Annotated in this window: 52 protein-coding genes (2 of these 52 running past the window's edge); 25 read left to right on the top strand and 27 right to left on the bottom strand. The window is 60.6% G+C overall.

Annotation, left to right across the window (positions count from 1 at the left end; genetic code table 11):
- The 14 genes from NANH_RS0104985 to NANH_RS0104920 all read left to right on the top strand — a co-directional run.
- On the top strand, positions 1–818 hold the 3' portion of the coding sequence (locus tag NANH_RS0104985; RefSeq protein ID WP_027261039.1) for an SDR family NAD(P)-dependent oxidoreductase. The gene continues 109 nt to the left of window position 1, outside the view; the window shows 818 of its 927 coding nt (coding positions 110–927); its start codon lies off the left edge, out of view; it ends in the stop codon at positions 816–818.
- Positions 819–837: 19 nt separating this feature from the next.
- Positions 838–1,845: an NAD(P)H-dependent flavin oxidoreductase gene (locus NANH_RS0104980; protein ID WP_027261038.1), complete on the top strand. Its 1,008-nt coding sequence runs from the start codon at positions 838–840 to the stop codon at positions 1,843–1,845.
- A gap of 2 nt (positions 1,846–1,847) precedes the next feature.
- Entirely contained in the window at positions 1,848–2,498 is a 651-nt protein-coding gene (locus NANH_RS0104975; protein ID WP_027261037.1) for a histidine phosphatase family protein, read from the top strand.
- A 9-nt stretch (positions 2,499–2,507) separates the two neighbouring features.
- Positions 2,508–3,536 (top strand): phosphotransferase family protein, encoded by a 1,029-nt coding sequence (locus NANH_RS0104970; protein WP_027261036.1) that lies wholly within the window; start codon positions 2,508–2,510, stop codon positions 3,534–3,536.
- A gap of 4 nt (positions 3,537–3,540) precedes the next feature.
- Positions 3,541–4,344: an IclR family transcriptional regulator gene (locus tag NANH_RS0104965; RefSeq protein WP_027261035.1), complete on the top strand. Its 804-nt coding sequence runs from the start codon at positions 3,541–3,543 to the stop codon at positions 4,342–4,344.
- 490 nt (positions 4,345–4,834) lie between these two features.
- Positions 4,835–6,079: a branched-chain amino acid ABC transporter substrate-binding protein gene (locus tag NANH_RS0104960; RefSeq protein ID WP_027261034.1), complete on the top strand. Its 1,245-nt coding sequence runs from the start codon at positions 4,835–4,837 to the stop codon at positions 6,077–6,079.
- 69 nt (positions 6,080–6,148) lie between these two features.
- Positions 6,149–7,105, top strand: coding sequence for a branched-chain amino acid ABC transporter permease (locus NANH_RS0104955; RefSeq protein ID WP_027261033.1), 957 nt, complete (start codon positions 6,149–6,151; stop codon positions 7,103–7,105).
- Complete coding sequence (locus tag NANH_RS25500; RefSeq protein WP_036049445.1) at positions 7,102–8,391, top strand: branched-chain amino acid ABC transporter permease; 1,290 nt, start codon at positions 7,102–7,104, stop codon at positions 8,389–8,391. The genes NANH_RS0104955 and NANH_RS25500 overlap by 4 nt, the downstream gene beginning before the upstream one ends.
- The gene (locus tag NANH_RS0104945; protein ID WP_027261032.1) at positions 8,388–9,152 is read left to right on the top strand and encodes an ABC transporter ATP-binding protein; all 765 of its coding nucleotides are present in this window, start codon (positions 8,388–8,390) and stop codon (positions 9,150–9,152) included. The genes NANH_RS25500 and NANH_RS0104945 overlap by 4 nt, the downstream gene beginning before the upstream one ends.
- Before the next feature lies 1 nt (position 9,153).
- Positions 9,154–9,855 carry an ABC transporter ATP-binding protein gene (locus tag NANH_RS0104940; protein WP_027261031.1) on the top strand — a complete coding sequence of 234 codons (702 nt, stop codon included), beginning with the start codon at positions 9,154–9,156 and terminating at the stop codon, positions 9,853–9,855.
- 191 nt (positions 9,856–10,046) lie between these two features.
- The gene (locus NANH_RS0104935; protein WP_027261030.1) at positions 10,047–10,799 is read left to right on the top strand and encodes an enoyl-CoA hydratase/isomerase family protein; all 753 of its coding nucleotides are present in this window, start codon (positions 10,047–10,049) and stop codon (positions 10,797–10,799) included.
- Between the two features lie 22 nt (positions 10,800–10,821).
- Entirely contained in the window at positions 10,822–12,063 is a 1,242-nt protein-coding gene (locus NANH_RS0104930; RefSeq protein WP_036049443.1) for a serine hydrolase domain-containing protein, read from the top strand.
- Positions 12,060–14,036: an acetoacetate--CoA ligase gene (locus tag NANH_RS0104925; protein WP_027261028.1), complete on the top strand. Its 1,977-nt coding sequence runs from the start codon at positions 12,060–12,062 to the stop codon at positions 14,034–14,036. The genes NANH_RS0104930 and NANH_RS0104925 overlap by 4 nt, the downstream gene beginning before the upstream one ends.
- Before the next feature lie 5 nt (positions 14,037–14,041).
- Positions 14,042–14,905, top strand: coding sequence for an acyl-CoA thioesterase (locus NANH_RS0104920; protein WP_027261027.1), 864 nt, complete (start codon positions 14,042–14,044; stop codon positions 14,903–14,905).
- A gap of 186 nt (positions 14,906–15,091) precedes the next feature.
- Here the strand turns inward: NANH_RS0104920 and NANH_RS0104915 are convergent, their stop codons facing one another.
- From NANH_RS0104915 to NANH_RS0104895, 5 genes are all read right to left on the bottom strand, one after another.
- Positions 15,092–15,862 (bottom strand): SDR family oxidoreductase, encoded by a 771-nt coding sequence (locus NANH_RS0104915; RefSeq protein WP_027261026.1) that lies wholly within the window; start codon positions 15,860–15,862, stop codon positions 15,092–15,094.
- 10 nt (positions 15,863–15,872) lie between these two features.
- Positions 15,873–16,649 (bottom strand): SDR family NAD(P)-dependent oxidoreductase, encoded by a 777-nt coding sequence (locus NANH_RS0104910; RefSeq protein ID WP_027261025.1) that lies wholly within the window; start codon positions 16,647–16,649, stop codon positions 15,873–15,875.
- A gap of 2 nt (positions 16,650–16,651) precedes the next feature.
- A complete protein-coding gene (locus NANH_RS0104905; RefSeq protein ID WP_051372244.1) occupies positions 16,652–17,932 on the bottom strand; it encodes an acyl-CoA dehydrogenase family protein in 1,281 nt (426 codons plus the stop codon).
- Between the two features lie 167 nt (positions 17,933–18,099).
- Positions 18,100–19,815 carry a class I adenylate-forming enzyme family protein gene (locus NANH_RS0104900; RefSeq protein WP_027261023.1) on the bottom strand — a complete coding sequence of 572 codons (1,716 nt, stop codon included), beginning with the start codon at positions 19,813–19,815 and terminating at the stop codon, positions 18,100–18,102.
- A gap of 391 nt (positions 19,816–20,206) precedes the next feature.
- Entirely contained in the window at positions 20,207–21,433 is a 1,227-nt protein-coding gene (locus NANH_RS0104895) for an acyl-CoA dehydrogenase (RefSeq protein WP_027261022.1), read from the bottom strand.
- A 98-nt stretch (positions 21,434–21,531) separates the two neighbouring features.
- Between NANH_RS0104895 and NANH_RS0104890 the strand changes: the two genes are divergently transcribed.
- Entirely contained in the window at positions 21,532–22,443 is a 912-nt protein-coding gene (locus NANH_RS0104890; RefSeq protein ID WP_027261021.1) for a LysR family transcriptional regulator, read from the top strand.
- A 121-nt stretch (positions 22,444–22,564) separates the two neighbouring features.
- On the opposite strand, the gene NANH_RS25495 is transcribed toward NANH_RS0104890, so the two are convergent.
- The 12 genes from NANH_RS25495 to NANH_RS0104830 form a co-directional block, all read right to left on the bottom strand.
- Positions 22,565–23,095, bottom strand: a complete 531-nt coding sequence (locus NANH_RS25495; protein WP_245601400.1) for a hypothetical protein — start codon at positions 23,093–23,095, stop codon at positions 22,565–22,567.
- A 171-nt stretch (positions 23,096–23,266) separates the two neighbouring features.
- Positions 23,267–23,956, bottom strand: a complete 690-nt coding sequence (phoB, locus tag NANH_RS0104880) for a phosphate regulon transcriptional regulator PhoB (protein ID WP_027261020.1) — start codon at positions 23,954–23,956, stop codon at positions 23,267–23,269.
- Positions 23,957–23,965: 9 nt separating this feature from the next.
- Entirely contained in the window at positions 23,966–24,667 is a 702-nt protein-coding gene (gene phoU, locus NANH_RS0104875; RefSeq protein WP_027261019.1) for a phosphate signaling complex protein PhoU, read from the bottom strand.
- A 10-nt stretch (positions 24,668–24,677) separates the two neighbouring features.
- Positions 24,678–25,475 (bottom strand): phosphate ABC transporter ATP-binding protein PstB, encoded by a 798-nt coding sequence (pstB, locus tag NANH_RS0104870; protein ID WP_027261018.1) that lies wholly within the window; start codon positions 25,473–25,475, stop codon positions 24,678–24,680.
- 12 nt (positions 25,476–25,487) lie between these two features.
- Positions 25,488–26,852: a phosphate ABC transporter permease PstA gene (gene pstA / locus NANH_RS0104865; protein WP_027261017.1), complete on the bottom strand. Its 1,365-nt coding sequence runs from the start codon at positions 26,850–26,852 to the stop codon at positions 25,488–25,490.
- Complete coding sequence (gene pstC / locus NANH_RS0104860) at positions 26,849–28,327, bottom strand: phosphate ABC transporter permease subunit PstC (RefSeq protein WP_027261016.1); 1,479 nt, start codon at positions 28,325–28,327, stop codon at positions 26,849–26,851. The genes pstA and pstC overlap by 4 nt, the downstream gene beginning before the upstream one ends.
- Before the next feature lie 80 nt (positions 28,328–28,407).
- The gene (locus tag NANH_RS0104855; RefSeq protein ID WP_027261015.1) at positions 28,408–29,448 is read right to left on the bottom strand and encodes a substrate-binding domain-containing protein; all 1,041 of its coding nucleotides are present in this window, start codon (positions 29,446–29,448) and stop codon (positions 28,408–28,410) included.
- A 152-nt stretch (positions 29,449–29,600) separates the two neighbouring features.
- Positions 29,601–30,647, bottom strand: coding sequence for a sensor histidine kinase (locus NANH_RS0104850; protein WP_027261014.1), 1,047 nt, complete (start codon positions 30,645–30,647; stop codon positions 29,601–29,603).
- A 4-nt stretch (positions 30,648–30,651) separates the two neighbouring features.
- On the bottom strand, positions 30,652–31,836 hold the full coding sequence (locus NANH_RS0104845; RefSeq protein WP_027261013.1) for a trans-sulfuration enzyme family protein: 1,185 nt from the start codon (positions 31,834–31,836) through the stop codon (positions 30,652–30,654).
- Complete coding sequence (locus NANH_RS0104840) at positions 31,836–32,360, bottom strand: gamma carbonic anhydrase family protein (RefSeq protein WP_027261012.1); 525 nt, start codon at positions 32,358–32,360, stop codon at positions 31,836–31,838. Before NANH_RS0104840 ends, NANH_RS0104845 begins: the two co-directional genes overlap by 1 nt.
- Positions 32,357–32,998, bottom strand: coding sequence for a guanylate kinase (gene gmk, locus NANH_RS0104835; protein WP_027261011.1), 642 nt, complete (start codon positions 32,996–32,998; stop codon positions 32,357–32,359). The genes NANH_RS0104840 and gmk overlap by 4 nt, the downstream gene beginning before the upstream one ends.
- Before the next feature lie 20 nt (positions 32,999–33,018).
- Complete coding sequence (locus NANH_RS0104830) at positions 33,019–33,909, bottom strand: YicC/YloC family endoribonuclease (protein WP_027261010.1); 891 nt, start codon at positions 33,907–33,909, stop codon at positions 33,019–33,021.
- 259 nt (positions 33,910–34,168) lie between these two features.
- Here NANH_RS0104830 and NANH_RS25490 point away from each other — a divergent pair, with 259 nt between their 5' ends.
- A complete protein-coding gene (locus tag NANH_RS25490; RefSeq protein ID WP_036049438.1) occupies positions 34,169–34,831 on the top strand; it encodes a PAS domain-containing protein in 663 nt (220 codons plus the stop codon).
- Between the two features lie 55 nt (positions 34,832–34,886).
- On the opposite strand, the gene NANH_RS0104820 is transcribed toward NANH_RS25490, so the two are convergent.
- Complete coding sequence (locus tag NANH_RS0104820; protein ID WP_027261009.1) at positions 34,887–36,257, bottom strand: class II 3-deoxy-7-phosphoheptulonate synthase; 1,371 nt, start codon at positions 36,255–36,257, stop codon at positions 34,887–34,889.
- 168 nt (positions 36,258–36,425) lie between these two features.
- On the opposite strand from NANH_RS0104820, the gene NANH_RS0104815 reads away from it, so the two are divergent.
- The 7 genes from NANH_RS0104815 (at position 36,426) to NANH_RS0104785 (ending at position 43,437) form a co-directional block, all read left to right on the top strand.
- On the top strand, positions 36,426–37,421 hold the full coding sequence (locus NANH_RS0104815; protein WP_027261008.1) for a GlxA family transcriptional regulator: 996 nt from the start codon (positions 36,426–36,428) through the stop codon (positions 37,419–37,421).
- 188 nt (positions 37,422–37,609) lie between these two features.
- Positions 37,610–38,797, top strand: a complete 1,188-nt coding sequence (locus NANH_RS0104810) for an ABC transporter substrate-binding protein (protein ID WP_027261007.1) — start codon at positions 37,610–37,612, stop codon at positions 38,795–38,797.
- Between the two features lie 176 nt (positions 38,798–38,973).
- Positions 38,974–39,756, top strand: a complete 783-nt coding sequence (locus NANH_RS0104805; RefSeq protein ID WP_027261006.1) for an ABC transporter ATP-binding protein — start codon at positions 38,974–38,976, stop codon at positions 39,754–39,756.
- 82 nt (positions 39,757–39,838) lie between these two features.
- Positions 39,839–40,666 carry an ABC transporter ATP-binding protein gene (locus tag NANH_RS0104800; RefSeq protein WP_074920564.1) on the top strand — a complete coding sequence of 276 codons (828 nt, stop codon included), beginning with the start codon at positions 39,839–39,841 and terminating at the stop codon, positions 40,664–40,666.
- Between the two features lie 37 nt (positions 40,667–40,703).
- Entirely contained in the window at positions 40,704–41,129 is a 426-nt protein-coding gene (locus NANH_RS0104795; protein ID WP_027261004.1) for a GNAT family N-acetyltransferase, read from the top strand.
- Complete coding sequence (locus tag NANH_RS0104790) at positions 41,129–42,139, top strand: branched-chain amino acid ABC transporter permease (RefSeq protein ID WP_027261003.1); 1,011 nt, start codon at positions 41,129–41,131, stop codon at positions 42,137–42,139. Before NANH_RS0104795 ends, NANH_RS0104790 begins: the two co-directional genes overlap by 1 nt.
- A complete protein-coding gene (locus NANH_RS0104785) occupies positions 42,136–43,437 on the top strand; it encodes a branched-chain amino acid ABC transporter permease (protein WP_027261002.1) in 1,302 nt (433 codons plus the stop codon). Before NANH_RS0104790 ends, NANH_RS0104785 begins: the two co-directional genes overlap by 4 nt.
- Positions 43,438–43,469: 32 nt before the next feature.
- Here the strand turns inward: NANH_RS0104785 and NANH_RS25485 are convergent, their stop codons facing one another.
- Positions 43,470–44,543, bottom strand: coding sequence for an endonuclease/exonuclease/phosphatase family protein (locus NANH_RS25485; RefSeq protein WP_051372242.1), 1,074 nt, complete (start codon positions 44,541–44,543; stop codon positions 43,470–43,472).
- A gap of 30 nt (positions 44,544–44,573) precedes the next feature.
- Positions 44,574–46,115, bottom strand: coding sequence for a helicase HerA-like domain-containing protein (locus NANH_RS0104775; protein WP_027261001.1), 1,542 nt, complete (start codon positions 46,113–46,115; stop codon positions 44,574–44,576).
- A 476-nt stretch (positions 46,116–46,591) separates the two neighbouring features.
- On the opposite strand from NANH_RS0104775, the gene NANH_RS0104770 reads away from it, so the two are divergent.
- Positions 46,592–47,257, top strand: coding sequence for an invasion associated locus B family protein (locus NANH_RS0104770; RefSeq protein WP_027261000.1), 666 nt, complete (start codon positions 46,592–46,594; stop codon positions 47,255–47,257).
- Between the two features lie 56 nt (positions 47,258–47,313).
- On the opposite strand, the gene NANH_RS0104765 is transcribed toward NANH_RS0104770, so the two are convergent.
- Genes NANH_RS0104765 through NANH_RS0104750 form a run of 4 tightly spaced genes read right to left on the bottom strand, consistent with a single transcriptional unit; the run spans position 47,314 to position 51,580 of the window.
- Positions 47,314–48,522: a beta-ketoacyl-[acyl-carrier-protein] synthase family protein gene (locus NANH_RS0104765; RefSeq protein ID WP_027260999.1), complete on the bottom strand. Its 1,209-nt coding sequence runs from the start codon at positions 48,520–48,522 to the stop codon at positions 47,314–47,316.
- Positions 48,523–48,547: 25 nt separating this feature from the next.
- Complete coding sequence (locus NANH_RS0104760; RefSeq protein ID WP_027260998.1) at positions 48,548–48,805, bottom strand: acyl carrier protein; 258 nt, start codon at positions 48,803–48,805, stop codon at positions 48,548–48,550.
- Between the two features lie 33 nt (positions 48,806–48,838).
- Positions 48,839–49,930 (bottom strand): UDP-3-O-(3-hydroxymyristoyl)glucosamine N-acyltransferase, encoded by a 1,092-nt coding sequence (gene lpxD, locus NANH_RS0104755; RefSeq protein ID WP_027260997.1) that lies wholly within the window; start codon positions 49,928–49,930, stop codon positions 48,839–48,841.
- A gap of 33 nt (positions 49,931–49,963) precedes the next feature.
- The gene (locus NANH_RS0104750) at positions 49,964–51,580 is read right to left on the bottom strand and encodes a L,D-transpeptidase family protein (protein ID WP_081710425.1); all 1,617 of its coding nucleotides are present in this window, start codon (positions 51,578–51,580) and stop codon (positions 49,964–49,966) included.
- Between the two features lie 323 nt (positions 51,581–51,903).
- On the opposite strand from NANH_RS0104750, the gene NANH_RS0104745 reads away from it, so the two are divergent.
- Positions 51,904–52,473 (top strand): YcbK family protein, encoded by a 570-nt coding sequence (locus NANH_RS0104745; protein ID WP_027260995.1) that lies wholly within the window; start codon positions 51,904–51,906, stop codon positions 52,471–52,473.
- Between the two features lie 498 nt (positions 52,474–52,971).
- Here the strand turns inward: NANH_RS0104745 and NANH_RS0104740 are convergent, their stop codons facing one another.
- From NANH_RS0104740 to NANH_RS0104730, 3 genes are all read right to left on the bottom strand, one after another.
- A complete protein-coding gene (locus tag NANH_RS0104740) occupies positions 52,972–55,632 on the bottom strand; it encodes a TRAP transporter large permease (RefSeq protein ID WP_027260994.1) in 2,661 nt (886 codons plus the stop codon).
- Between the two features lie 10 nt (positions 55,633–55,642).
- Positions 55,643–56,641: a TRAP transporter small permease subunit gene (locus NANH_RS0104735; protein WP_027260993.1), complete on the bottom strand. Its 999-nt coding sequence runs from the start codon at positions 56,639–56,641 to the stop codon at positions 55,643–55,645.
- Positions 56,642–56,768: 127 nt separating this feature from the next.
- Positions 56,769–57,671, bottom strand: partial view of a TRAP transporter substrate-binding protein gene (locus NANH_RS0104730; protein ID WP_027260992.1) — the 3' portion only. Its footprint extends 183 nt past the window's final position; the window shows 903 of its 1,086 coding nt (coding positions 184–1,086); the start codon falls outside the window, past its right edge — the gene reads right to left on this strand; its stop codon occupies positions 56,769–56,771.

The raw sequence follows: 57,671 nt of genomic DNA, 5'->3' as shown, positions 1-57,671 counted from the left end.
ACGATCTGGGGGCCGCGACCGACGGCTCGGGGGCTTCGGAGTCAGCCGCGCAATCGGTGGTGGATGAAATCCGCGCCGCTGGCGGGCAGGCGATGGCCCATGGCGCCGATGTGTCCGACCCCGACGGTGTGGCGGACATGGTGACACAAACCCTGTCGCAATGGGGGCGTATCGACATTGTGGTCAACAACGCCGGCATCCTGCGCGACAAGACCTTTTCCAATATGACGCTGGACGATTTCCGCCGCGTGGTCGACGTGCATCTGATGGGCAGCGCCACGGTCACCCATGCCTGTTGGCCGGTGATGCGAGAACAGGGCTATGGCCGGGTCGTGCTGACCTCGTCCGGAAGCGGGCTGTATGGCAATTTCGGTCAATCCAACTATGGCGCGGCCAAGGCGGCGATGATGGGTCTGATGAACGTGCTGCACATGGAAGGCGCGCGGGACAACATCCGCGTCAACGTGCTGGCCCCCACCGCCGCCACCCGCATGACCGAGGCGCTGATCCCCGCCGATGCGCTGGAATTGATGGCCCCCGAAACCATCACCCCCGGCCTGCTGTATCTGGTCAGCGAAGACGCCCCAAGCCGGGTGATGCTGGGCGCGGGGGCCGGCTGCTTTGCCCAGACGCGCGTGTATGAATCCCAAGGCATCACCCTGCAAGGCGACGACCTTACCCCCGAACAGGTGGCGGCCCGCTTTGCCGACATCACCAGTGCAGAAGATCAACAAGAGTTGACAAGCGCTTTTGACCAAACGAAAAAATATGTCTCCAATGCCGCAATGGCCCGCGGGCTTTCGCTGGACTGGGGCTGACGTGACGCGAGGATCTGACATGACCGCACCCTGGTTGCGAGACGACAATCACCTGCCTGAGGCCCTGCGCGGACTGCGGCTGCCGCTGGTGGGGTCTCCGCTGTTCATCATATCCGGCCCCGAACTGGTCATCGCTCAGTGCAAAGCCGGGATCGTCGGGTCTTTTCCGGCGCTGAACGCCCGCGAGGCCGAGGGCGAGCCGCCGCTGCTGGAAGCCTGGCTGACCCAAATCACCGAAGCACTGGACCGTCACAATCAGGCCAACCCGGACCGCCCCGCAGCCCCTTTTGCGGTGAACCAGATCGTGCATCGCAGCAACGCGCGGCTGGACCGCGATCTGGAAATCTGTGCCCGCCACAAGGTGCCGATCTGGATCACCAGCCTGGGCGCGCGTGTCGAGGTCAACGAGGCGGCGCATTCCTGTGGCGGTATCGTGCTGCATGACATCATCAACAACACCTTTGCCCGCAAGGCCATCGACAAGGGCGCCGACGGCCTGATCGCAGTGGCGGCGGGCGCGGGTGGCCATGCCGGGCAGCAATCGCCCTTTGCCCTGATCCGCGAGATCCGCGACTGGTTCGATGGTCCGCTGCTGTTGTCTGGTGCCATCGCCACCGGTCAGGCGCTGTTGGCGGCGCGCGCTCTGGGGGCCGATTTCGGCTATATGGGTTCGCCCTTCATCGCCTGCGCCGAGGCCAACGCCCAGCCCGGTTACAAGGACATGATCGTGTCCAGCGGGGCCGAAGACATCGTGACCTCGTCGCTGTTCACCGGCGTGTCGGGCAACTATTTGAAACCGTCCATTGCCGCCGCCGGTCTGGATGCCGACAATCTGCCCTCGGCCGACGCGTCGACGATGAATTTCTCCTCGGGGTCGTCAAAACCCAAGGCCTGGAAGGAAATCTGGGGCGCCGGGCAGGGGATCGGCGCGGTGCGCGATCTGACCGATGTGCCGACGCTGGTGGCGCGGATCGAACGGGAATACCTGACCGCCGGGCGCGGCCTCTCTGGCGAATTCGCGGGTTAGCCATGGCAGAGCTGCTTGTCATTCGCCACGCGCAGGCCAGTTTCGGCGCGGACAACTATGACCGGCTGTCCGAGCTGGGGCACCGGCAATCCGAACTGGCGGGCGCGGCCCTGCGCGAAAGCGGCTGGCTGCCGGATCGTCTGGTCACCGGCACCTTGACGCGGCAGCATGAAACCCTGGCCAGCATGGGGTTTTCACAGCCACCGGAAACCCATGCCGGCCTCAACGAGTATGACTTTCACAACCTGCTGAGCGTACGTTTTGAAGGCCAGGTGCCGGACTCCGTGCGCCACGATCGCAAAACCCATTTCCGCACCCTGCGCGACACCATCCTGCAATGGCAGGCGGGCGGGCTGCACGGCGCAGCGGAAAGCTGGCGGCAATTCACCGACAGGGTCGGTGCCGCGCGCCATTTCGCCACTCAGACCGACGCGCGGCGGGTTCTGGCGATCAGCTCGGGCGGGCCCATCGGGCAACTGGTCGCCTCCTGCCTGGGTGCGCCGGATGCAGAGATGATGGCACTGAACCTGCAGGTCAAGAACACCAGCTGGACCCGGTTTTTCTTTTCAAAACAGGGATTCACCCTGCATGAATTCAACGCAACCCCGCATTTCTCATCTGCGGAACGTGCAAAAATGCTGACCTATAGCTGAGGAGCGGAGATGACGAACACCGCACAAACGCTGGATCTGGATGCGGTCGGATCCTATCTGGCCCAGAACCTGCCGGGATTTGCCGGCCCGCTGAGCGCCCGCAAATTCGAGGGTGGACAATCCAACCCGACCTTCCTGTTGATGACCCCGCAAAAAAACTATGTCCTGCGCCGCAAACCGCCGGGGCAATTGCTGAAATCCGCCCATGCGGTGGACCGCGAATTCCGGGTTCAGAGCGCGCTTGCGGGATCGGATGTGCCGGTCGCAAAAATGCATCTGTTGTGCGAAGACGACAGCGTGATCGGGTCGATGTTCTATGTCATGGATCACATCGACGGGCGCAATTTCAGCGATCCGACCATGCCGGACCTCAGCAATGCGGACCGCAACGCTGTGATCGACGACATGAACCGGGTGCTGGCGGCGCTGCACATGGTGGATGTCGATGCGGTCGGGCTGGGCGACTATGGTCCGCCGGGCAATTATTACCAACGTCAGGTCGGGCGCTGGTCCAAACAATACAAGGCGTCGGAAACCGATCCGATCCCGGCGATGGACGCGTTGATGCAGGCGCTGGTCGATCAGATGCCGCCCGATGACGGGCAACGCACGCTGGTGCATGGCGACTATCGCATTGACAACATCATCTTTGAAAAGGACGGCACCAACTGCCTGGCGGTTCTGGACTGGGAATTGTCCACCATCGGCCATCCCTTTGCCGATCTTGCCTCGGTCATCATGCAGTGGCAGATGCCGGCGGGGCGCGAGGGCCGGGGGCTGGCGGGTCTCGACCGCGGCGCCCTGGGCCTGCCCACGGATGCCGAATTCATCGCCCGCTATTGCGAACGGCGCGGCCTGCCGGGGATCGACAATTTCGGCTTTTACCTGTCATTCTGCTTTTTCCGGATGGCGGCGATTATCCAGGGCGTCCTGAAACGTGCGCTGGATGGCAATGCCAGCAATCCGGAACGGGCGATGAAGGTCGGACAATATGTGCCGGTTTTTGCTCAGAACGGGCTAAGGGCACTGAAAGGCTAGTACCATGCAGGACGAAGAGTTCAAGACCAGTGCGGAAGAGACCAAGGATCGGAATTTCATCACCGCTCTGGCGCGCGGGCTGGATGTTCTGCGCTGTTTTCGCCCCAACGAAACCGACCTGACCAATACCGACATATCCGAACGCACGAACCTGCCAAAACCCACGGTTTCGCGGCTGACCCATACGCTGTGCAAGCTGGAATATCTGGTCGCCGATCCACGCACCGGGACCTATCGGCTGGGGGCCGGGGTGCTGCAACTGGGCTATGGCGTCCTGTCCGGCATGGAGATCGGCGAGCGTGCCTCCGAAGTCATGCGCGCACTGCGCGACGGGCCGAATTCCTATATCACCGTTGCCCTGGCCGAACGGCACCGGATCCAGGCGGTCTATATCGCAGTGCAGCGGTCGCGCGAGGAACTCGCCCTGACCATGAGCGTCGGTTCGCGCCTGCCGCTGTTCTTTTCCGCCATCGGTCGCGCGATCCTGGTGGGGATGCCCGAATCAGACCGCGCCGCCGCGTTCGAGCAGGCCCGTCAGGAAGACCCCAATCAGCACACGGCCCGCCAAAACAGCTATGAAAAGGCGCGCGCCGAGTATGAGACACTGGGCTACTGCACCGGCTATGGCGATTGGCGGCCCGACGTTAACGGAATCGCGGTGCCGGTGTGTTCGCTCAACGGTGCGCGGATCTATGGTCTGAACGTCGGCGGCCCATCGTTTCACGTCAAGAAAAGGCAACTCGAAGGCTACTATGCCAAACATCTGATTGAGGCCGCCGCCGCTCTCAGTCAGCGCCCCCCGGCCTGATTCAGGATCGCTGGGAATCACTGGAAAACGGTAAAACTTTATTCTGCACAGCGGAAGACATCCCAGGCACAGAACCGACCGGCTGATATTTTCTCCGCCCGATCCAGACGCTGTACCTGACGTCAGGTCAGATCTGAAAATCCCCCGTCTGTGCCCCGATGGCTGTACGTGCGGGATTTGATTTTGGGATCAGAACCGCACCGGAACGATGCGATTTAGATAATGGTATTTTCTTTTTAATACATACTGTTGAAAAGCATAATGAAACTGAAACCTCCGCAGACCGCGCGGGACCGATCCGTTTTGGCGCTGCGCAATCTATTGCCAGATGCGCCAGAGAATCCACCTCTGCTTTTGTGACGTTACGGCGACCGGTTCTGCCGCTACCGCGACGCTTGACTTTGGCGGTCGTTGTGCAAGGCTTCGCATCAAGCTCGCCGCAGAAGAATGCGCTCAGGCATGTCGAGCTGTGTGTTAGGGAGGAAATCACATGAGAAACACCACCACGCTCGGCTTGACAGCCGCGCTTGCGCTGTCGGTCAGTGCAACCGCTGTATGGGCCGAAAACATCAAGATCGCGTTTATCGACCCACTGTCCGGCCCCTTTGCCAGCACCGGCACCAATGGGCTGCACCAGTATGAATTTGCCGCTCAGACCATGGTCAACGACAAGGGCGGCGTGCTCGAGGGCGACATGTTCGAAATCGTGCCGTTTGACAACAAGGTCAGCCCCAAGGAATCGCTGATCCAGTTGCAGGTCGCCATCGATCAGGGCATTCGCTTCGTTGCCCAGGGCAACTCGTCCGGTGTGGCACATGCAATCACCGAAGCGGTCGAAAAACATAACAAGCGTAACCCCGACAGCCGGGTTCTGTTCCTGAACTATGCCGCCGTCGATCCGGCGCTGACCAATGACAAATGCAACTTCTGGCATTTCCGGTTCGATGCAAATGCCGATATCAAGATGGACGCCCTGACCGATGTCATGGCCGAGAACGAGGATATCGCCAAGGTCTACATCATCGGCCAGGATTATTCCTTTGGCAAAGCGGTGGCTGCGGCTGCGGTTGCCAATCTGGGGGAAAAGCGCCCCGACATCGAGATCGTCGGCAACGAGTTGCATCCGATCGGCAAGGTCAAGGATTTCACCCCCTATGCGCGCAAGGTTATCGCCTCCGAGGCGGATGCGGTGATTACCGGCAACTGGGGCTCCGACATGCTGGGTCTGGGCAAAGCGATCATCGAGAACGGCTTTAGCGGTCCAATCTATACCTACTATGCCGCAGGCAGCGGCATGACCGGAGCCTTTGGCGAAACCGGCAAGGGCGCGATCCGTCTGGTCAGCGAAGGTCAGGTCAACCCGCCGCCAACGGATGAGGCCAAAGCGTATTACGAGGCATTCCTGGCGAAATACCCGGATGGCAATATCGACCAGGCCCGGATCAGCAACGTGATCGGGATGCTGGCCCAGGCTATCAACGAGGCGGGCACCGCCACCGACGTGGTTGCCGTCGCCAATGCGCTGGAAGGCATGGAATACGACAGCATGTGGGGCACCAAGATCTACATGCGTCCGAACGATCACCAGGCAATCCAGAATCTGCATATCAATGCGCATACCGACGAAGGTGTGACTTTTGACTATGACAATTCAGGCTTTGGCGTGGTGTCGGAATCCATGATCGAGATGGCAGGTATGGACAGCCCCAGCACCTGCGACATGAAACGTCCGTAATCCAAACCCCGGCCCGCCCCTGACCGGACGGGCCGCCTTTACGTCTCATGAAATCTGCCGGAGGGACCAATGGACCTCATACTCGTCAACCTGATCGACGGGCTTGTCACGGGATTACTGTTGTTCATGCTTTCGGCTGGACTGACGCTGATCTTCTCGATGATGGGCGTTCTGAACTTTGCCCATGCCAGTTTCTATATGCTGGGCGCCTATTTTGCCTATCAGATCAGCCTGTATCTGGGTTTCTGGATGGGGCTTCTGATCGCGCCCGTGATCGTCGGCATCGCGGGTGCCGGGGTCGAGCGTTACGGGTTGCGCCGGGTCCACCAATACGGCCACGTTCCCGAACTGATCTTCACCTTCGGGCTTGCCCTGCTGATCGAGGAAATCGTCCAGTTCATCTGGGGCAAGAACCAGATGCCCTATTCGCCCCCCGAAATCCTGCAATTCACCCTGTTTTCGATCGCCGGAAACGCCATACCCGCCTACAAGATCTTCATGATCTGCATGTCGATGGGCATTTTCATCTCGCTGCTGTTCGTACTCACCCGCACCCGTGTCGGCATGGTGATACAGGCGGCGCTGAGCTATCCCAAAACGGTCGAGGCGCTGGGGCACAATGTGCCGCTGGTCTTCATGGGCGTGTTCGGCGTCGGCACCGCCCTTGCCGGGGTCGCCGGTGTGATTGCCGGGCCGGTGCTGGGCACGTTCCCCGGCATGGCCTTCCTGCTCGGGTCGATCGTGTTCGTGACCATTGTGATCGGCGGGCTGGGCTCGCTCTGGGGGGCGCTGGTGGCGTCCTTGCTGATCGGCTGGATCACCACATTTGCCGCCTCCTACAACGTGGCAATGGCCGATATCCTGATGGCGGTGGGCTTTGAGCAGCCGATCGATTTGTCCGAAAGCGCCTGGCGTGACCTGTGGTCGCTGACCCTGCCGCAGATCGGTCCGATCCTGCCTTATCTGCTGATGGTGCTGATCCTGGTGTTCCGCCCTTACGGCCTGTTCGGAAAGCGTGACGTATGACCCAAGCCCTGCATAAATCGACGCATGCGCCGCAGGGGGGGATCACCCTGGCCAGTGCGATGCCGTGGATCATCTCGACCGTGGTGCTGTTGGTCATTCCCTTCGTGTTCACCTCCAACAGCGCCATCACCATCATGAACCAGATGGCCATCACCATCATCTTCGCGCTGGCCTATAACATGCTGCTGGGGCAGGGCGGGATGCTGTCCTTTGGCCATGCAGTCTATATGGGTGTCGGCGGCTTCATGTGCGTGCATGTCATGAACTATGTCGAGGATTACAGCCTGCCGCTGCCGCTGCCGCTGCTGCCGGTCTTTGGCGGCTTGTTCGGGCTGGGGCTGGCCACAATCGTCGGCTCGTTCTCGACCCGCAAGGCAGGGACCGTCTTCGCGATGATTTCGCTGGGCGTAGGCGAGCTGATCGCCGCCTGTTCGGTCATCATCGTGGTGTTCTTTGGCGGCGAAGAAGGCGTCAGCGGCGACCGCACCTATGGGCTGCCGTTCTTTGGCGTCGAATTCCTGCACCAGATCGAGGTCTATTACCTGATCGTCTTCTGGCTGATTCTGTCCGCCCTGCTGATGTACCTGTTCTCGCGCACCCCGGTGGGTCGGATGGCAAACGCCGTGCGCGACAATCCTGAACGGGCGGAATTCCTGGGCTACTCGGCCCGCTGGGTGCGGTTCTTCTCGTTCTGCGCCTCGGGGTTCTTTTGCGGCGTTGCGGGAGGACTTTTTGCCATCAACTATGAAATCCTGACCGAGGAAAACCTGAACCTGGTACAATCCGGCTCGATCCTGCTGATCACCTTTCTGGGCGGTGTCGGGTTCTTTTTCGGCCCCATCATCGGCGCCATCGTCTTTACCCTGCTGTCGACCGTTCTCAGCCTGCAGACCGAGCTGTGGCAGCTTTATGTGGGCGCGTTGTTTCTGGCCACGGTGATGTATTTTCCCGGCGGTCTGGCCGGTGTGATCATGATGCACTGGCCCGCGTTCCGGCTGGGCAATGCGCGGATGCTGGTGCTGCCCTATATCAAGACATTCATTCCCTGCCTGATCGGAATTCTGGGAACCGCCGCGTTGATCGAGATGATCTTTCATCTTCGCCACGGGGCTGTCGGCGACGAGGAGATGACCCTGTTCTGGACCACATTCAACGTGCATGCGGTGCTGCCGTGGCTGATTGCCATCGCAATCACGGGTGCGGCCTTCTGGCTGACCCGGCGCAATATACCCGAGGTCGTCGACGCTTGGCACAGGGCCAATTCCCTGCCCGGAGCCGCGACATGAGTGCCGCCGCCGCATTGCAGCTTGAAGGTCTGCGCAAGAGCTTTGGCAAAACTGAAATCATCCGCGGTGTCGATCTGTCGATCGCAAAGGGCGAACGTCACGCCGTGATCGGCCCCAACGGGGCGGGCAAATCGACCCTGTTCAACCTGATCACCGGACGCTTTCCGCCAACCGGCGGCAAGGTTCGCCTGCACGGTCAGGATCTTGCGGGGCTGGCCCCGTTTCAGATCAACCGCATGGGTCTCAGCCGGTCGTTCCAGATCACCAACATCTTTCCCAAGATGAGCGTGTTCGAAAACGTCCGCTGTTCGCTGCTCTGGGCCAAGGGCTACAGGTATTCCTTCTGGAACATGGTCAGCAAATCGCGTGACCTGACCCAGGCCGCCGACGCCATTCTGGAACAGATCAACCTGACCGAGCGCCGCGAACTGCCTGCCGGGGTGCTGTCCTATGCCGAACAGCGCGCCCTTGAAATCGGCATCACCATGGCCGGGGGGGCCGATGTGATCATGCTCGACGAACCCACCGCCGGGATGAGCCATTCGGAAACCGACTATATCGTCGATCTGATCCGGCAGGTAACCGAAAACAAGACCCTGATCATGGTCGAGCACGACATGGGCGTGGTCTTTGGACTCGCCGACCGGATCTCGGTTCTGGTCTACGGCGAAATCGTCGCCACCGGCCGCCCCGAAGAGGTGCGCGCCAATCCCAAGGTACAAGAGGCCTATCTGGGCGCCGCATTGGAGGCCGAGCACTGACATGCTTGAGGTACAGGACCTGCACGCCTTTTATGGCAAGTCGCACATCCTTCAGGGGGTGAATCTGAACATTCAGGAAGGCGAGATCGTCGCCCTTCTGGGCCGCAACGGGGTCGGGCGCTCGACCACCTGCAAGTCGATCATGGGCGAAGTGGCTCCCCAGGGCTCGGTGCGCTTCAAGGGTCAGGAAATCGCCGGCAAGAAGGCGTTCGAGATCGCCAATCTGGGCATCGGCTATGTGCCCGAGAACCGTGATATCTTTCCCGGCCTCACCACCCGGCAGAACCTGATCCTGGGAATGAAGCCGGGGCAGAAAGACGGGCAGGGACGCTGGTCGATGCAGGACATGTTCGACATGTTCGAGAACCTGCAGCGCCGCGCCGATGTCGAGGCCTCGGTGCTTTCGGGGGGCGAGCAGCAGATGCTGACCATGTGCCGTACCCTGATTGGCGATCCCGACCTGGTGATGATCGACGAACCCACCGAAGGGCTGTCGCCGCAGATGGTCCAGCGGGTGGGCGAGCTGTTGCAGGAAATCGCCAAACGCGGCATCGCCACCTTGCTGGTCGAACAAAAACTGTCGATTGCGATGGACATTGCCCATCGTGTCTATGTCATGGGGCACGGTCATGTGGTGTTCGAAGGCACACCCGACGAATTGCGCGCGCGCGAGGATGTCCGCAAGGAATGGCTCGAAGTCTGACGCCGCCCCGCAGGACCCGGAATGCAGGCGGCCCTCATCCGTGGATGGCGGGACAGGCGTATGTACAGGGTATGTACGGTTGCCATACGCCAAATTTCGGGCGGTTCGGGCCGTTTGACAGGTTGTGAACACGTTCAGAAAACCCGATACTTGCGCACATCCACCGCAACAGATGCAAAACAAAGGCAGACATGACGCAGGACAGGCTGGTACGAACCGACCACGAAAACGGCGTGGTTCAGATTGGGCTGAACCGGGCGCCCGTCAACGCCCTGAGCGCCGATTTCCTGATGGAATTTTCCGATCTGATCGATGTTCTGGTGGCGGACGACACCGTTCGATCTATTGTTTTGACCAGTGGTTTCAAAGTGTTCAGCGCCGGTCTTGACCTCAAGGAAGCGCAACATTTCCACCTGACGCAGCAGCACGCCATGGTTCGGGGGCTGAACGTCGGTTTTCTGTCGCTTTATGCCTGCCCCAAGCCCACCTTGGTGGCCATCGACGGTGCCGCGATTGCCGGCGGTCTGTTCTTTGTGCTGGGCAGCGACGTACGCATCTCCAGCCCGCGCGCCAGCTTCGGTCTCGCCGAAGTGCGCGTGGGGGCGGATTTCCCCGTGGGTCCACTGGAAATCGCCCGCGCCGCTCTGTCTCCCGACACGCTGAGGCGGCTGATGCTGACCGGACGGCCCATTGACACGGATAGCGCAAAAGCGGCTGGAATCATTGACGAAATTACGCCTTCAGAGCAGCTTTTTACACGGGTCATGCAGATTGGCGGGGAAATGGCACAGATCCCACCGCAGACCTTTGCCAGCGTAAAACGGCAGATCCGGGGAGATACGATTTCCCGGATCGAGGCCGCTATGGCCGGAGGGGCAAACGCACCAGAGGGCGGATGGTTCAACGATGAAACTATCGCGGCCATGAAGCGAATGATCGGCTGAAAGACAACAGGAGGCGCTGAGTATGAAAACCGCAAAGCCGCAGGATCAGGGGTTTGACCCGGATCGTCTGAACCGGATCGCCAGCTGGATGGAGCGCTATATCGAGGAACGCAAATTTGCGGGCTCGTCGGTGTTGATCGCCCGAGGTGGCCGCGAAGTGTATTTTCATGCCGCCGGTCTGCGCAGCGTCGAAAATTTCACGCCGTTTCAACGCGATACAGTGGCACGCATCTATTCGATGACCAAACCGATCACCAGCGTCGCGGCGATGATGCTGGCGGAACTGGGCCTGTTTCATCTGGATGCACCGGTCAGTACGTTCCTGCCGGCGTTCAGAAACATGACCGCGCTGGTGCCGGGGGCCGAACGGATCGATCAGGTCGAACCCTGCGCGGCACCGACACTGCACCAATTGATGACCCATACCAGCGGGCTAAGCTATCCGTTCAATCCCGGGGTTCTGGGGCGCGAGATGGATAATCGAAAGATTATTTTCGGCCCGAAACAAGGACTTCTGGCAGATATGGCGGATCAGGTCGGCGACTTGCCATTGGCCTTCCACCCCGGAACCCGCTGGGAATACTCGGTAGGAATCGACATTCTCGGACGTGTCATCGAGGTGGTATCGGGCCAAAGCCTGGACGAGTTCCTTGCCGAGCACATCCTGAAACCGCTGGGCATGACGCACACGGCATTCACAGTTCCGGATGAGCTAAGTGACCGGTTCGCATCGTTATATACGCCCCTGGCCGGCAATGCGATGGATCTGAACGCCGCGCAACCGGGCGGTGATACCTTGAGATTGACCGATTGCGCCGGTTCCTCCCCGTTCGAGGCCACAACCCTGTATTCCGGTGGTGGTGGACTGGTGGGCACGATCGACGACTATATGCGGTTTACCGAAATGTTGCGCAACGGCGGACGCCACAGAAACGGCCGGCTGCTGAGTCCAAAAACGCTGGACTACATGATGCGCAACCATCTGCCGGGCGATATCGCCTCGATGGGTCCGCAAAGTTTTGCCGAACAGCCGATGGAAGGTGTCGGATTCGGTCTGGGCGGCTCGGTCGTACTCGATCCGGCGCGCGCGCGTTGTCCCGGCAGTGCCGGCGATTTCAGTTGGGGCGGCATGGCGTCGACCTTTTTCTGGATGGATCCTGCCCTAGACCTTTCGGTGGTCTTTTTCACACAGCTTTCCCCCTCCAGTTCCTACCCGGCGCGGGCCGAACTCAAGGCGCTGGTACATGGAGCGATGATATCATGAACGATCCCCGACCGGTCCTTTGGACCCCGACCGAACAACAGGCACAAGCAACTCGCATGGCCGCCTTTATCCGCTGGCTCAAGACCGAACGTGGCCTGGAGTTCAGCGATTACAACGCGCTGTGGGACTGGAGCGTCACGGATCTGGACGGGTTTTGGTCTGCAATCTGGGCGTTTTTTGACCTGCGCTCCAGCGCGCCCGCAACCGCAGTTATCGATGGACGGATCATGCCCGGCGCACACTGGTTTCCCGGCGCGCAGGTCAATTTCGCCAGCCAGATACTGCGGCAAGCAGCGTACACTCCGCACCAGACGGCGCTGATCATGCAATCTGAAACCTTCGGCGAATCCCAATTGACCTGGCAAGAGCTGTCTTCCCAAGTGGCCAGCGTTGCCTCGCGACTGCGCACGATGGGAGTGGTGCAGGGCGACCGGGTCGTGGCGATCCTGCCCAATACAGAAGCCGCGTTGATCGCCTGTCTGGCCACGGCCAGCATCGGGGCGATCTGGTCGCTTTGCTCACCGGATATGGGCCATGTAGCAATCCTGGATCGGTTTCGACAAATCGAACCCAAAGTGTTGATTGCGCAGGATGGCTATGTCCACGCGGGACGCATGATCGACCGGCGCGACGTGCTGGCCGAAATCACGGGCGGATTACCGACGTTGGAACATCAGATCCTGATCCCGGCGTTGAACGATGTCCCGGACGGGTGGATCTTGTGGCGGGATCTGTTGCAGGACCAGGCAGAGGCGGAGTTTGCGCAGGTTCCATTCGATCACCCACTTTGGGTGGTCTACTCGTCGGGCACCACGGGTAACCCAAAGCCTATCCTGCATGGTCACGGCGGTATTATGCTCGAAAGTGCCAAACAATCGCTGCATCAGGATCTCGACAGCAAGGATCGGTTTTGTTGGCTGACCTCGTCGGGATGGATCATGTGGAACGCCCAACTGGGTGCGCTGGGGCAGGGTGCAACCCTGGCTTTGTTCGATGGCGCGCCAAACTATCCAGACATGCAGACCGTCTGGCGGTTTGTGTCCGACCACGCCATCAGCTATTTTGGCGCCGGGGCTGCTTTTATAACCAGCTGCATGAAGGCGGGTCTTCGACCGGGTGAAACGCTGGATCTGTCAGCGTTGCGCGCAATCGGCGCCACCGGTTCGCCGTTGACGGCGGACGGCTATGAGTGGGTCTACAGTGCCGTGAAATCCGATGTCTGGCTGGCTCCTATTTCAGGCGGGACCGATTTGTGCGGCGCATTTGTAGGCGGCAATCCGATGTTGCCGGTCCGGGCGGGCGAGATGCAATGCCGGTTTCTGGGCAATGCCGTACGTGCCTTTGACGAAGCGGGTAACGAGTTGATCGGCGAAGTCGGAGAACTGGTGTGTACCGAACCGCTGCCGTCAATGCCACTGTGCTTTTGGGGCGATCCCGACGGCAGCCGACTGCATGGCAGCTATTTTGATACCTATCCGGGCATCTGGCGGCACGGCGATTGGATCGAGATCACCCCCGAAGGTGGCGCGGTGATCTATGGACGGTCGGACGCCACGATCAACCGCAAGGGGTTGCGCATGGGCAGCGCAGAGATTTACCAGGCCGTCGAAGGTCTGGATGAGGTGATGGATTCATTGGTTGTCGATCTGGAATTCCTGGGGCGGGACAGCTTCATGCCCCTGTTCGTGGTTCTGGCCGATGGGCAGACGCTCGACCAGGCTGTGCAGGACCGGATCAATGCTGCAATCCGATCATCGGTTTCCGCCCGCTTCGTACCCAACGAAATCGTTCAGATCGATGAGGTGCCGCGTACGATTTCGGGCAAGAAACTGGAGGTTCCGGTTAAAAAACTGCTATTGGGCGGTGAACCGGAAAAGGTGGTGAACCGGGATTCCATGGCCAACCCGAACAGTTTTGACACCTTCGTCAAATATGCCCGGTCACGAGAGGGTCGGGGCGAATTAGAAAGATAACGTAAATGAATGATGTTGCAAAAGAATTGCTCGATCTTCTGGATATTGAGCAACTCGAAGTCGACCTGTTTCGCGGCATCGGATCGGGAGGCGAGACCAGCACCCGCATATTTGGCGGCCACGTCATCGCGCAGGCGCTGGCCGCCGCCTACAAGACGGTTCCGGATCGGTTGTGCCATTCGCTGCACGCCTATTTCATCCGGCCGGGCGATCCCAGAATTCCGGTCATCTACAGTGTGGACCGGGCGCGGGATGGCGGCAGTTTCACGACCCGGCGGGTGGTAGCAATTCAACATGGCAAGCAGATATTGAACCTGTCGGCCTCGTTTCACGTTGCCGAGGAAGGATGGGACTATCAACATCCGATGCCTCGGGTTGAAGGACCCGAAGGGCTGTTGAACCGTGCCGATCTACGCGATCTGTATGCGGAAAAGGTGCCGGAACCGTACCGCAGAGATTTCCTGCGACCGCGCCCGATTGAGATCCGCGAGGTCGCTCCGCGCAACCTGCTCAATCCGCTGCCGGTTGATGATGTCAACCACCTCTGGTTCCGGATGGAAGACGCCGCAGGCACCGATCCCAGAATGCAGCATATTCTATTGGCCTATGCGTCGGACATGAATCTCTTGGGGTCATCCCTGCGTCCGCACGGGCTGACCTGGTTCAAACACGAGGTGATGAGCGCCAGTCTGGATCACGCGATGTGGTTCCATGCCCCGATCCACTTTCACGACTGGCATCTTTATACGATGGATGCGCCGTTTACTGGTGGAGGGCGCGGGTTCAATCGGGGCACGATCTATCATGAGGACGGCACGCTGGTGGCCAGCGTAGCACAAGAAGGATTGGTGCGTCCGATCCGCAAGTAGTTTTTCGAACCTGCAAGAGATCGGCCACCGCTAAACCTGCAAGGCAAAAACGCAGGCAAAACGCATTGCGCATGCATCGCAATGGCTAAATCCCGCAAAGTGACGGGGGCGCCACTTTGGAATCGTGCGTACGCTTTGGGGGTGCGGGTTTGAGTGTGGGTCTTCCCGCAGGCTCCGTTGGCGCGGTCAGATCGGGTTTCCGTACTTTCGGTTCAGCTTTCGCATGCCACCCAGCCACCGGTCATAATTCCCGGCCTTCAACCGGATGTAGTCCAGCACTTCCGGATGAGGTAAGACGAGGAAGGTTTCGTTCCGGATGGTTTGAACACAGGCTTCGGCGACGATTTCAGGTTCCAGCATTCCGTCTAAGGCCGCAACTGAATCCTCATGCCCGCGCGTCATTTCGCTGCGCACGGCTTGCGGGCACAGGACCGAGACCTTGATGCCTTCGTCTCCATGTGTCATCGCCAACCATTCCGCCACGGCCACCGCAGCGTGTTTCGTAACACCGTAAGGTGCACAGCCGACCTGGTTCAGCAACCCGGCGGCCGAAGAGGTGTTCAATAGATATCCGCCGCCACGCGCGATCATGCGCGGCACCAGATGACGCGCGGCCCATATGTGAGACATCACATTGATATCCCAGATGCGTTGCCAGTCCTCGTTCGGAACCTCCATGCCCCCGGCAATCAGGATGCCAGCGTTGGAACAGAACAGATCAATCGGGCCGGCTTCCTCTTCGACCCTGTCGATCAACGCCTTGATCTCGTCTTCGACACCGACATTCACCGCTATCGCGAGCCCGTTGATCTGGCTTGCGGTCTGCTGTGCTCCGGAAACGTCCAGATCGGCGCAGACGACCCTGGCCGCGCCTTCGTCGGCAAAGCGGATGGCCAGTGATTTCCCGATTCCACTGGCCGCGCCGGTGACGACGACAATCTTGTCTTTCAGTTCCATGGCTGCCTCCTTACGCCCACATGTTAGAGCCGCCACAGACGGTGAGCGCCTGTCCGGTCATATAGCGGCTGGCGTCAGAGGCAAGAAACACCGCCAACCCTTCGAAATCTTCGGGTTCGCCCAAACGCCGCAGCGGTATCTCGTTTTGGATCCGCTCGGCCACTTCGGGATTGTCCCACAATTCGCGGGCAAATTCGGTTTTCACCAATCCTGGGCAGATTGCATTGAACCGGATCCCCTTGGGGCCGAATTCGGCAGCCAAATTTCGAACCAGCCCGATAAGAGCCAGTTTGGACATGCCATAGGTGCCAAGCATGACCGACGCTTTGAACGCTCCGATCGAACTCGTGAACATCATCGACCCAGCGCCCTTTTCGATCATGTCCGGTACCGCCATCTGCGCCAGCCACAGATTGGATTGCACGTTGGCGGCCATGGTCTTGGTATAGGCCTCGTCGGGAATTTTCGAAGTCGGACCATAAAATGGGTTCACCCCGGCGTTGCCGACAACGATGTCGATCGGTCCGGCCTTGGCGCGGGTTGTATCGACCAGGTTTTGCAACTGGTCTTTGTGGCCGATATTGGCAGTCACGGCGATGGCACGATCCGCTCCAACGGCATGGTTGATCTGCGCCGCCGCCGCGTCCAGTTGGTGCTGTTTGCGCGCAGAGATGACCACAGTTGCCCCGTGCTGCGCCAGGGCAGTCGCCATATGCAGCCCCATCCCCTTGGACGCCCCGGTGAGAACCGCGACTTTTCCGGTCAGGTCAAAAAGGTTCTGCGGCATTGTCACGGTCCCTCGAACATCCGACCGCCCGAGGTGCTGGGGCCGGTCTGGCGGTCGTTTGAGTCCTGAAAGCTCTGCACCTCGGCGCGGGCGACGACGTGATGGTGCACTTCGTCCGGGCCATCTGCAAAGCGCAGGGTACGTTGGCCGGTGTACATCTCGGCAAGAGGAAACCATTGTGACATCCCGGCCGCGCCATGCACCTGCATCGACTGGTCGATGATCTGACAGACCCGCTCGGGCACCATTGCCTTGACTGCCGATACCCAGATACGGGCCTCTTTGTTGCCCAGCACGTCCATGGCGCGAGCGGCCTTCAGAACCATCATGCGCATTGCTTCGATATCGATGCGCGCGCGGGAAACGGTTTCCATGTTCTTGCCCAGATCAACGATCCGCTTGCCAAACGCCTTGCGGTTGATCGCACGGTCCAACATCATGTCCAGCGCCCTGTCTGCAGCACCAATCGAGCGCATGCAGTGATGGATACGGCCCGGGCCAAGCCGCAGCTGGCTGATCTCAAAACCGCGGCCTTCGCCCAACAAGATATTTTCTTTGGGGACGCGGACGTTTTCAAGTTTGATGTGCATATGGCCATGCGGCGCATCATCATGGCCAAAGACGTGCATCGGCCCCACGATGGTAACACCGGGGGTGTCGATAGGCACCAGGATCTGCGACTGCTGCTTGAAAGTTTCGGCGTCTGGGGAGGTTTTGACCATTGTTATCATGATCTTGCAGCGCGGATCGCCAGCACCGGAAATATAGAACTTATCGCCGTTGATAACCCACTCGTTGCCGTCCAGAACCGCGCTGGTCGCGATATTCTTGGCATCCGAACTGGCCACATCGGGTTCGGTCATAGCATAGGCCGAGCGGATTTCGCCGTTCAGGAGAGGCTTGAGCCATTGTTCCTTTTGCTCCGGCGTGCCGACACGTTCCAGCACCTCCATGTTGCCGGTATCCGGTGCCGAGCAGTTCAGTGTTTCCGAAGCCAGCGGATTTTTTCCCAGCTCTGCGGCGATATAGGCGTAATCCAGATTGGACAGCCCTTCGCCGGTTTCCGCATTGGGCAAAAAGAAATTCCACAGCCCGTTTTCCCGGGCTTTCTTCTTGGCAGTTTCCAGCAGTTCAAGCTGTCCGGGGGCATAAGACCAGCGGTCAGCGCGACCTTCACCCAATCGATAGAATTCCTCGGTGATCGGATCTACATTTTCGCGGATATGCCTGACAACGGCGTCCAAAAGCGGACGTGCGCCTTCCGACATCGTCAGGTTGTTCATTTCTGGCGGGTGTTTAGCCATCGACATGTGGTGATCTCCCTTTTGCCGTTTGCACGGCATTTTCATTTATGCGGTGAAAGGCGGTTTCGCTCTGGTGAGGTGTCCTGGATTTTGTTCGGTTTCGTGAAAAGTGCAGCCTGTTCACACGGGGCGCTTTGGAGGCGATCTCATGAGGACCCCTCAAGGTCGTTCAATTTGCTCAGGCATATGGCACGCAACGCGCGGCGGTCAATTTTGTCAGTGGCACTGCGGGGCAGGGGGGCGGCCTGTATCCAGATGTGTTCCGGAATTTTGAACCGGGCGATATGATCGCTCAGGTAGTCTTGCATTTCCTGTACGGTCAGCGTGCTTCCCGCGCGCATTTGAACCGCTGCGCCGACCGTTTCACCCAATCGGGTATGAGGCACCGAGAAGGCGCAGGCCTCGGCCACTGCCGGATGGCGGTGCAACGCACCTTCAACATCCAGACAGGCGATGTTTTCGCCACCCCGGATGATGATGTTCTTCTTCCGATCGACGATGGTGACATACCCTTCGTCATCAATATACCCCAGATCTCCGGTGCGCAGCCAGCCGTCGCTCAGGACTTCGGCCGTCGCCTCGGGGTTATTCAGATAACAACGCATGTTGCAGGGGCTCTTGACCGTGAGTTCACCGATTTCACCCACAGACACTTCTGAACCGGTGTCATCGAGAAACTTCAGATCCTGAAGCGGCGGGTACAGGCGCCCCGCGCTTCCTGGCCGGGCGAGGTAATCCGCCCCGGCCATACCAATTCCGTTGGCGTTGGTTTCGGTCATGCCCCAACCGGTGGCAATATTGGCCTGTGGGAAAGCCTGCGCCAGTTCCACGACCTGCGCTGCGGGGCGCTTGGCTCCGCCAGACCCCAGAAAATCCAGCGTATCCAATGACAAACAAAGATCTCTTGAAGCCGCGACCAGGTCTGCCGACTGTGTCGGAACCCCCATGAAACGGGTGATTCCCTCACGGTCAATGATCCGGGCGGCTTCATGCGCATCCCACTTGTCCATCAGCGTCAGCTTTGCACCTGCAGGCAGGCTGAGAAGAAACATGGGATGTGTTGCTGTGACGTGGAACAGCGGTGTTACAATCAGAACAGACGGGCGAGGGGCCTCGGCGGCGTCTGGCGGCGGAGGATCTATCAGCGGTGCCATTGCGGCCTGCATAAGCCAGGTGAACACTGCGTTCATAGCCCCGCGATGGGTCAGTACCACCCCTTTGGGATGGCCGGTTGTGCCCGACGAATACATGATCGCAAAATCGTCGTCAGTGTCGATATCGACCTCGGACGTCCGGGCGTGCCCGGCGGAGTCGCGCAAGGTGGAATATTTCAGGGGGGTTAACGCTTCGCCATCGCGAAGGCCGATCATTACCAGCTTTAAATCAACCGCCAAAGGTGTCAGCCGTTTAATGCGTTCGGCATCCGCAAAGACAATTTTGGCGTCGCTGTCGCGCAGCGCAAAATCCAGTTCCTCTGTGGTCCACCAAGCGTTCAGAAATACGGTGACCGCGCCAAGCGACGCGATGGCCATCATCAGGATCAACATTTCGGGACAGTTGCGCGTTGCAAGGGCAATACGGCCTCCCTTTCTTACCCCCAGATCCTCTTCAAGAACAGCCGACAACATATTAATTTCATTCAGGAATGCGTCGTAAGTCCAGCGTTCGTCTCTAAACACCAGATATTCAGCCGCACCATCGGCATGGGCCTCGCGACTCGCGTGTACAAGAGCACGCGCATGCGGAGGAATATTCTTGAACACCCGGTATTCGGTTCCGCGTACCAAGGCCATCTTCAGTTCAAAAACCGGATTTTCAGACGTGACGTGCCGCGATGCATCGCCCAATGACATTCCGGTCATGTGCGGCCCGCCATACAATTGGAGCTGCGCCACCAGTTCTGAGGATTTCGCATGCAGTTTCCTCCTATGACGCAGCCTGCGACTCTGGTCAAAGGGAACGTTAGACGGGATTTGGTTGAGTGCCAATACCGCTTGTCAAAATGCAGTTTCACAAATTTCAGGTAGCGCCCCTATGGTTTGCGAGTAAACTGGCTCATCATATTTTACATAATACACATTATACCAGTTTTAATGCTGCAAGGGGTAGATTCACAAACGAAACGCAAATTCTGTATCAAAACAGAGTCTTGCATGGAGGATTTTAAGGCCGGGATTGGCGCAGATGCGTGGTTCTGCGCCAATCCCGGCTCCTCATATTTTCAATATGGGCCTTCATGATCGACCATCTGGATCAGAAGAACGCCTGCAGGCCAGTTTGTGCGCGCCCCAAGATCAGAGCGTGAACGTCATGGGTTCCCTCATATGTATTGACAGTCTCCAGGTTCATCATGTGCCGGATCACCTGAAATTCCAGGCTGATGCCGTTGCCGCCATGCATGTCTCGCGCCATGCGCGCGATATCCAGCGCCTTGCCACAGTTGTTGCGTTTGATGATCGAGATCATTTCCGGCGCCGCATTGGCCTCGTCCATCAGCCGTCCGACGCGCAGGCTGCCCTGCAATCCCAATGTGATTTCGGTCTGCATATCGGCCAGCTTTTTCTGAAACAGCTGCGTCTGCGCCAGCGGACGGTTGAATTGCAGCCGGTCCAACCCGTATTGCCGCGCGGCATGCCAACACGCTTCTGCAGCGCCCATAGCGCCCCAGCTGATGCCATAGCGGGCACGGTTCAGACACCCAAACGGACCTTTCAGGCCCTGTACATAAGGCAACAATGCATCTTGGCCGACCTCTACATTGTCCATCACAATTTCACCGGTGATCGAGGCGCGCAGGCTGGCCTTGTTCTGCACCTTGGGGGCGCTCAACCCCTTCATGCCCTTATCCAGAATGAACCCGCGGATCTTGCCGCCATGTTCTTCGGACTTGGCCCAGACAACAAATACATCGGCGATTGGCGCGTTCGAGATCCACATTTTGGAGCCGTTCAGAACATAGCCGTTTTCAGTCTTTGTTGCGCGGGTTTTCATCCCGGCCGGGTCACTGCCAGCATCCGGCTCGGTCAGCCCAAAACACCCGATAAATTCGCCACTGGCCAGCTTTGGCAGGTATTTTTGCCGTTGTTCTTCGGACCCGTAGGCATAGATGGGGTACATCACAAGACTCGATTGGACCGACATCATCGACCGATAGCCCGAGTCGACGCGCTCAACCTCTCGCGCGACGAGACCATAACTCACATAACCCGCACCGATGCCACCGTATTCTTCGGGGACAGTCACCCCCAACAGACCCATTTCTCCCATTTCGCGAAAGATCAACGGATCGGTTTCCTCGTTGGCATAGGCCGAGGTCACCCTTGGCTGCAGTTTTTCCTGTGCATAGGCCCGTGCGCTGGCGGTGATCATCCGCTCGTCTTCGGTCAACTGATCATTCAGGCGGAACGGGTCGGACCAGTCAAATCCGCCCAGATCCGGGGCATCCTTGGCTTTGAGTGTCGGTTTTTCTGCGGTGGTCATGTCGGGCTCCTGGCCATGAGTGCGTTGAGGTTAGTTTAAGGGGTTTGGGGATGAAAAACAGCGGGACATTTCCTGATTTACATGAGTATATCTCATACATGAAAACCCCGCGCCGCCTGTATCCCTCGATTTCGTCCCTGCGCGCCCTTGAGGCGCTGGACCGGTTGGGCAGCGCATCGGCGGTGGCCGAGGAGTTGGCGTTGACGCAAAGCGCGGTCAGCCGGCAGTTGCAGGCGGTCGAGCAACAGATGGGGGTCGAGTTGATCCGGCGGGACCGCAAGCGGCTGAGCCTGACTCCGGCGGCGCAGAAATATGCCACCGAGATTCGCAAGGTGCTCAATCAGATCGCACAGGCCTCGTTACGGCTCCAGGTGGCACCGATGGGCGGGACGTTGAACCTGGCGATCCTGCCGACCTTCGGGATGCGCTGGCTGGTGCCCCGGCTGCCGGATTTCGCGCGACTGCACCCGGATGTCACCGTGAACATGTCAACCCGGTTGCAGCCGTTCGCCTTTGCCACAGAAGCCTTTGATGCAGCAATACATTTCGGCCAGGCAGACTGGCCCGACACGGGCAGCCTCCTGCTGCGCCACGAGCAGGTTGTGCCAGTCTGTGCGCCGGTTCTATTGCCGCACCGCAAGCCCGTCCGGCCCGGTGAGATACGCAGGATGCCCCTGTTGCACATCCAGACCCGGCCGCTGGCCTGGCGCAACTGGTTTGCCCGGCAGGGGATCACGGTCACGACCGCCCTGCCCGGCACCACCTATGACCAGTTCGCCACCATCACCCAGGCAGCGCTGCATGGATTGGGCGTGGCGCTGATGCCTGATTACCTGGTTGAACGGGATCTGGCGCAGGGCCATTTGGTGGCGCTGCATGACCGCCCGACCGAGGCACAAGGGGCGTATTACCTGGTCTGGCCACAGGACAAGGCGCAGGATCCGGCCTTGCAGGCATTTCGCGACTGGCTGGAAACCCAGGCGCAGCCGGAAGATCCCCTGCCTCGATGATGATCGTCAAGCCATGATAAAATAGAATACAATCAGAAATGGCACCCCGTACATACTGCGCACATACACGTGTCTGTCCGAGGGCCGATTCAGCGGCAATCCGACCCTGACCGGTCTCGGATCATTGCGCGGACAGCACGGGGGCCACACCGTATCTGCGCGCCAGAACCCGGGATCGCGGTTGCCAGTCATAGTCGGCATCGTCGAGCACGGGGGCCCAGAACAGCCACCCACCGAGACGCCACGGGTCGAGCACGATGCCGTCCTGCATCGGGTCACCGCGCGCCGCGATCAGGGCGGTGGAATGGTCGATGCGAAACGGGTTGTCGGCATTGGCGATGGCGCGGTGAATGCGCAGCGTCGCAAACCCCTCGGCGTTCAGGCGCTGTTGCATGTCTTCGGCCCAATGCCAGCACAGCCCGCGCGGTTTGAGCCCCATGTTGACCTTGGTGTTGTGGACCAATGGCGGGTCGGTGATCTGATAGGCCAGCGCCAGTTCGCGGGACCGGGAAAAGGCGAGACGCGCGGCCTGTGCCGCCTCGCCGGGGTCCACATCGGGCCCGAGGGCAAGGATCGCGGCGGCCAGCCGGTCAATATCCTGCCGGGCGGGGGATGTTGACGGGCGCGTTGTCGGGGGCGATGCGCAGCCCACGAGGGCCACGACCGCGAAAGCGACCCAAAGGGCCCGGATTTGACCCAGGATTTGGCCCCGGATCCGCCACGCGAAGATATGCCCCTGCCCGCCCAACATAGTGTCAGCGGTAGCGGCCCCGGAGGAGTTTGTCGAGATCCGCGACCTCTCGGGGCGGACGCGGCCGGTCGATCAGCCCAGGGCGTAGCCGGCACCGCGCACCGTGCGCACCGGATCGCCGCCGCCATGTTGCATCAACGCCTTGCGCAACCGGCCCACATGCACGTCCACGGTGCGCGAGTCGACATAGATGTCGCGGCCCCAGACGCGGTCCAGAAGCTGTTCGCGGCTCCAGACGCGGGCAGGTTTTTCCATGAAGTTGCGCAGCAGGCGGAACTCTGTCGGACCCAGTTTGATGGTGTTGCCGTCGCGGGTGACCTTGTGGGTCTCGCCGTCCAGCACGATGTCTTCGAATTCCAGCTGCACGCCAACGGTCGATGGGCGCGAGCGGCGCAGCTGGGCGCGAACCCGCGCCATCAGTTCGACCACCGAATAGGGTTTGATCACATAGTCGTCCGCCCCGGTTTCCAACCCGCGCACCCTATCGACCTCTTCTGAGCGGGCCGACAACATGATGATCGGAATTGAACGCGTGGCAGGGCGGGTTTTGAGTCGCCGGCAGACCTCGATGCCCGACAGGTTCGGCATCATCCAGTCCAGGACGATGACGTCGGGCGTATCTTCGTCCACCAGCAGCAGCGCATCATCGCCGTTTTCGGCCTGGCACACACGAAATCCTTCGGCGGCCAGATTGTAGCTGAGGACTTCGCGCTGTGCGGGTTCGTCCTCGACCACCAGAACCGTGGGTTGGTCCGTGGACATACGCGCCTCCTACAATGATACCGACGTGACGTCGGCCTTGGGACGATTATCTTCCGGACGCTCACCCGATACCAGATAGATCACCTGTTCGGCTATCGACGTGACATGATCGCCCATGCGTTCGATGTTCTTGGCGATGAAATGCAAGTGCATGCAGGGCGTGATATTGCGCGCATCTTCCATCATGAAGGTCAAAAGCTCGCGGAACAGGGTGTTGTACATCTGATCGACATCGTGATCGCGCTGGATCACCACGGCGGCCAGCTCCACATCGCGTTGGATATAGGCGTCGAGCGCATCCTTGAGCATGCGCTCGACCTCGCGCGCCATGCGGCGCAGCGCCGAGGGGCTGTCGCCGACCGGCGGCATCTGCGACAGAACGGAATTGCGCTTTGCCAGGTTCTTGGCGTGATCGCCGATGCGTTCCAGATTGCCGCTGATCTTGGTGACGCTGAGGATCAGACGCAGGTCGGACGCCGTGGGCGCGCGCATGGCGATGACCCGCGCGGCCTCTTCGTTGATCATTTCCTCGAGCGCGTCGATTGCCTTGTCATTGGCGCGCACCTGCTCGGCCAGTTCCTCGTCGCGGGTTTCCAGCGAGCGGGCCGAATCCATGATCGCGGCCTCAACCAGCCCGCCCATCTTCATGATGCGCGCCTGAATGGTTTCCAGATCGCGGTCGAACGCCGAAGCGATATGTTGTTCCTGCATGGTACGTCCTTTAACCGATACGACCGGTGATATAGCTTTCGGTGCGGGGGTCTTGCGGATTGGTGAAGATCTGGCCGGTTTCGCCGTATTCGACCAGTTCCCCCAGATGGAAGAACGCGGTGTTCTGGCTGACGCGGGCGGCCTGCTGCATCGAGTGGGTGACGATAACCACGGCGAAGTTTTCGCGCAGCTCGTCGATCAGTTCCTCGACCTGCGCGGTGGCAATCGGGTCCAGCGCCGAGCAGGGTTCATCCATCAGCAGCACTTCGGGTTCGGTGGCCACGGCGCGCGCGATGCACAGGCGCTGTTGCTGGCCGCCCGACAGGCCAGTGCCGGGGGCGTACAGGCGATCCTTGACCTCGTTCCAGATGGCCCCGCGGCGCAGGGCGCGTTCGACGACCTCGTCCAGGTCGGACTTGCTGCGGGCCAACCCATGGATCCGGGGGCCATAGGCGACATTGTCGTAGATCGATTTAGGAAACGGATTGGGTTTCTGAAACACCATTCCCACCTTGGCGCGCAGCTGCACCGGATCGACGCGCTTGTCATAGATATCTTCGCCATCCAGCCGGATGGTGCCGGTGACGCGACAGATGTCGATGGTATCGTTCATGCGGTTCAGGCACCGCAGGAAGGTGGATTTGCCGCAGCCCGACGGGCCGATAAAGGCGGTGACGGTGTTGTTGGAGATCTCCACGTCCACGCCCTTGATGGCCTGGGAGTCCCCGTAAAAGACGTTGACGTCACGGGCCGAGATCTTGTTGGTTCCGGTTTCAACCGCGTTGGCGATTTGAGACATATCTTTCATACCTGACATTCCTTACCAGCGGCGTTCAAAGCGGCGACGCAGGATGACCGCGATTGTATTCATTGCGACGAGGAAGACCAACAGGATGATGATCCCTCCCCAGGCGCGTTCGTAAAAGGCCGGATCGGCGCGTTTGGCCCATTCGTAGATCTGGGCCGGCATGGCCGAGTTTGGCGACATGAGGCCGTCGACAATGCTGTCGGGCGCGTTGGAGGCGACAAAGCCCACCATCCCGATCAGCAGCAGCGGCGCGGTTTCACCCAGGGCCTGGGCCAGGCCGATGATGGTCCCGGTCAGGATGCCCGGCGCGGCCAGCGGCAGGACATGGTGAAACACGGATTGCATTTTCGACGCTCCGACACCGAGGGCGGCATCGCGGATCGATGGCGGAACCGCCTTGAGCGAGGCGCGGGTCGAGATGATGATCGTGGGCAGGGTCATCAGGGTCAGCACCATGCCGCCGACCAGCGGGGCCGACATCGGCAGGTGCATGGTGTTGATGAACACCGCCAGCCCCAGGATGCCGAACACGATCGAAGGCACCGCCGCGAGGTTGCTGATATTGACCTCGATCACATCGGTCAGCCAGTTCTTGGGGGCGAACTCTTCGAGGTAGATCGAGGCGGCCACTCCGATCGGCAGCGACAGGGCCAGCACCACCAGCATCATGTACATGGACCCGACCATGGACACCCCGATCCCGGCGGCTTCGGGTCGTTGGTCGGAGGCATCTCCGCCCAGGATGAAGTCGAGGTTAAAGGTCTTGTCGATGGCCCCATTCGCGATCATCGCGTCCACAAGGTCGAGTTGCTCGGCTGAGATGTTCTTGTCATTGGCGATACTGTCACGGGTGACACGACCCTTCAGATAGCCATCGACCCGGCTGTTGGCGAGAAAGGTGAATTCCAGCGTCTGGCCGATCTTGTCAGTGTTTTCCAGAACATAGTCGCGCAGCTGCGCGGCGGTATCCTTGGACAGGATCGCCCCCATCGCCTTGGGTTTGAGGTCGGTCTGAATGCCGTGCTCGGTGACATAGGTTTGCAGTGCGCCGTTGATCAGGGGCGCATAGCCAAAGGTCGAGACCTTCTTGATGGCTTCGATGTCTCGGGTGCCTTTCTTGTCCAGCTTGGCCTCCAGCAGGTCGACCTTGAGCGTGACAAAGGTCTGCTGGAAGGCACCGGTACCGTTACCCACGATGGTAGTGACCAGAACGATCAGCATCAGCAGACCTATGCCGATGGCCGTCAGGCCGTAAAGGCGGAACCGCTTTTCGGCGGCATTACGGCGGCGGGTGCGGGCGTTTTTGGTCAGCAGTGACCCGGCCCGTCCGATGGGATTGCCCGCGCTCTGGCCGGGATTCTGGGTTGCGTCGCTCATTCGTACTGCTCCCGGTATTTGCGCACGATATACAGCGCGAGGATGTTCAGGCCCAGCGTCAGGACAAACAGGGTCAGGCCGAGCGCAAAGGCGACCAGCGTTTCCGGGCTGGCAAAGTCGGTATCGCCGGTCAGCTGGCTGACGATACGGGTGGTGATCGTGGTCATCGATTCCAGCGGGTTGAGCGAAAACTTGGCAATCGCGCCCGCCCCCATCACCACGATCATGGTTTCGCCGATGGCGCGGCTGGCGGCCAGCAGCACGGCACCGACGATGCCGGGCAGCGCGGCGGGCAGCACCACCTGACGCACGGTTTCCGATTGCGTCGCACCCAACCCGTAAGATCCGTCGCGCAGCGATTGCGGCACCGAGTTGATGATGTCATCGCTGAGCGAAGAGACGAACGGGATCAGCATGATACCCATCACGACACCCGCGGTCAGAACCGATGTCGCACCTGACATCCAGTCGACCCCCAGCACCCCGTCGGGACCCCGGCCAAAGAAATTGACCAGCATCGGGCCAACTGTCAGCAGGGCGAACATGCCATAGACGATGGTCGGAATGCCGGCGAGGATTTCAAGCAGCGGCTTGGCAAAGGAGCGCAGCGCGGCGCTGGCATATTCGGACAGGTAGATCGCCGCGAACAGCCCCACCGGCACCGCCACCGCCAGTGCGATGAACGAGATATACAGCGTCCCCCACAGCAGCGGCAGGATCGAGAGTTCGCTGTCGCCGCGAAAGTTGGGCGCCCAGGTGGTGCCAAAGAAGAAGTCGCTCCAGGAATGCAGGCCAAAGAAGTTGCGGGTTTCAAACAGCATCGACAGAACGATGCCCAGCGTGGTCAGGACCGCGATCGAGGCGGCCAGGATCAGCAGTGCCAGAATGGCGCGTTCCACCACGTTGCGGGCGCGAAAACCCTTGTGGGTGCGCGTATAGGCCAGGGTCAGACCACCCAGAGCAAGGGCGGCGACGATGATGCTTTGCCACAGGGTGCCGGTGGCGTTCAGCTGGCGATAGCGTTGCGCCGCGCTTAGCACCTCGGGGCGCACGTCGGACCCCAACGCCACCCCGACATCCGCCAGCCGGCCGCGCAGATCGGTAAATCCGGCGCGAATGTCGCTGGCGTCGTCTTCGCTCAGGGCACCCTGCCGGACGGCCATGTCCAGCCCATGGGCCACACGGCGCACATCGCTCATCACCAGGCTGCGTTGCGAGCCTTCGGGGATGAGTTCCTCGGGGATCATGCCCGAAACCGAGCGTTCGATCATCAGCGGCTGGACAAACAGCCAGACCACCAGAACAGCGAGCGCAGGAACCAGTGCTGTCAGCGCCACATTCCAGCCGTAATAGTTGGGAAGGGAGTGCAGCTCGCGCACATCCCCCCCCGCCGAGTTCACCGCCCGGACGCGTCCGGCGATAAAGCCCAGGGCGGCCAGAGCAAAGAGAAACAGAATGAGCCAGGTCAAGGGCATGTACCATCCGCCAGAGTCAGGTCATTGAAAAATTGAGAACCGGGACAGCGAAACCCGCCCCGGTTCCGGCGTTCAGGAGATCAGGAATTGCCGTCCATCGTGACTTCGTCGGCCACGGTGTTCTGGGTGCCCGACAGGTCCGGATCGGCAACCAGACCGTATTCGGCAAGCGGGCCGTCGGGTCCGGCGATTTCATCGGCGACGAAGAATTCGGCGAATTCCTTGAGACCGGGAACGACACCGATGTGGGCCTTTTTGACATAGAAGAACAGCGGGCGCGACACCGGGTATTCGCCGGTGGCGATGGAGTCGGTGGTCGGAACGATACCGGACATGGTTGCGACCTGCAGCTTGTCGGTGTTGTTCTCGTAGAAGGCCAGACCAAAGACGCCGATGCCGTCCTTGTTGCTGTCGATCCGGGCCAGGGTCTCGGTATAGTCGCCGTCGATGTCGACCGATTTGCCGTCTGTGCGCAGCTCGATGCAGGCCTTTTCGGCAGCTTTCTTGTCGCCGCCGTTGGCGGCCTTGTAGACGTCGAAATCACCGGTTTCTTCGCAGCCGGCCAGGATCACCTTGTCTTCGAACACTTCGCGGGTGCCGTGCTTGGTGCCCGGAACATAGGCCTGGATCGGCTGGGCGGGCAGCGCGGCGTCGACGTCGCTCCAGAGGGTGTAGGGGTTGTCGACCAGTGCGCCGTCGACCACGACCTGACGGGAAATCGCCTTGTACCACTGGACCGGGGTGAATTCGAAGCTGTTGCCATCGATGTCGCTGGCAAAGACGATGCCGTCATAACCGATGCGGACTTCGATGATGTCGGAGACGCCGTTGGCGGCGCAGGCCTTGATTTCCTTTTCGCGGATCTTGCGGCTGGAGTTGGCGATATCGATGGTGTTTTCGCCCAGGCCTTCGCAGAACCGTTTCAGGCCCGCCGACGAGCCGCCGGATTCAACCACGGGTGTGGGGAAGTCGAAGTTTTCACCAAAGGCTTCGGCAACGATCGAGGCATAGGGCAGAACGGTGGACGAGCCGGCAATCTGCACCTGATCGCGGGCAGCAGCGGCGGTTGCGCAAAAAGACACGGCGGCCAGGGTGGACGCGGTCATTTTCAAAACAGACATTTATGTCTCCTCATGGACATGAATTCAGCGCACACCCCCATAGTGACGCTGGGCCCCGTCTAGGGACCGCACGCATGGGTTTTGTGACAGAGACGTAACAGAAATATGACAAGGGCCGATTTTGATACCGGTGACCCCGCCGTCATGTGGGCCTAACGGGGAAGGATCACCGAAAACGTCGCCCCGTTGCCTTTTTCGCTGTCCACCTTGAGCCGCCCGCGGTGACGATTGACGATATGTTTGGCGATGGCGAGCCCCAGCCCGGTTCCGCCCAGCTGTCGGCTGCGGTGGTTGTCGGCGCGGTAGAAGCGTTCGGTCAGGCGCGGCAGGTGGACCGAATCGATGCCGGGACCCTGATCTATCACCCGCACGTCGAGCGCGGCGGCGCGCAGGACCGGATCGCGGTCGATTTCACGCAGCTCGACCGTGACATGCCCGCCCGAGCCGCCGTATTTGATCGCGTTCTCGATCAGGTTGGTGAAGACCTGGCGCAGCTGATCCGCATCGCCCGAGATCTGCACCGGCGGATCGGGCGCGACGAGGGTGAGATTGACCTTGTTGTTGTCGGCCAGCGGCGTCATCGAGGTCAGGGTCGAGGTCAGCAGACCGGCCAGGTCGATCTGATTGGTCGGGCGCACGCGTTCCTCGGCCTCGACCCGGCTGAGCGACAGCAGATCGCCGACCAGCCGGTTCATCCGGCCCGCCTCGCCCTCCATGATGTTCAGAAAGCGGTCGCGGGCGGCCTCGTCGTCGCGCGCTGCCCCGCGCAGGGTTTCGATGAACCCGATCAGCGCGGTCAGCGGGGTGCGCAGCTCGTGGCTGACGTTGGCGACAAAGTCGCGGCGCATCTGCCCGGCCTGTTCCACATCGGCGCGGTCCTGAAAGCTGACCACCACCGCCGAGGGGTATGCCGGCCCCAGTGCGGCGATATGGCGGCAGGTGACCTCCATCGGCGTGTCCTGTGCCCCGGTGCTGACCATGTGCCGGGCCTGGTGTTCCTGATGATCCTGCAGGGTGGCCTCGATCGCAGCGATCACCGGGGGCTGGCGCAGGACGTTGGCAAAGTGCCGCCCGACGATCCCGGCCCCCAGCAGGCGTTTGGCCTCGGGATTGGCGGCAACGATCCATTCACCGGATTCCACCACCAATGCCGGCAGGGGCGTTGCAGCAAGCAGGTCATTCACCAGCGCCGTGGGCATTCGCTCAGACCCCGGCAGCGGCGGTCGTGGCCTGGCTGAAGACCTGTTTCAGCGCATCCGGATCCTCAAGCCCGACCGAGACCCGGAAGAACCCTTCGCTGAGCCCGAGTTCGGCACGTTTCCCGGGCGTCAGCGCGCGGTGCGAGGACGAGGCCGGGTGCGACAGCGTTGTGCCCACATCGCCCAGGGTGGGCGCAAAGCTGAGCCCGTCGGCGGCGCGGGTAAAAGCGTTGGCCGCCGCGCGCCCGCCATCCAGTTCGAAGCTGACCATGTTGCACCCCTGCCCGCCCAGCAACTGGCTGGCGCGGGTGTGATCGGGATGATCGGCGCGCATCGGATAGATCACCCGCTTGATCCCGGGCAACCCTGCCAGATGATCCGCCAGCGCGGCGGCGGTGGCCTGCGCACGGTCGAACCGCAGGTCGAACGACAGCATGCCGCGTTCCGCCAGCCAGCAGTCAAACGGGCTGGGGGTAAGGCCGGTTGTGATGCTGAACACCCGCATGGCCTCGGTCAGGTCCGGATCGCGGGCCACGGCATAGCCCAGCATCACATCGGAATGGCCCGCCAGCAGCTTGGTGATCGAGTGGATGACGATGTCTGCCCCGTGCTCGAACGGGCGCAATCCGCGCGGGGTGGTAAAGGTGTTGTCGACCGCCAGCAGAATGCCGTGCTCGCGGCACAGGGCCGCCAGACCGGCGATATCGGCCACGCGCAGGGTCGGGTTTGACACCACCTCGACCAGCAGGATCCGGGTGTGTGGGCGGATCGCGGCGCGCATGGCGTCCAGGTCGCAGGGATCGGCCAGGGTGGTCGCGATGCCCAGTCGCGGCAGATCTTCGGCCATCAGCCGCAGCGACCGGCCATAGAGCTGGTTGCCACCGATGACATGGTCACCGGACTTGAGCAGCCCCAGCAGCACAGCACTGACCGCCCCCATGCCCGAGCCGGTGACAACCCCGCCGGATACGCCCTCCATAGCGTCCAGACGGGCGGCCACAACATCCGCATTGGGATGCCCCTCGCGGGAATAGGTATACCCATGCACGCGGCCTTCGTATTGATCGTCCAGCGCGTCCGGCGTGTCGCTGGCATAGACCACCGAGGGCGACAGCGGTGTGACCACCGGGCGGCTGGCACTGTCGGGCAGCGGCACCGGGCGGACAATGGACCCCCTGGAATTGCGCATCATCCCACCACCGTCAGTTGATCGCGGAAGATCTGCATGTTCTCCTGATAGTGCTGCGCGGCGACCTGCATCCGGGCGCGGGCGGCATCGTCCATCTGCCGCACGACGCGACCCGGCGCGCCCATGACGACACTGCCGTCCGGGATCTCTTTACCTTCGGTGATCAGCGCCCCCGCCCCGATCAGACAGTCCCGGCCGATGCGCGCGCCGTTCAGGACCGTGGCCCCCATGCCGATCAGCGAGTTGTCGCCGATGGTGCAGCCATGCAGCATCACCTTGTGGCCGATCGTACAATTGGTGCCCACGGTCAGCGGAAAGCCCGGATCCACATGCATCACACAGTTTTCCTGCACATTCGATCCGGCCCCGATATGGATGGTTTCATGATCCGCCCGCAGGGTGGCGCCGAACCAGACCGAAGCGCCGTCTTCCATCACCACCTGTCCGATCACGTTGGCATCGGGGGCGACCCAGGTGTTGGCGTGCAAATCGGGCGTCTTTCCGTGCAAAGCGTAGATGGTCATGTCATATCCTCGAATTCGGCCTGCAGGGCGCGCACATGTCCGGTCAGTCCGGGTTGCTGACTGCGGCGCAGGCGGGTGGCGGTGACGACGGTTTTCAGCCGCTCTTCGGTGGTGTCGAGATCGTCGTTGATCAGAACAAAATCATATCCGTCCCAATGGCTGATTTCGTCCCAGCTTTTCTGCATGCGCCGGGCGATGGTTTCGGCGTCGTCCTGGCCGCGCGATTCAAGCCGACGGCGCAGTTCGGTGATCGAGGGTGGCAGCAGGAAAATCGACAGGGTGTTCTGACCCAATGCGGAATTGCGGATCTGCTGCGCGCCCTGCCAGTCGATGTCAAACAGCACATCCTGACCGGCGTCGATGGCCTCCTGCACCGGGCCGCGCGGCGAGCCATAAAAGTTGCCAAAGACATGGGCATGTTCCAGCATTTCGCCCGCCGCCACCTGTGCCTTGAAATCGGGCTCGGAGGTGAAACGGTAATGGGTTCCGTCGATTTCACCGTCGCGGGGGCGGCGGGTGGTGGCGCTGACCGAAAACACGATCGAGGGATCCCAGTCGCGCAATCGTCGCGCCAAGGTCGATTTGCCCGCACCCGAAGGCGAGGACAGGATGATCAGAAGGCCGCGCCGATCTGCCATGGGATACTCCTGTGTTGGGGTTATTCGACGTTCTGGACCTGCTCTCGCATCTGGTCAATCACCGCTTTCAGTTCCAGGCCCACGGCGGTCAGATCGGTGGATTGCGATTTGGAGCAGAGCGTATTGGCCTCGCGGTTGAATTCCTGCATCAGGAAATCCAGCTTGCGCCCGACGGCACCGCCCTGCCCCAACAGGTCACGGGCCGCGCGCACATGCGCCCCCAGGCGGTCGATCTCTTCGGTAACGTCGGATTTGACCGCGAGCATGGCGAGTTCCTGAGCCACCCGGTCGGGATCGGCGCCATCGGTATTATCGAGCACGCGCGCCAGGTTGGTCCGCAGGGTGTCGGCCACAACGGTCTTGCGGGCCTCGGCCAGCGTGGCAGCGTCGGCGGTCAGCCGTTGCAGGGTTTCAAGCTGTCGGAGCAGAACCGCATGCAGGGCATCGCCTTCGGCGCGGCGCATCTGGACAAAGGCGACGACCAGCGGCGCAAAATCCTGTTTCAAATGCGTGATCAGGGGACCGGTGTCGTCCTCCGCAGTGGCGGTGTCAAGAATGCCGCGCCATCCCAGCAGATCGCTGGCCCGGGAGGGGGCCAGTGTCAGGCCCCGCTCCTGAGCGGCGGCTTCGATCTGGCCCATGGCCTGAAGTACCGCGTCCAGCGTGGCGGTGTCGAGCGTCAGCGACCCGGCCTCGTCCGCGCGCTGGATACGCAGGGACAGGGTGACATTGCCCCGCGTCACAGCATCGGCCAGGTGCGCGCGCAGTGCGGTTTCCAGACCGGGCAGCCAGTCGGGCACGCGCAGGCGCAGATCCAGCCCCTTGCCGTTGACGCTGCGCAGCTCCCACCCCCAGGAATAGGGTGCAAGCGCGCCCTTGGCCGAGGCAAAACCGGTCATGGAATGGATCATCAGTCGCCCTTTTGGCAGGTGTATAGGTCCCGGCGCACCTAATGCGATCGGCACCGGCAGGGCAAGCCCCGGCAAGCGGGACACCTGTGGTTGAACGGCGACAGAATGATTAACCAAATGATAAGATCCTGCTTCAAATTGTAGAAAAATCTGTCACGTTAACATTTAGGTAATCATTATGAAGCAAGTCGTAATACATGGGTTCAGTCATACGGCGACATGTGTTGATAGCGACAAGAAGGTATTGAGAGACAACGATATGATCAGTATTTTTCGCTCTTCCGACACTGGAAAGGTTGTGGATATGGACCGTTTTCGCAGCGGCACGAGCCTGTCCCCGATCCGTCAGGCCGAAGGCTATTGGACTGCGCTGCGCAACGGGACCGACATTCCGTTCCGCTCGCAGATCGATCCGCGCGGGCTGGAGCAGATTCTGGAATACGCCTTTATTCTGGAACGGATCGCGCCGGGGGTGGCCCGGATCCGGCTGGCCGGGCAACATCTGTGCAAGCTGGCGGGAATGGAAGTGCGCGGCATGCCGTTGACATCGTTTTTCACCCCGGCCTCGCGCGATCATATCAGCGCCACGCTCGAGCATGTGTTTGACACGCCGTCGGTGGCCGAGCTGTCGCTGGAAGGCGAGCGTCAGAGCCTGCGCGGCGAGTGCGAGGCGCGGATCATCCTGTTGCCGCTGAAAAGCGACATGGGCGATTGTACAAGAATTCTGGGCGTGATGGTGGCGGATGGCGATTTTGGCCGTCAGCCCCGCCGCTTTGATGTCACCGGAACCGAATTGCGCGATCTGGCAGTATCGTCGCGCACCCAGGTCTCTGCCGTCGAGGCGGTGCAGGGTTTTGCCGAGGCGCAGACCGTGTTGGAAGGGCGCGCGCCATATCTGCGACTGGTCAAGTCCGACACTTGATCAGCCACATCGGCAAGAGAATCGGGGCCGGATGGGGACCGGTCCCGATTTTCGTTTAACCTGCGACCCGGTCAAGCCGCGTGTTGCGCAGAGCCGAGAGCTCTTCGGCGACCAGAAACGCCAGTTCCAGAGACTGGCTGGCGTTCAGGCGTGGATCGCAGGCGGTGTGGTAACGGTCGCTCAGGTCTTCATCGCTGACCGCCTGTACACCGCCGGTGCATTCGGTCACGTCCTGCCCGGTCATCTCGAAATGCACGCCCCCCGGCACGGTGCCCTCGGCGGCGTGGATGCCAAAGAACTCGCGGACTTCGCGCAGCACCGACTCGAACGGACGGGTCTTGTAGCCGGACGAGGACTTGATCGTGTTGCCGTGCATCGGATCGCAGACCCAGACCACCTCGGCGCCTTCTTCGCGCACGGTCTGGATCAGGCGCGGCAGATGTTCCGCCACCTTGCCCGCCCCGAACCGCGCGATCAGGGTCAGGCGGCCCTGCTCGTTGTTCGGGTTCAGCCTGGCCATCAGCAGCCTGAGATCGTCGCTGGTCATGCTGGGTCCGCATTTCAGTCCGATCGGGTTCAGCACCCCGCGCGCGAATTCAACATGTGCACCGTCGGGCTGACGGGTGCGGTCGCCGATCCAGATCAGATGACCCGACCCGGCCAGCCAGTTGCCCGAGGTGGAATCCCGCCGGGTCAGAGCCTGTTCGTACTCCAGCAGCAGGCTTTCGTGGCTGGTGTAGAATTCCACCGACTGCAACGTATGCGCGGTGTCCTGGTTGACCCCGGCCGCCTTCATGAAGTCCAGCGTGTCGCTGATGCGGTTGGCCACTTCGCGGTAGCGCTCGGCCTCTTCGCTTTCGGTAAAACCCAGGGTCCAGGCATGGACCTGATGCACATCGGCATAGCCGCCGGTGGAAAAGGCCCGCAGCAGGTTCAGCGTGGCTGCCGCCTGGGTATAGGCCTGCAGCATCTTGGCCGGATCCGGGATCCGCGCCTCCGAGGTGAAATCCAGCTCGTTGATGATGTCGCCGCGGTAGCTGGGCAGTTCGACGCCGTCGATCACTTCGGTCGGGGCGCTGCGCGGTTTGGCGAACTGCCCGGCCATGCGGCCGACCTTGATCACCGGCACCTTGGCACCGTGGGTCAGTACCATCGCCATCTGCAACATCACCTTGAACGTGTCGCGGATGCCATCGGCACTGAACTGCTCGAAGCTTTCGGCGCAATCGCCGCCCTGCAACAGAAACGCTTCGCCGCGCGCCGCGGCACCCAGATGTTTCTTGAGGCGGCGCGCCTCGCCGGCAAACACCAGCGGCGGATAGTTTGACAGCTGCGCCTCGACCGCATTCAGCGCCGTGGCGTCGGTATAGTCGGGCATCTGAATCCGCGGCTTGTTGCGCCAGCCGGTTTTTTGCCACTCACTCATCGCTCTGATCTCCGTTCCGCATGTCAGACCGCATCTATACGAAAACCGGACGCAGGTTGCCATATCCGATTTGCGACCCTTGACGCCGCAGATAAGCTCTGAGCAGACTGGTTACGACGACTTCCGCCACATCCGGAAACGCGGCACGCCCCTAAGGATTTTCGTGTAATGAAAGAACAACGTAAAGTTGTCAAACCTGAAACCAAACCCCGCCGGTTTGTCTTTGTCCTGCTGGATAATTTCACCCTGCTTTGTTTTGCCTCGGCGCTGGAAAGCCTGCGGATCGCCAACCGCATGGCCGGGCGCGAGCTGTATTCCTGGAATCTGATCGGAGAAGGCGGCGACTCGGTCACCTGTTCGGCCGGGACGGTGTTCAACCTGGATGGCGATCTGGGCGAATTGAGTCGCGATGACACGGTACTGATCTGTGGCGGCATCGACGTTCAGGCCGCGACCACCCGCCGCCTGTTGGGGTGGATGCGCCGCGAAGCCCGCAAGGGGTTGGTGATCGGCGGGCTGTGCACCGCAGCATTTTCGCTGGCCAAGGCCGGATTGCTGGATGGCAAGAAGGCGACGACCCACTGGGAAAACTCGGACAGTTTTTCCGAAGAGTTCGAGGATGTGCATCTCACCAAATCGGTGTTTGTGATCGACGGCAACCGCGTCACCACCGCCGGGGGCACGGCTTCGATCGACCTGATGTTGAAATTGGTTGCGGACGATCACGGCGAAGATCTGGCCAATTCGGTTGCGGACCAGCTGATCTATTCCAGTATCCGCACCGATCAGGACACCCAGCGGCTGTCGGTTCCCACCCGCATCGGCGTGCGGCATCCAAAGTTGAGCAAGGTCATCCAGATGATGGAGGCCAATATAGAGGAGCCGATCAGCCCGTCGATACTGGCCAAGGACGTGGGCATGTCCACACGCCAGTTGGAGCGGCTGTTCCGCCGGTATCTGAGCCGGTCGCCGAAGCGCTATTACATGGAGCTGCGCCTGCAAAAGGCGCGCAACCTGTTGATGCAGACCGACATGAGCGTGATCAATGTTGCGCTGGCCTGCGGCTTTGCCAGCCCGTCGCATTTCTCGAAATGTTACCGGGCGCATTATGACACCACCCCTTACCGCGAGCGCGGCAGCCATGCCGCCCGTTTGTCGATCTGAACCGTTCAACAAACAGGGCGGTGGCGCCGGATTGGCGCCGGGTGCGAAACACCGGCAGATACTGCCGCATGCGGTAGGGGCCTGCAGGATTGACCCGACGCAAAGCCCGGCCTGATGGGACTTTTCTTTTTGTCAGGGCTTGCCTAGGGTCAACACCGGACAAGCTGTTCCAACATGGGAGAAACCAAATGAAAAAACTGCTTATGGCCACCGCAGCCTCGGCGCTTGTGGCAGGATCGGTTCACGCCGAGGATGTCAAGTTGGGCATTCTGCTGGGCTTTACCGGCCCCCTGGAATCGATCACGCCCGACATGGCCGCTGCGGTCAATCTGGCGATTGGCGAGGTCAACGACTCGGGGGTTTTCCTTGACGGCGCCTCGACAGTGTCGTCGATCAACGCCGACACCGGCTGTGTCGACGCCAGCCTGGCGGTCGCCTCGGCTGAGCGCCTTATCACATCCGACAAGGTCAACGGTATCGTTGGCGGCATGTGTTCCGGCGAAACGACAGCGTCCTTGCAGAACGTCGCTCTGCCCAACGGCATGGTGATGATCAGCCCATCGGCGACATCGCCGGGGTTGACCGCAATCGAGGACAACGGTCTGTTCTTCCGCACCTCGCCTTCTGACGCGCGTCAGGGACAGGTCATGGCGGATATCCTGAACGATCGCGGCATCAAGGAGGTGGCGGTCACCTATACCAACAACGACTATGGCAAAGGCCTGGCGGACAGTTTCCAGTCGGCATTCGAGCAATCCGGCGGCACGGTGACCATCAATGCCGCGCATGAGGATGGCAAGGCGGACTATTCCGCCGAAGTCGGCGCGCTGGCCTCGGCCGGTGGCGAGGTTCTGGTGGTTGCGGGCTACGTCGATCAGGGCGGTGCGGGCATCGTCAACGGATCGCTGGACACCGGCGCGTTCGAGACGTTCATGTTCCCCGATGGCATGGTTTCGGACGCCCTGGAGCAGAACTTTGGCGATCTGGTCGAAGGCTCGTTCGGCCAGCATCCGGGCAATGACAGCGATGGTGGCGCCAAGTTCAAGGCGGCCGGCGAAGCGGCGGGCTTTGCCCCGACCAACGCGTTCGCTCCGGAAAGCTATGACGCGGCGGCTCTGATCCTGCTGGCGATGCAGGCGGCCGGGTCCACCGATCCGCAGGTCTATAAGGACAAGGTGATGGAGGTTGCCAACGCACCGGGCGAGACGATCCTGCCGGGCGAATTGGCCAAGGCGTTGCAGATCCTCAAGGACGGCGGCGACGTCGATTTTGTCGGGGCCTCGGCGGTCGAGTTGATCGAACCGGGCGAAAGCGCCGGGAACTATCGCGAAATCGAGTTCAAGGACGGCGCGATGACAACGGTTGGCTATCGCTGATGCGGCGCTGATATCAATCAGAACAGCCCGGACCGCTGGTGTCCGGGCTGTTTCATGACATAAGGCCGCGCCAAGGCGGTACAGGGTCCTAAAAGCCGCGCAAAGCGGATCTGGATCGACAAGCCGTGCGGACACGGCTCGGGGAAATAGCCGCACAGCCGCGGCGGGGAGGTGCGATGATCGTCATTCAGGACGTGCACAAGCATTTTGGTGGATTCCGTGCGGTCGACGGCGCGAGCCTTGAGATTGCAGAGGGGTCGATCACCGGGTTGATCGGGCCAAATGGCGCCGGAAAAACCACTCTATTCAACGTGATAGCGGGCGTTCTTCAACCTACCTCCGGACGTGTGTTCATGGCGGGCGAGGATATCACCGGATTGCCGCCGCATGATCTGTTTCACAAGGGGCTGCTGCGCACCTTTCAGATCGCCCATGAATTCAGCTCGATGAGTTGCCGCGAAAACCTGATGATGGTGCCAGGCGGGCAATCTGGCGAAACCCTGTGGAACACCTGGTTCGGGCAAAAGCGCATCGCCGACGAGGAACGCGCCCTGCGGGCCAAGGCGGACGAGGTGCTGGAGTTTCTGACCATCGAGCATCTGAGCGACCAGAAGGCCGGTGAAATCTCGGGCGGGCAGAAGAAACTTCTGGAACTGGGGCGCACCATGATGGTGGATGCCCGGATCGTGTTTCTGGATGAGGTCGGTGCCGGGGTGAACCGCACGTTGCTGAACACCATCGGCGACGCCATCATCCGGTTGAACCAGGAACGCGGATACACGTTTGTGGTGATTGAACATGACATGGATTTCATCGGTCGGCTGTGTGATCCGGTGATCTGCATGGCCGAGGGCAAGGTGCTGGCGCAGGGCACGCTGGATGAGATCAAGGCCAACGAACATGTCATCGAGGCCTATCTGGGCACCGGGCTGAAGAACAAGGACAAGGTGGGCGCATGAGCGGATCTCCGACAGGGGGGCGCTGCCCCCGCCGCCCGTTCCGGGCGACTCCCCCGGAGTATTTTTCGCAAGAGGAAAAGCGATGAGCGGCAACCCGTATCAGGACGACCGGGGCAACAAGGACCGGTCCATCGCCAACCCCAAGGGCGGCGGAACGGCCGAGGGCGCGCGGCGCAAGGGCAAGGCCGTCACCGCCCCCGGAGGACCGTTCCTGATCGGGGACGCCATGACCGGCGGCTATGGCAAGGGGCCGGACATCCTGCATGACTGTACAATTGCGGTGGATCAGGGCGAGATCGCGGTGATCGTAGGGCCAAACGGCGCCGGGAAATCCACCGCGATGAAGGCGGTGTTCGGCATGCTGAACGTGCGTCAGGGACATGTGCGGCTGGACGGCGAGGACATCACCGCCCTGTCGCCGCAGGACCGGGTGGCCAAGGGCATGGGGTTCGTGCCGCAAACCAGCAACATCTTTACCTCGATGACGGTGCAGGAGAATCTGGAGATGGGGGCGTTTATTCGCACCGACGATTTTTCCGACACCATGGCGCAGGTCTTTGACCTGTTCCCGATCCTCAGGGAAAAGCGCAATCAGGCCGCCGGAGAATTGTCCGGCGGGCAGCGTCAGCAGGTTGCGGTGGGGCGGGCCCTGATGACGCGGCCCAAGGTTCTGATGCTGGACGAGCCCACCGCCGGTGTCAGCCCGATCGTGATGGACGAGTTGTTTGACCGTATCATAGAAGTGGCGCGCACCGGCATTCCGATCCTGATGGTGGAACAGAACGCGCGGCAGGCGCTGGAGATCGCCGACAAGGGCTATGTTCTCGTTCAGGGTACCAACGCCTATTCCGGCACGGGCAAGGATCTGCTGGCCGATCCCGAAGTGCGAAAATCGTTCTTGGGAGGGTAAGGCGATGACAAATGTTTCCGTCGACCTCGGCGACCCGATGGCACAGAACGCCAAGGCTTTGCTGCAGGCAAGCCATAACCTGATGCAGGAGCTTTTTCCGGCTGATGCCAATCATTTCCTTTCGATCGAGGCGCTGTGTCAACCCGAAATCAGGTTTTTCCTGGCTGATGCCAATGCCGATACGGTCGGCTGCGCCGCTCTAGTAAACTGCGGAACTTATGGCGAGGTGAAGTCGATGTTCGTGGCGTCTGCGGCGCGGGGCAAAGGGATTGCAGACAAACTGCTGGACCGACTACTTGAAGAGGCCCGGACGCAGCGCCTGCCTTGGCTCAAGCTTGAAACCGGCGTCGGGCTGGATGCAGCGCATCGGCTCTATGAACGGAACGGATTCACGCGTTGCGCGGCGTTCGGCGACTATGCTGCAGATGCCCCATACAGCATCTACATGGAGCGTGAATTGTGATGGATTTTCTCAACGCGATTGTCGCCCTGTCGAATTACGTCCTGATCCCGGCAATGTCCTATGGCAGTCAGTTGGCGCTGGGGGCGCTGGGGGTGACGCTGATCTACGGGATCCTGCGATTTTCCAACTTTGCCCATGGCGACACAATGGCGTTTGGCGCGATGGTGACCATTCTGGCGACGTGGTGGATGCAATCGATGGGGATCGGCCTGGGGCCGTTGCCGACCGCGCTGTTGGCCCTGCCCTTTGGCATTCTGGGCTGTATCGCATTGGTGCTGATCACTGATCGGATGGTGTACCGGTTTTACCGCGAGCAAAAGGCCAAGCCGGTCATACTGGTGATCGTGTCCATGGGTGTGATGTTCATGATGAACGGGCTGGTGCGGTTCATTATCGGCCCAAACGATCAGAACTTTAACGACGGTGCGCGGTTCATAATCTCGGCGCGGGATTTCAGAACCATGACCGGGCTGGACGAAGGTCTGGCGATCAAGACCAGTCAGGGACTTACCGTGATCACCGCCGTGGGTGTTGTGGCGTTGCTGTTCTGGTTTCTGAACCGCACCCGTACCGGCAAGTCGATGCGGGCCTATTCGGATAACGAGGATCTGGCGCTGCTGTCGGGTATCAATCCCGAGCGGGTGGTGATGTATACTTGGCTGATTGTTGCCGCGCTGGCGACCGTGGCCGGTGTTCTGTACGGGTTGGACAAGTCGTTCAAGCCCTTTACCTATTTCCAGCTTTTGCTGCCGATCTTTGCCAGCGCCATCGTCGGTGGGCTTGGCAATCCGCTGGGGGCCATCGCCGGCGGATTCATCATCGCCTTTTCCGAGGTGACGATTACCTATGCCTGGAAAAAGATTGCGATCTATCTGCTGCCCGAAAGGTTTGAGCCGGACAGTCTGGTGCAGCTGCTGAGCACGGATTACAAACTGGCGGTGTCCTTTGTGATCCTGCTGATCGTACTGCTGTTCCGTCCCACCGGTATCTTCAGGGGGAAATCGCTATGAACGAGACCGTCAAGAACACGCTTTTGTTTGCCGTTGTCGGAGGTCTGATCCTGTTGACCGGAGTCATGCAAAGCTGGAACGCGGCGCTGCTGATCCTGAACATGGGGCTGGTCTCGGCGGTGATGGCGATCGGCGTGAACCTGCAGTGGGGCTTTGCCGGTCTGTTCAACATCGGCGTCATGGGGTTTGTCGCCCTGGGCGGTCTGGCCGCCGTTCTGGTGTCGATGCCCCCCACCCCGGAAGCCTGGTCCGCCGGCGGTGGAGGCATCATCCTGGGCCTGTTGCTGGGGGCCGGTACAGTGATTGCCGCCGTGGTCCTGCACAAACGGATGCGCCCCGGTCCGGGTCGTGCGCTGGCGTTGCTGGCGGTGGTTGTGATCGGGTTCTTCGTCTTTCGCGCAGTGCTGGATCCGTCGGTCGACGCGGTTGAAAAGGTCGATCCGGCGATCACCGGGTATCTCGGCGGTCTGGGTTTGCCGGTGATCCTGTCCTGGCCGATTGGCGGTTTACTGGCGGCGGGGGCTGCGTGGCTGATCGGGAAGACGGCACTGGGGCTGCGCTCTGACTATCTGGCGATTGCGACGCTGGGCATTGCGGAAATCATCATCGCGGTGCTCAAGAACGAGGACTGGCTGTCGCGCGGGGTCAAGAATGTCGTCGGTATTCCGCGCCCCCTGCCCTTTGAAATCGACCTGCAAAACGATCCCGCCTTTGTGGAACGTGCGGCCGGTTTCGGTCTGGATCCGGTCACGGCCTCGACGCTGTATGTGAAACTGGGCTATGCGGCGCTGTTTCTGATCGTGTTGGTCGTACTGATGTGGATGGCGCAAAAGGCGCTGCACAGCCCATGGGGACGCATGATGCGCGCCATTCGCGACAACGAAGTCGCGGCCGAAGCGATGGGTAAGGATGTCACCAGGCGGCATCTGCAGGTGTTTGTGCTGGGCAGTGCGATTTGCGGCATCGCCGGGGCCATGATGACCACGATGGATGGGCAATTGACGCCGGGCACCTATCAGCCGCTGCGCTTTACTTTTCTGGTCTGGGTGATGGTGATCGTTGGCGGCTCGGGCAACAATTTTGGCGCGGTTCTGGGCGCCATGCTGATCTGGTTCCTGTGGGTGCAGGTCGAGCCGATGGGAATCTTCCTGCTGGAAGTGCTGACATCTGGGATGTCGGACGGCGGGCTGAAATCGCATCTGTTGGAGAGCGCCGCCCACATGCGGCTGTTCACGATGGGCCTGGTGCTGATCCTGGTCCTGCGGTTCAGTCCGCGCGGTTTGATCCCCGAGAAATGATCCGATCCCCGAACACCGGTGTCGGGGGCGTTCTAGTCGTCAGATCGGCATATCTGCTCCAGATGCCGGGCGTATGCGTCGGTCTTGCGGGTCAATTCCTCGCGCAGCGGTTCAGACAGAGGTTTTTGCGGCCTGTTGGCACGGTGCGCGGTGGCCGGATCCAGCGAAACAGTGGCGATGAACGGGAAGTGGTCTGACCCGATATCCGGCCCGCGCCGGAAATCGGCCACGGCGATCTGTTGGGTGACGTAGATCTGATCGATCGGACAGCGCAGCACTCTGCTGCGGACATCAAAGCTGGGAAACAGGCCGCGCCCGCGCCGGGGGTCGAGAAATTCGCCGATATATTTGAACCGCCGCGACGCACGCCCCCAGGCGGCGGCGTTGAAATCGCCGGCAGCGATAACCGGCACGTCCTTGTCCCGTGCGAACCTGGCGGAATAGATGATCTGTTCATCGCGCAGATCGGTGTCGTTGCCCGGGATAGGAGGCCGGGGATGCAGGCCGACAAAATGGAAGTCCCGCCCGCAAGGAGATTTCATTCGTGCCAACAAGGCCGGTGTGTCATCATCGCTCAGGTAAACGGCCCGCGCATCCAGGGTGTCCAGCCGCGAGGCAAAGGTCAGGCCGTAGTAGTTGTCTTTGGGCAGATCGACCCGGTGCGGATAGTCCCTCAGGACCGGGGCCATCGCGCGGGACCAGACATCGTCGATTTCCATCAGAAACACGATATCGGGGTCTTCATCGCGGATCAGATCGGCCAGCGCGCCATGTTGATCGTTCTCCAGCAACACGTTGGAAACCAGCATTTTCAGCGTATCCGGCGCATCCGGCGTCAGGGCGATTTCGGTGTGCCCCAACGGGGTGAAAGGCAGGATCTTTGCGATCTGCCAGGCCAGCGCCGCGGCCAGCATCGCCCACAGCACATAGGGCGGATTTTCCAGCAGACCGCCAAGGGGGATAAGCACCGCAAGCAAGGCCGAGATCTGCAGACGCGGGATGTCGAACATCCGGATCACCCAGGACGTTTCGCGCATCTCCGGCAACACGGTTACCAGACACAGGACGATCGCTCCTGCGGCAAACAGGAGTTCAAACAGGGACATCCGCGCTCATTCCTTTGCCATTTCCCTGTGTCATCGCCCCTTGAACAACCCGCCAAGGATGCCGCGCACGATGCGCCGCCCGGTGGTGCCGGTCAGCTCTTTCATCACGTTCTTGGTCAGGGCTTCGCCAAAGCTTTCGGTCTGCCTGGTTTTGCGTGAGGTTGACCGCGTGACGCGGGTGCCCGAGTATCGCCGCCCGGCATTGAATTCGCGAAACATCGGCTCCATTGTCTCGGCCTTTTCCTCGGCTTTGGCTGCCTGCGCCGCAGCCTGTTCGGCGCGTTTGGCAAGGATTTCATAGGCGGATTGCCGGTCCAGAAGCCGATCATATTTTCCGGCCATGTCCGATGCGGCCAGATGCTCCTTGCGGTCCGCGGCGGTGATTGGACCCAGGTGCGACGAAGGCGGGCGGATCAGCGTGCGTTCGACCACGCCGGGCACGCCCTTGTCCTGCAGCATGCTGGTGACCGCTTCGCCGACGCCGACTTCGCGGATTGCCTCTTCGGTGGAAAAACGCGGGTTCTCGCGATAGGTTTCGGCGGCCAGACGCAGGCTCTTGCGGTCCTTGGCGGTAAAGGCGCGCAGGGCATGTTGGATGCGGTTGCCCAGCTGACCCAGAATATCCTCAGGCACATCGGCCGGGTTCTGGGTAATGAAATATACCCCGACCCCCTTGGAGCGGATCAGCCGCGCCACCTGTTCGACCTTGTCCACCAGCGCCTTGGGGGCATCGTCGAACAGCAGGTGCGCCTCGTCGAAAAAGAACACCAGCCTCGGTTTGTCGGGGTCTCCCACCTCGGGCAGTTCCTCGAACAATTCGCTGAGCAGCCAGAGCAGGAATGTGGCATACAGACCCGGCGCGCCCATCAGCTTGTCTGCGGCCAAGATGTTGATCGTGCCGCGCCCATCGGCATCCGTGCGTATGATGTCGGCCAGATCCAGCGCCGGTTCACCGAACAGGTTTGCACCGCCCTGATTTTCCAGCACCAGCAGGCGGCGCTGGATCGCGCCGATCGAGGCGGTAGAGACATTGCCATAGCGCAGCGACAGATCGGCCCGGTTTTTGCCGATCCAGACCAGCAGCGCCTGCAGGTCCTTTAAATCCAGCAGGGGCAGCCCCTCTTCGTCGGCCAGGCGAAAGGCGATGTTCAGAATACCTTCTTGCGCCTCGGACAGCTCCAGCAGGCGGGCCAGCAACAGCGGCCCCATCTCGGCCACGGTCGTACGCACCGGATGACCCTGCTCACCGAGCAGATCCCAGAACGTGACCGGATAGGCGCGATAGCCAAAGTCGGCAAAGCCGATTTTCTCCGCGCGGCTTGTAAACGCCTGGTTCAGTTTGTGCGCGGCGCTGCCAGGATTCGCCAATCCCGAGAGGTCGCCTTTGACGTCGGAGAGGAACACCGGAACACCGGCATCACTGAACCCCTCGGCCAGGATCTGCAGGGTGACCGATTTCCCTGTCCCGGTGGCCCCTGCGACCAACCCGTGCCGATTGGCGTATTTCAGGCTGAGTCCCTGTTTTTCGCCATACTCGACGCCGCCGCCACCGATGAAAATCTTGCCGTCCATGATCGTTACCCTCGTGTCTCTGCCCGTACCGTACGGACCATACAAACTTAACCTTTGACTGCCATAGTCATTTGTGCCCGCCAATGTGGTCTTAGCGGATCGGCGGGCACTTCCTCCCTGTCAGACTGGCCGTGCCTTCGGGTACGGCCCTTTTTTTCAGTCGATTCGGAAAATTTACCAACCCTAGGTGATTCACAACTTATTTCCGGTTTCCTGTTGACCGAAGCCCTACCCTTTCGTAACGTTTCCCCAATTACTAAGTCGGCCAGTCCGACGGGGAGAGACACTTAGGAAAAGGGGGCTTTGCAGCCCCCTTTTTTGCTGTTCAGGTCACAGCAAAGGTTAACGCGACGGGCGCATGTGGGTGGGGAGAGATTGTCATCCGTACCGCAAGTGAACTGCAATATGCTCCTGACAGTGCTTTGACACCGTGATACAGCAGGCCACAGGCAGCCCTAAAAAACGAAAGCGTCACGATGTTGAAACACCTTCCTTCCCTCGCCGCACTGGCTTTGATTGCCGCAGGCAGCCAGACGCATGCGCAGGACAGCGCAACCGAGGAAACCGCGCCCGCAGCGGCCCAAGGCGAACAGGCCGCCCCCGCAGCCGACCCCACCACCGCAGCCGACCCCGCCCCATCGACTGGTCCGGCCCTGGATCTGGGCCAACCGGTATCCGACGGCCCCAAGATCGGCGAGCGCTATTCGCAGAAGAAATTCGGCGATTGGGATCTGGCGTGCATCAAGACCAAAGCCGAAAAAGACCCCTGTTCGCTGCTACAGATCCTGCGCGACAACAGCGGCAACCCGGTCGCCGAGGTGTCGCTGTTCCGGATTGACAACGGGGGACAGGCCGCCGCCGGTGCGACGGTTCTGGTGCCCCTGGAAACCTTGCTGCCGGCCCAGTTGACCATTGCCGTCGACGATGCGCCTGGCAAGCGGTATAATTATTCCTTCTGCAGCCCGCTCGGCTGTGCCGCGCAAATCGGATTGACCAAGGAAGATATCGACGCGTTCAAGCGCGGCAACAAGGCAACCGTGTCGCTGGTCCCTGCCCCGGCACCGGATCAGACCGTACAACTGTCGATGTCGCTCTCGGGCTTTACCGCCGGATTTGATGCGGTGGATGTTCTGACCGAATAGATTTTGGTTGCGATCTGCAACAGGACGCCGGGCCATCAGGTCCGGCGTTTTGCGTTTCAGACCTTGCGCAGGACCAGTACCGCATTCAGCCCGCCAAAGGCAAAGGCGTTGGACACCGCCACATGGACCCTGGCGTCGCGGGCAATGTTGGGCACCACGTCGAGCGCGCATTCCGGGTCTGGTTCCTCATAGCCGATGGTTGGGGCAATCACTCCGTCGCGCAGTGCCATGATGCAGGCCAGAAGTTCCACCGCCCCGGTGCCGCCAATCAGGTGACCGTGCATCGACTTGGTCGAACTGATCATCAGGTTGTCCGCGTGCGGACCGAACACGTCAGCGACGGCGGCGCACTCGGTCTTGTCATTGGCTGCGGTGCCGGTGCCATGAGCGTTGATATAGCCGACCTCGTCCGGATTGACCCTGGCATCCTGCAGCGCGTTGGCCATGGCCCGCGCCGCCCCCTGTTTGGATGGCATCACGATGTCCGAAGCATCCGAACTCATGGCGAAACCGATGACTTCGCACAGGATTTCGGCCCCCCGGGCCCGGGCATGTTCATAGTTCTCGAAAACAAAAACGCCCGCACCTTCGCCCTGGACCATGCCGCTGCGCCCCAGTGAAAACGGGCGGCAGGCGTCCTTGGACATCACCCGCAGCCCTTCCCAGGCCTTGACCCCGCCAAAGCACAACATGCTTTCGGATCCGCCGGTGACCATTGCCGGCGCCATGCCGGAGCGCACCATGGCAAAGGCCTGGGCCATGGCATGGTTGGACGAGGCACAGGCGGTCGAAACCGTAAAGGACGGCCCCTTGAGATTGTGTTCCATCGACACATGGCTGGCGGCGGCGTTGTTCATCAGCTTGGGCACGACAAAGGGGTGAACCCGGTTCTTTCCGTCCTCATAGACGCTGCGGTAGTTATCGTCCCAGGTGCTGACCCCGCCCCCGGCAGTGCCCAGAACCACGCCCGACCGGGCCGCGAGATCGCCGTGAAACTCCAGTCCGGATTGGGTAATCGCCTCTTTTGCGGCGGTCAGGGTGAACTGGGTGAACCGGTCATACAGGGTCATCTGCTGACGGTTGAACCGGCCCTCGGCCTCGAATCCGCGCACCTGCCCACCGATGCGGATTGCCAGACGCTCGACATCTCGAAACTCGAGCTCGCCGATGCCGCACCGCCCTTCACGCATCGCCTCGACCGTTTCCGGCACCGAATGTCCAAGCGCGTTGATTGTGCCCGCCCCGGTGATGACAACGCGGTTCATGCGCATCGCCCCCTTGCGATCAATATCACGATACGTCCGCGATCAGTTTTTCGATCCCCTTGATCATCGCCGCGACGGTTGAGATATCGAAATCGCTGTCGCTGGGTTCGTTGGCGTTGAAGGGAATCGTGATGTCGAACTCTTCTTCAATGGCAAATATGCTTTCGACCAGCCCCAGGCTGTCAATCCCCAGATCCTCGAGCGTGCTGTCCAGTTTGACATCCGAAGGTTCGAGAACGGCCTGTGCGGCAATGATATCGATGACCCTGTTCTGGATGTTCATGTCCGTTTCCTGCTTTGCTGTCCTGCCGTCGGCTTAGTCTGCCGACCCCCGATTGAAAACCGCTTTTTGTAACGCAGCGATGTCACGCACCAATCGTGGCAAGCGGCGCTGCGCCTTGTAGATTTCGGTGTGGGTTTCCATCTTGACCGCCGGATAGCCCATCACGACCCGACCGGCGGGGACATTGGAGAGAATCTTGGTTCCGCCTCCGGCGATCGCCCCGTCGCCGATAAAGATATTGTCTACCACGCCGACCTGTCCGCCCAGGATGACATTGTTGCCAATGTCGACCGAACCGGAGATACCGCATTGCCCGCACAGAAGGCAATCGCGTCCAACGCGGGTGTTGTGGCCGACATGGACCAGGTTATCCAGTTTTGAGCCGTGGCCGATTTCAGTGTTGCGAATGGTGCCGTTGTCCACGGTGCAATTGGCCCCGACTTCGACATCGTCACCGATCCGGACGCCGCCCAGTGAATGGATGCGCACCCAGCTTTGGGCCTTGGCATCGCCCTGATCGCCCAAGGTCTTGCGCACGTTTTCCGCACCCGACACCTCGGGTGTGACAAAGGAAAACCCATCCGATCCGATCCGCGCACCCGGCTGGGCAATGAAACGCGCGCCAATCGCGGCGCGGGCTCCGATGCTGACCATTTCACGCAGAAATCCGTTCTGGCCGATCCGGACATCGGACCCGATAAAGCAGTGGGGGCCGATCACTGTGCCAGCCCCGATCCGCGCCCGGGCACCGATGACGGACAACGGCCCGACGGATACGTCTTCGGCCAGTTCCGCCGATGGGTCGATCACGGCGGACGGATGAATGCCCGGTCCAAACCCCTGGCCGCGATCCATCATCGCGGTCAGGCCCGACATCGCCATCCGGGGACGTGGTGCAAAGATGGCGGCCACCAGCCCCATCTGCTGCCAGTCGGCCTCGGGCCACAGCACCGCCACGCGGGCCTGCCCCGCAGTCAGGTCCTGCGCGTATTTCGGCGACATGGCCAAAGCCAGATCGGTGGGCCCCGCATCACCCGGTTCGGCGGCACGATCCACGGCGAAAGTCAGGTCCCCAACGGCCTCGGCCCCTAATTGCAGGGCGATCTGCTGAATTGTGAATGTCATGGTGCGGCCCCTTCGTTTGGTTCGGGACCGTGATTACCCCCGAACCGCGCGCAGGGCTACCCCCGCATCGTCCAGAGCCTTCCATATCCGGGCATCGCGCCCATAGATGTCGCGGCGATACTCGACCTGGCCATTCTCGGTGATCATTGCGGTGCGATAGATGATGTGCACGGGCACCGGCTGTTTCAAAGTCACCTTGGTTTCCTTGCCGGTGTTCAGGATCCGGTTGAAATGCCCCTTGGGATCGCTGGTCTGTTCTGCCAGCAGGGCATAGGCAAAATCGAACGGATCGGCCAAGCGGATGCAGCCATGCGAAAAAGCCCGGCTTTCGCGGTCAAACAGGTTTTTTGACGGGGTATCGTGCAGGTAGATGTTGTATTTGTTCGGGAACATGAACTTGACCAGACCCAGGGCATTGCGCTTGCTGGGCGGCTGGCGCATCGCATAGGGAAAGCTGCGCGCCGAGAATTGGGTGAAATCGACAGCCGAGCGGTTGACGCGGCGGCCCCGGCTGTCGGTGATCTCGATATGGCCAACGGCATTGGGGTTGTTCTTGAGCTTCGGCAAGTATTCCTTGGTGACGATCGAGCGCGGCACATACCAGCTGGGATTGATGACCATGAATTCCATCATGTCCGAGAATTCGGGGCTGCGGCGGTCGCCGGTGTTCTTGCCGATCACCGAGCGGGTCTGAAATGTCACGCGGCCGTTGTCGACGATCTTGGCGCTGAAATCGGTTTGGTTGACCAGAATATGACGGCTGCCGAGGTCCATGTTGATCCAGCGTTCTCGCTCCAACGCGACGATGACCGAGCGCAGGCGTTCCTCGACGGTTTTGTTGATCTCGGCCATGGTCCCCTTGCCGGCAACGCCATCGGTGGACAGACCATGTGTGGCCTGGAACTTCTGCACCGCCGCCTGGATGTCGCCATCATAGGTTTGCGTGGCACTGCGACCCATATAGCCCATTGCGATCAGCCGGTTGCGCAGGATCGCGACGGAATTGCCGCTTTGTCCCGGTTTCAGGCTGCCAGCAGGTACGGTCTGGCCCCAGCCACCCCGACCTAGCAATTGCTCCAGTCGCAGCTTTTCCTTTAACAGGTTGCGATATTGGGGCGATGACGGCGCCAGCCCGTCCAGAAAACGCCGTGGTGCGCTGTTGGTGAAATTGACAAGATAGGCCGCGCGGTCGCGATAGGGCACCTCGCGCACGATCCCGCTGTCGACCCGGGCGGGCGTCAGCACACCGGTCTGGATGTCGCGCGCATATCGCAGGAACAGCTTGCTCAGCTCGACCTCGACCAACCCCAGGTCGCGTGTGCTGCGGGCGGTTTGCATCTGGTTTATGAGCCGATCCACATCATAGCGCACCGCGGGCAGGCCGTGGACCTGGACATTGGACAGTGCCCGGACCAGTGCGGCACGGCGGTCGCGATATGTGCCGCCCTCGCCGGTCCAGACCGCCTGATATCCGGTCGTCCTGTAAAAGTCGGCGAGATCGGAATCCGACGCGGCCGCTTCGGCCACGGCCTGTTTGAACGCTGTGACCTGCGCCTCTGCCGGACCGGACAACAGACCGATTGTCGCGATGAGGACCCATACCAGAATCAGAGAACGGAGGAGAAACCGCAGGTGCTGAAAAAGGGTCATGAACTATCCTTGAAATTGGAAACAATGATTACGCAGCCGAAGCCAAACAATAAATGTAGAACATGCAAATTTGGTGTCTATTCCCAAATCAGATTTCTTCAAATTGCAACGACCTCTGGTGCGGGATTGCATCGGGTCGCCTTTTCGACGCATTGCGCGAGAAATTGCCGAAAATCCACTGTATCTAAAACTTGCACAATTCCAGGCTTGGATTGGTATTTGACCTGTGGCATACAGGTTACACATTCGGGAGTGGATGTATTAATCGCGCACGTAACATCGTGCGCAGGCAGGACGAGAAGCGTACAGGACGGCGCAGAAACATGACAAACTTCGGCTCTACGGGGATCACCCGTCGTGCGTTGCTGGGGGCATTCGCAGCAACAGCAGTCACAGCGGCACCAACATTCGCAAATGCGGCAGGTTTCTTGCGGGGGGGCGGTGATATACGTCGTATCCGCATGTACTCGGGGCGCACCGGCGAACGGATTGATATGATATATTGGATAGATGGCAAATATATCAAGGATTCAGTCAAGGAAATCAACCACTTCATGCGCGACTGGCGTACCGATCAGTTGAAATCCATCGACCTTCGGACGATCGACATCATGGCCGCGGCGCACAACCTGATGGATGTGAATGAGCCCTATATGATGTTGTCGGGCTATCGCAGCCCGCAAACCAACGCCATGCTACGCAGCCGGTCACGGGGTGTGGCGAAGAATTCATTGCACATGAGAGGCCAGGCGGCCGATCTTCGGCTTTCGTCGCGATCGGTCGGTCAGATGGCCAAGGCCGCATCGGCCTGCCGTGCAGGGGGCGTCGGGCGCTATTCGCGGTCGAATTTCGTGCACATGGATTGTGGCGATGTACGCACCTGGGGTGGCTGACACCGCACCTGCCCGCTGATTCCGCCTGACCAAAGCCGCTGCACATCGCAGCGGCTTTTATCTTGCGTGGAACCAGATGCGCGACCGTTCTTCTCTGATGTCGCCGCCTGCTCCCCACAATTCGGCAGTTCCCCGGAGCAATGAGTTCATGCCTCCGCAAACCTGGAAGGCCCGTGTGTGCGAACCACGCTCTCGTGGCTCCGGTCGAAGCTGATAGGCTCCGCCGGGATCTGAACGCAGTTCCCGTCAGAACGGCCTGAGCGACGTCGTGTTCTCAAAACGTCCGCCTCAAGCGTTTCGACTTAACTTGAGACATCGGGCATCACCTATCGCGTTGAAATCTTTGATTTTCAGGCAGTGATAGGCGGTTCGGATCTAAGTGAAATGCTCTAGTCTTTGGTTATCGTCTCCCCGACAAACATCCTACACTGCGCTTGCCCGTTCATCTCGGGGACATCATGAAGATCGGCGCAAATATCAGATCAAGACCGGCAGCTCTTAAAAGTTGAGCGACAGGTCCCTGTGCGACGCGCTACAGCTTGCCAGGTAAAGCGCCTGTGAGCGGCTCAGCTTGGGTTGCTGACGCGCGCCGATGGTCTCGGAGATCCCCGCGAGATAGGTCTCAAGCCCCGGTCGCAGCTGTTGTGCCGCCGCACCACGCCAGGCCTTCTGCGCTGCATATGCGGTCAGGGCCGCCTGATAGGATTGGGCCGCCGCTTCGCGATCAATCGAATTTCCACGCATGCTGCGCCGCGCCTTGGACAGGGCCGAAGAAATCGGGTTTGCGCCTGTGACCTGACCAAAGGCCTTACCGACCCGATCCAGCGCCTCCTCGGCTTGTTCGGGTTCGTCATTGGCGATGACATCCCCCAGGCCCTGCAAATCGGGTTCGAGCTGGGTAAAGGCGTCGTTGGCGTCCAGGACGGTCAGGAACTCGGCCACTGGCTCGACCGATCCGTCAGCCGCACGCCGAAAGGTGTTGCGCGCCTTTTCTTCGGCCTTGGTCAGGGTGCTGAACGTATCGTGCGTTTCTTTCCATGTCTCGGGCACCTGGGCTCTGATCGCATCCTTCTGTTCGGTCAGCTCGGCAACGCGATCCTGAATGGCCTGACGCTTGTCGACATCCTCTGCGTCGTTCAGATAGCGGCTGGCCTTGTTCAGCCGTTCGATTTCTTCATCCAGTTTGCGCATCTCTTTCTGCAAGCCGCGCACGACCGCCAAGGCCGGGCGATAGACACCCGAGGCGTCCTGAACCTGGGCTTCGGTGGTCGTGATATCGTCAAGCAAAGTTAGCGCCTGAGCCGCATCGTCAAAGGCACCTGACAGATTAGACGCCAGTTTCTTGGGCAGGATCGACAGATCCAACCCCTGTGCCGCAGAGATTGTCGACGTGATTGCTGCGCCATTGCTGGCCACCTGCTCCAGAACATAGCTTTCCAGGCATTGCTGCAATTTCGGATTGCGTGGTGGCGGCGAGGTTTCAGACAGGAAGCTCATCCGGTTGGGCAGGTAGTTCACCAGTTGCGGATACCAGGCGACGATGGCCAGGGCGGCCAGTTGCAGGCCGATGAAGGCGATGACGCCTTTGTAGATCTGCACCGTCTTGACGATGGCCGGAGCAACGCCGCGCAGGTAGAACAGGGCAAAGCCAAAGGGAGGCGTCAAAAATGACGTCTGGATGTTCAGGCCGATCATCACACCCAGCCACACGGCGGTGATATTGGCCTCGGGGTCCGCCAGCAGGATCGGTGCCACGATCGGCACCACAACCACCGCGATTTCGATAAAGTCGAGAAAGAAACCGAGAATGAAGATCACCGCCATGACGATGACGAACTGGCTCCAGAAGCCACCGGGCAACGAATTCAGAAAGTCCCGCACCAAATCTTCGCCGCCAAAGGCCCGGAAGGCCGCAGTCAGCATGGCCGCCCCAAGCAGAATAATAAAGACCAGCGATGTGGTCTTGGCGGTTTCGACCATCACCTCGTGAAGGGTGTTGTTGATCTTCAGAACCCGGATACCGCTCCAGATCAGTGAGATCACCAGAAGCACGACGGCAATGACACCTATCACGATACCGGTGGTGTCACCGCCGTTGGCGATGATGGCTTTGATGTTCATGTTGTAGGTGGACAGCGCAAAGGCGATCAGGCCCAGGGCAACGATGGCCAGCAAGGCCGGATAATAGGTCCATTTGTTCTGTTCGGTGATCCGATAGCCCGCCATGACCATCGCCCCGGCAGCACCGATGGCACCGGCCTGGTTCACGGTGGCCACACCGGTGATGATGGATCCCAGGACCAGGAAGATCAGCGCCAGCGGCGGTACCAGTGTCAGCACCACGTTGCCCCAGAACGCCATGTTCCACGATCCCTCATAGGAAACGGCTGGTGCGGATTTCGGCCGCAGCATCGCGAAGACCAGAATGAAGGCCATGTACAGCAGGACCAGCAGGATACCCGGCACAAACGCACCCAGGAACATCTCTCCGGCGCTGGTGCTGGCCACGTCAAAGACGCTGGGCATGCTCAGCTCGCCGGTGGCGTCCTTGTACAGCGCCTTGCGCGCAGTGCTGGCCTGATCCGAGGCGCTGGCCAACTGGTCGGCCAGGATGATCAGCACAATCGAGGGCGGAATGATCTGCCCTAACGTTCCGGACGCGGCAATGGTGCCCGTGGCCAGGGATTGCGAATAATTATTACGCAACATGGCCGGCAGGGAAATCAGCCCCATCGCCACAACCGTGGCACCGACGATGCCGGTGGTGGCGGCCAGCAGCGCGCCGACGAACACAACCGAGATCCCCAGACCGCCCGGAACCGGCCCGAACAGACGGGCCATTGTCACCAGAAGGTCTTCGGCGATCTTGGAGCGTTGCAACATGATGCCCATGAAGATGAACAGCGGAATCGCGATCAGCGTGTCCCGCTCTACCTCCCAGTAGACCCCGCGCAGGTTGGTTACCCCTGCAGACAGCCATTGCGACGGTCCACCAGAGTGAAAATAGGCATCGGCATCGCCAACCGCAAAATAGCCCGCGGCGGCGGCCAGGACGATGGTGATGATGGCCGATCCGGGCAAGGCAAAGGCAACCGGAAAGCCGGACCCAAGCGCCGTGGCCATGATCAGGATCAGAACGGCAAGAAAGAAAAGTTCCATATTTCCGTCCTCAATGTGACGCGGCGGCGCGGTCGCGGTGGCCCGGTTCGTCGCGCGCATCCGCAACCGCTTCGAACAGATAGCTGACAAACTGGATCAGCATGGTCATGGCAAAGATCGCAAGAAACGCAGCCATCTGGTATTTTACGAACATGCCTGCCGTACCGGTTTGCGAGACTTCGAAATTGGCAACCGGCGCGTTGATGATGGCCTGCTTGGACCCCAGCCCGATCAGCAGGATCGCCCATACGGTAGTCATGCCCAACAGGATCGACCCGACGGAATTGACGCGCCCCTTGCGGCGGTTGCTGAACCCCGCATATAGCACATCGACCCGGACGTGGCCTTCCTCGAGCAGCGTGTAGGCTGAGGCAAACAGGAACAGTGCGGCGTACCAGTAGCGCACCAGATCGCCCATCATCGCCTGTTCATAGGAAAATACAAAACGCGAGATCACGATCAGCAGTTCCGCCACAACGATCATCAGTGCCAGCCAGATGAACCCGAGCGAACGTGAGAATATGGCGACGATGAACCCCAGAATGACGAGCGGGACATGAACAAACGGGCCGATAAAACGGGCGCGGATCAGATCCTTGGCGAGGTTCTCCGTGAACAGGGAATCCAACAACCCCTCGACCCGCAGAAACGCGATCGCGAAATCCGCGATTCCCACAAAGAGCACGGCAAAGAAGCAGCCGCGTATCAGATAGGCGTTGAAATCGCTGATGCGCTTGGCGTCATAGCGCAACGACCGGTTCGGCGTGCGCACCACCACCAGAGCCCCCGCAACCAGCGCCAGACCGTAGCAGGCCACCAGAACCCAGGCCCGGCTGTCCGTATTCTCGCGCAGCAATGTGGCCAGCGAAGGATAATCGAACCAGACGATCAGGATGTTGTTGATCACAAAGGCCAGCAAAACGAACAGCATGGCCCAGCCGAAGTACCGCACATAAGGCGCGGGTGCGCCCCTTGGCGACAGAATCTCTGCCTCGGATGTGGCGTTCATCGCAACTCCCCAATTTGCAAACAACCCGGTTCAGGTCGGATCCGCACGCTTTTAACAAGCGGCGCAGCAGTGGAAAACAGGAGTCGGCAAGTCTGCCGACTCCTGTCCGTTGTGCGCGCAGCAGCGGTCAGCCGATTCCGAGGATACGGTTTCGCTGATTCGAGTATTCGATCTCGGCGATTGCACGCCAGCCGCCGATTTCCAGCAGGCTGGACTGAAAGGCGTCGTTGACCTTTGCCGCCAGTGGCGAGTGATCGCGGGTCTCCTCGAACACTTCTGCAGCGGCTTCGCCCATGGCATCCCAGACTTCCTCGTTGAACTGGCGGACCTGAACGCCATGTTCGTCGACCAACCGCTTGAGGTACTGCCCGTTCAGGGCCGATGCCTCTTCGGGCTGTGCAGCATGCTCTTCGTTGCAGGCTGCGGTGATGACGGCCTTTTCATAGTCCGAAAGGCTCTCCCACCAGGATTTGTTCATGCCAAAGGCCAGACCGCCACCGGGTTCATGCATGCCAGCCGTATAGTAGTATTTCGCCGCCTCGTAGAACTTCATGAAATAGTCGTTATAGGGACCAACCCATTCCGTGGCCTCGATGGCACCGGACACCAGGTTTTCGTAGATCTGGCCACCAGGCAGCGAAACGGTAGACACGCCCAGTTTGGACATTACCGCACCGGCAAGGCCGGGAATACGCATTTTCAGACCGTTCAGATCCTCGGGAGACAGGATCTCTTTGTTGAACCAACCGCCGGCCTGCGCGCCCGTGGCGCCGCAGGGAAGGCTTTTCAGGCCATATTCGCCAGCGACCTCGTCCCAAAGCTCCTGACCGCCTGCGAATTTGATCCAGGCGTTCCATTCCGGTGTGGTCATGCCAAACGGAACCGACGTGAAATAGTTGAAAGCCGGGTGCTTGCCGCCCCAGTAATAGTCCGCCGCGACATAGGCCTGGCTGTTGCCGCTGGCCACTTCGTCAAACGAATCGAATGCGCCGACGCGCTCGCCCGCAGCGAAATATTCGGTGCGCAACTC

The organism is Sedimentitalea nanhaiensis DSM 24252 (assembly GCF_000473225.1).
Lineage (GTDB): Bacteria > Pseudomonadota > Alphaproteobacteria > Rhodobacterales > Rhodobacteraceae > Sedimentitalea > Sedimentitalea nanhaiensis.
The sequence above is the reverse complement of the archived record's forward strand: the minus strand, read 5'-3'. Positions and strand labels throughout refer to the sequence as shown.

Excerpts from the sequence above, each read along its gene's own strand:
- NANH_RS0104980 (WP_027261038.1), top strand. The coding sequence starts at position 838 with ATGACCGCACCCTGGTTGCGAGACGACAATCACCTGCCTGAGGCCCTG.
- NANH_RS0104975 (WP_027261037.1), top strand. The coding sequence starts at position 1,848 with ATGGCAGAGCTGCTTGTCATTCGCCACGCGCAGGCCAGTTTCGGCGCG.
- NANH_RS0104970 (WP_027261036.1), top strand. The coding sequence starts at position 2,508 with ATGACGAACACCGCACAAACGCTGGATCTGGATGCGGTCGGATCCTAT.
- NANH_RS0104965 (WP_027261035.1), top strand. The coding sequence starts at position 3,541 with ATGCAGGACGAAGAGTTCAAGACCAGTGCGGAAGAGACCAAGGATCGG.
- NANH_RS0104960 (WP_027261034.1), top strand. The coding sequence starts at position 4,835 with ATGAGAAACACCACCACGCTCGGCTTGACAGCCGCGCTTGCGCTGTCG.
- NANH_RS0104955 (WP_027261033.1), top strand. The coding sequence starts at position 6,149 with ATGGACCTCATACTCGTCAACCTGATCGACGGGCTTGTCACGGGATTA.
- NANH_RS25500 (WP_036049445.1), top strand. The coding sequence starts at position 7,102 with ATGACCCAAGCCCTGCATAAATCGACGCATGCGCCGCAGGGGGGGATC.
- NANH_RS0104945 (WP_027261032.1), top strand. The coding sequence starts at position 8,388 with ATGAGTGCCGCCGCCGCATTGCAGCTTGAAGGTCTGCGCAAGAGCTTT.
- NANH_RS0104940 (WP_027261031.1), top strand. The coding sequence starts at position 9,154 with ATGCTTGAGGTACAGGACCTGCACGCCTTTTATGGCAAGTCGCACATC.
- NANH_RS0104935 (WP_027261030.1), top strand. The coding sequence starts at position 10,047 with ATGACGCAGGACAGGCTGGTACGAACCGACCACGAAAACGGCGTGGTT.
- NANH_RS0104930 (WP_036049443.1), top strand. The coding sequence starts at position 10,822 with ATGAAAACCGCAAAGCCGCAGGATCAGGGGTTTGACCCGGATCGTCTG.
- NANH_RS0104925 (WP_027261028.1), top strand. The coding sequence starts at position 12,060 with ATGAACGATCCCCGACCGGTCCTTTGGACCCCGACCGAACAACAGGCA.
- NANH_RS0104920 (WP_027261027.1), top strand. The coding sequence starts at position 14,042 with ATGAATGATGTTGCAAAAGAATTGCTCGATCTTCTGGATATTGAGCAA.
- NANH_RS0104915 (WP_027261026.1), bottom strand. The coding sequence starts at position 15,862 with ATGGAACTGAAAGACAAGATTGTCGTCGTCACCGGCGCGGCCAGTGGA.
- NANH_RS0104910 (WP_027261025.1), bottom strand. The coding sequence starts at position 16,649 with ATGCCGCAGAACCTTTTTGACCTGACCGGAAAAGTCGCGGTTCTCACC.
- NANH_RS0104905 (WP_051372244.1), bottom strand. The coding sequence starts at position 17,932 with ATGAACAACCTGACGATGTCGGAAGGCGCACGTCCGCTTTTGGACGCC.
- NANH_RS0104900 (WP_027261023.1), bottom strand. The coding sequence starts at position 19,815 with ATGACCGGAATGTCATTGGGCGATGCATCGCGGCACGTCACGTCTGAA.
- NANH_RS0104895 (WP_027261022.1), bottom strand. The coding sequence starts at position 21,433 with ATGACCACCGCAGAAAAACCGACACTCAAAGCCAAGGATGCCCCGGAT.
- NANH_RS0104890 (WP_027261021.1), top strand. The coding sequence starts at position 21,532 with ATGAAAACCCCGCGCCGCCTGTATCCCTCGATTTCGTCCCTGCGCGCC.
- phoB (WP_027261020.1), bottom strand. The coding sequence starts at position 23,956 with ATGTCCACGGACCAACCCACGGTTCTGGTGGTCGAGGACGAACCCGCA.
- phoU (WP_027261019.1), bottom strand. The coding sequence starts at position 24,667 with ATGCAGGAACAACATATCGCTTCGGCGTTCGACCGCGATCTGGAAACC.
- pstB (WP_027261018.1), bottom strand. The coding sequence starts at position 25,475 with ATGAAAGATATGTCTCAAATCGCCAACGCGGTTGAAACCGGAACCAAC.
- pstA (WP_027261017.1), bottom strand. The coding sequence starts at position 26,852 with ATGAGCGACGCAACCCAGAATCCCGGCCAGAGCGCGGGCAATCCCATC.
- pstC (WP_027261016.1), bottom strand. The coding sequence starts at position 28,327 with ATGCCCTTGACCTGGCTCATTCTGTTTCTCTTTGCTCTGGCCGCCCTG.
- NANH_RS0104855 (WP_027261015.1), bottom strand. The coding sequence starts at position 29,448 with ATGTCTGTTTTGAAAATGACCGCGTCCACCCTGGCCGCCGTGTCTTTT.
- NANH_RS0104850 (WP_027261014.1), bottom strand. The coding sequence starts at position 30,647 with ATGCCCACGGCGCTGGTGAATGACCTGCTTGCTGCAACGCCCCTGCCG.
- NANH_RS0104845 (WP_027261013.1), bottom strand. The coding sequence starts at position 31,836 with ATGCGCAATTCCAGGGGGTCCATTGTCCGCCCGGTGCCGCTGCCCGAC.
- NANH_RS0104840 (WP_027261012.1), bottom strand. The coding sequence starts at position 32,360 with ATGACCATCTACGCTTTGCACGGAAAGACGCCCGATTTGCACGCCAAC.
- gmk (WP_027261011.1), bottom strand. The coding sequence starts at position 32,998 with ATGGCAGATCGGCGCGGCCTTCTGATCATCCTGTCCTCGCCTTCGGGT.
- NANH_RS0104830 (WP_027261010.1), bottom strand. The coding sequence starts at position 33,909 with ATGATCCATTCCATGACCGGTTTTGCCTCGGCCAAGGGCGCGCTTGCA.
- NANH_RS25490 (WP_036049438.1), top strand. The coding sequence starts at position 34,169 with ATGATCAGTATTTTTCGCTCTTCCGACACTGGAAAGGTTGTGGATATG.
- NANH_RS0104820 (WP_027261009.1), bottom strand. The coding sequence starts at position 36,257 with ATGAGTGAGTGGCAAAAAACCGGCTGGCGCAACAAGCCGCGGATTCAG.
- NANH_RS0104815 (WP_027261008.1), top strand. The coding sequence starts at position 36,426 with ATGAAAGAACAACGTAAAGTTGTCAAACCTGAAACCAAACCCCGCCGG.
- NANH_RS0104810 (WP_027261007.1), top strand. The coding sequence starts at position 37,610 with ATGAAAAAACTGCTTATGGCCACCGCAGCCTCGGCGCTTGTGGCAGGA.
- NANH_RS0104805 (WP_027261006.1), top strand. The coding sequence starts at position 38,974 with ATGATCGTCATTCAGGACGTGCACAAGCATTTTGGTGGATTCCGTGCG.
- NANH_RS0104800 (WP_074920564.1), top strand. The coding sequence starts at position 39,839 with ATGAGCGGCAACCCGTATCAGGACGACCGGGGCAACAAGGACCGGTCC.
- NANH_RS0104795 (WP_027261004.1), top strand. The coding sequence starts at position 40,704 with ATGGCACAGAACGCCAAGGCTTTGCTGCAGGCAAGCCATAACCTGATG.
- NANH_RS0104790 (WP_027261003.1), top strand. The coding sequence starts at position 41,129 with ATGGATTTTCTCAACGCGATTGTCGCCCTGTCGAATTACGTCCTGATC.
- NANH_RS0104785 (WP_027261002.1), top strand. The coding sequence starts at position 42,136 with ATGAACGAGACCGTCAAGAACACGCTTTTGTTTGCCGTTGTCGGAGGT.
- NANH_RS25485 (WP_051372242.1), bottom strand. The coding sequence starts at position 44,543 with ATGTCCCTGTTTGAACTCCTGTTTGCCGCAGGAGCGATCGTCCTGTGT.
- NANH_RS0104775 (WP_027261001.1), bottom strand. The coding sequence starts at position 46,115 with ATGGACGGCAAGATTTTCATCGGTGGCGGCGGCGTCGAGTATGGCGAA.
- NANH_RS0104770 (WP_027261000.1), top strand. The coding sequence starts at position 46,592 with ATGTTGAAACACCTTCCTTCCCTCGCCGCACTGGCTTTGATTGCCGCA.
- NANH_RS0104765 (WP_027260999.1), bottom strand. The coding sequence starts at position 48,522 with ATGAACCGCGTTGTCATCACCGGGGCGGGCACAATCAACGCGCTTGGA.
- NANH_RS0104760 (WP_027260998.1), bottom strand. The coding sequence starts at position 48,805 with ATGAACATCCAGAACAGGGTCATCGATATCATTGCCGCACAGGCCGTT.
- lpxD (WP_027260997.1), bottom strand. The coding sequence starts at position 49,930 with ATGACATTCACAATTCAGCAGATCGCCCTGCAATTAGGGGCCGAGGCC.
- NANH_RS0104750 (WP_081710425.1), bottom strand. The coding sequence starts at position 51,580 with ATGACCCTTTTTCAGCACCTGCGGTTTCTCCTCCGTTCTCTGATTCTG.
- NANH_RS0104745 (WP_027260995.1), top strand. The coding sequence starts at position 51,904 with ATGACAAACTTCGGCTCTACGGGGATCACCCGTCGTGCGTTGCTGGGG.
- NANH_RS0104740 (WP_027260994.1), bottom strand. The coding sequence starts at position 55,632 with ATGGAACTTTTCTTTCTTGCCGTTCTGATCCTGATCATGGCCACGGCG.
- NANH_RS0104735 (WP_027260993.1), bottom strand. The coding sequence starts at position 56,641 with ATGAACGCCACATCCGAGGCAGAGATTCTGTCGCCAAGGGGCGCACCC.